This is a genomic window from Pseudomonas cichorii, from assembly GCF_019719005.1.
GTDB lineage: Bacteria > Pseudomonadota > Gammaproteobacteria > Pseudomonadales > Pseudomonadaceae > Aquipseudomonas > Aquipseudomonas cichorii_E.
Genome location: NZ_JAIGPJ010000033.1, coordinates 1 through 56,235, shown reverse-complemented (window position 1 = coordinate 56,235; position 56,235 = coordinate 1). Strand labels below are relative to the sequence as shown.

Annotated in this window: 54 protein-coding genes (1 of these 54 only partly in view); 36 read left to right on the top strand and 18 right to left on the bottom strand. The window is 59.0% G+C overall.

The features are described from left to right. The 10 genes from K5D32_RS20490 to K5D32_RS20445 form a co-directional block, all read left to right on the top strand. A protein-coding gene (locus tag K5D32_RS20490; RefSeq protein ID WP_221537300.1) for an ABC transporter substrate-binding protein crosses the window boundary here: on the top strand, positions 1–452 show its 3' end. The gene continues 1,186 nt to the left of window position 1, outside the view; 452 of the gene's 1,638 nt are visible here — the last part of the coding sequence; its start codon lies beyond the left edge, outside the window; the stop codon is at positions 450–452. Positions 453–484: 32 nt separating this feature from the next. Beyond that, on the top strand, positions 485–1,441 hold the full coding sequence (locus tag K5D32_RS20485; protein ID WP_221537301.1) for an ABC transporter permease: 957 nt from the start codon (positions 485–487) through the stop codon (positions 1,439–1,441). Next, a complete protein-coding gene (locus tag K5D32_RS20480) occupies positions 1,438–2,313 on the top strand; it encodes an ABC transporter permease (protein ID WP_221537302.1) in 876 nt (291 codons plus the stop codon). Before K5D32_RS20485 ends, K5D32_RS20480 begins: the two co-directional genes overlap by 4 nt. A 1-nt stretch (position 2,314) precedes the next feature. Then, the gene (locus K5D32_RS20475) at positions 2,315–4,156 is read left to right on the top strand and encodes an ABC transporter ATP-binding protein (RefSeq protein ID WP_221601608.1); all 1,842 of its coding nucleotides are present in this window, start codon (positions 2,315–2,317) and stop codon (positions 4,154–4,156) included. Then, a complete protein-coding gene (locus K5D32_RS20470) occupies positions 4,153–4,461 on the top strand; it encodes a (2Fe-2S)-binding protein (RefSeq protein ID WP_221601606.1) in 309 nt (102 codons plus the stop codon). Before K5D32_RS20475 ends, K5D32_RS20470 begins: the two co-directional genes overlap by 4 nt. Continuing rightward, positions 4,443–5,849 (top strand): NAD(P)/FAD-dependent oxidoreductase, encoded by a 1,407-nt coding sequence (locus K5D32_RS20465; protein ID WP_221601604.1) that lies wholly within the window; start codon positions 4,443–4,445, stop codon positions 5,847–5,849. Before K5D32_RS20470 ends, K5D32_RS20465 begins: the two co-directional genes overlap by 19 nt. Further along, positions 5,846–7,000 carry an FAD-binding oxidoreductase gene (locus K5D32_RS20460; RefSeq protein WP_221578166.1) on the top strand — a complete coding sequence of 385 codons (1,155 nt, stop codon included), beginning with the start codon at positions 5,846–5,848 and terminating at the stop codon, positions 6,998–7,000. The genes K5D32_RS20465 and K5D32_RS20460 overlap by 4 nt, the downstream gene beginning before the upstream one ends. Further along, complete coding sequence (gene argE / locus K5D32_RS20455; protein WP_221601603.1) at positions 6,997–8,154, top strand: acetylornithine deacetylase; 1,158 nt, start codon at positions 6,997–6,999, stop codon at positions 8,152–8,154. Before K5D32_RS20460 ends, argE begins: the two co-directional genes overlap by 4 nt. Positions 8,155–8,268: 114 nt before the next feature. Next, on the top strand, positions 8,269–9,726 hold the full coding sequence (locus K5D32_RS20450; protein WP_221601602.1) for an NAD-dependent succinate-semialdehyde dehydrogenase: 1,458 nt from the start codon (positions 8,269–8,271) through the stop codon (positions 9,724–9,726). A 245-nt stretch (positions 9,727–9,971) separates the two neighbouring features. Then, positions 9,972–11,138, top strand: a complete 1,167-nt coding sequence (locus tag K5D32_RS20445; RefSeq protein WP_221594294.1) for an AAA family ATPase — start codon at positions 9,972–9,974, stop codon at positions 11,136–11,138. A 119-nt stretch (positions 11,139–11,257) separates the two neighbouring features. Here the strand turns inward: K5D32_RS20445 and gshA are convergent, their stop codons facing one another. The 3 genes from gshA to K5D32_RS20430 all read right to left on the bottom strand — a co-directional run bounded on the left by gshA (position 11,258) and on the right by K5D32_RS20430 (position 15,788). Then, positions 11,258–12,847 (bottom strand): glutamate--cysteine ligase, encoded by a 1,590-nt coding sequence (gshA, locus tag K5D32_RS20440; RefSeq protein WP_221601601.1) that lies wholly within the window; start codon positions 12,845–12,847, stop codon positions 11,258–11,260. Between the two features lie 236 nt (positions 12,848–13,083). Then, positions 13,084–13,467, bottom strand: coding sequence for a PaaI family thioesterase (locus K5D32_RS20435; RefSeq protein WP_122320527.1), 384 nt, complete (start codon positions 13,465–13,467; stop codon positions 13,084–13,086). Continuing rightward, positions 13,467–15,788, bottom strand: coding sequence for a Tex family protein (locus tag K5D32_RS20430; protein WP_221537503.1), 2,322 nt, complete (start codon positions 15,786–15,788; stop codon positions 13,467–13,469). The genes K5D32_RS20435 and K5D32_RS20430 overlap by 1 nt, the downstream gene beginning before the upstream one ends. A gap of 301 nt (positions 15,789–16,089) precedes the next feature. Between K5D32_RS20430 and ompR the strand changes: the two genes are divergently transcribed. After that, entirely contained in the window at positions 16,090–16,830 is a 741-nt protein-coding gene (gene ompR, locus K5D32_RS20425) for a two-component system response regulator OmpR (protein ID WP_122320525.1), read from the top strand. A 159-nt stretch (positions 16,831–16,989) separates the two neighbouring features. Then, entirely contained in the window at positions 16,990–18,303 is a 1,314-nt protein-coding gene (locus K5D32_RS20420) for an ATP-binding protein (RefSeq protein WP_198727823.1), read from the top strand. 102 nt (positions 18,304–18,405) lie between these two features. Here K5D32_RS20420 and trmL read toward each other — a convergent pair whose 3' ends face one another. Further along, positions 18,406–18,861 carry a tRNA (uridine(34)/cytosine(34)/5-carboxymethylaminomethyluridine(34)-2'-O)-methyltransferase TrmL gene (trmL, locus tag K5D32_RS20415; protein ID WP_221601600.1) on the bottom strand — a complete coding sequence of 152 codons (456 nt, stop codon included), beginning with the start codon at positions 18,859–18,861 and terminating at the stop codon, positions 18,406–18,408. Here trmL and K5D32_RS20410 point away from each other — a divergent pair. Continuing rightward, positions 18,860–19,300 (top strand): hypothetical protein, encoded by a 441-nt coding sequence (locus K5D32_RS20410; protein WP_200986511.1) that lies wholly within the window; start codon positions 18,860–18,862, stop codon positions 19,298–19,300. The two genes, trmL and K5D32_RS20410, sit on opposite strands and share 2 nt — an antisense overlap. A gap of 259 nt (positions 19,301–19,559) precedes the next feature. On the opposite strand, the gene tauC is transcribed toward K5D32_RS20410, so the two are convergent. From tauC to K5D32_RS20390, 4 genes are all read right to left on the bottom strand, one after another. Further along, positions 19,560–20,390: a taurine ABC transporter permease TauC gene (tauC, locus tag K5D32_RS20405; protein ID WP_221601599.1), complete on the bottom strand. Its 831-nt coding sequence runs from the start codon at positions 20,388–20,390 to the stop codon at positions 19,560–19,562. Continuing rightward, positions 20,387–21,178, bottom strand: a complete 792-nt coding sequence (tauB, locus tag K5D32_RS20400; protein WP_221601598.1) for a taurine ABC transporter ATP-binding subunit — start codon at positions 21,176–21,178, stop codon at positions 20,387–20,389. The genes tauC and tauB overlap by 4 nt, the downstream gene beginning before the upstream one ends. A gap of 29 nt (positions 21,179–21,207) precedes the next feature. After that, positions 21,208–22,185 (bottom strand): taurine ABC transporter substrate-binding protein, encoded by a 978-nt coding sequence (gene tauA / locus K5D32_RS20395; RefSeq protein ID WP_216704344.1) that lies wholly within the window; start codon positions 22,183–22,185, stop codon positions 21,208–21,210. Between the two features lie 202 nt (positions 22,186–22,387). Then, positions 22,388–23,275, bottom strand: a complete 888-nt coding sequence (locus K5D32_RS20390; RefSeq protein WP_409372885.1) for an aliphatic sulfonate ABC transporter substrate-binding protein — start codon at positions 23,273–23,275, stop codon at positions 22,388–22,390. Between the two features lie 465 nt (positions 23,276–23,740). Between K5D32_RS20390 and K5D32_RS20385 the strand changes: the two genes are divergently transcribed. Beyond that, entirely contained in the window at positions 23,741–25,120 is a 1,380-nt protein-coding gene (locus K5D32_RS20385) for an OprD family porin (RefSeq protein ID WP_221601596.1), read from the top strand. An 82-nt stretch (positions 25,121–25,202) separates the two neighbouring features. Here K5D32_RS20385 and K5D32_RS20380 read toward each other — a convergent pair whose 3' ends face one another. From K5D32_RS20380 to K5D32_RS20370, 3 genes are all read right to left on the bottom strand, one after another. Then, positions 25,203–25,907, bottom strand: a complete 705-nt coding sequence (locus K5D32_RS20380) for a YafY family protein (protein ID WP_221601595.1) — start codon at positions 25,905–25,907, stop codon at positions 25,203–25,205. Next, entirely contained in the window at positions 25,907–26,842 is a 936-nt protein-coding gene (locus K5D32_RS20375) for an NAD(P)-dependent alcohol dehydrogenase (RefSeq protein ID WP_221601592.1), read from the bottom strand. Before K5D32_RS20375 ends, K5D32_RS20380 begins: the two co-directional genes overlap by 1 nt. Positions 26,843–26,948: 106 nt before the next feature. Next, entirely contained in the window at positions 26,949–27,140 is a 192-nt protein-coding gene (locus K5D32_RS20370) for a hypothetical protein (RefSeq protein WP_221601590.1), read from the bottom strand. Between the two features lie 160 nt (positions 27,141–27,300). Between K5D32_RS20370 and K5D32_RS20365 the strand changes: the two genes are divergently transcribed. The 6 genes from K5D32_RS20365 (at position 27,301) to K5D32_RS20340 (ending at position 31,634) form a co-directional block, all read left to right on the top strand. Further along, the gene (locus tag K5D32_RS20365; protein WP_221601588.1) at positions 27,301–27,771 is read left to right on the top strand and encodes a hypothetical protein; all 471 of its coding nucleotides are present in this window, start codon (positions 27,301–27,303) and stop codon (positions 27,769–27,771) included. Positions 27,772–27,948: 177 nt separating this feature from the next. Continuing rightward, on the top strand, positions 27,949–28,587 hold the full coding sequence (locus K5D32_RS20360; protein ID WP_122320515.1) for a peroxiredoxin: 639 nt from the start codon (positions 27,949–27,951) through the stop codon (positions 28,585–28,587). Positions 28,588–28,789: 202 nt separating this feature from the next. Further along, positions 28,790–29,755, top strand: coding sequence for a sulfonate ABC transporter substrate-binding protein (locus tag K5D32_RS20355; RefSeq protein WP_221578182.1), 966 nt, complete (start codon positions 28,790–28,792; stop codon positions 29,753–29,755). Between the two features lie 28 nt (positions 29,756–29,783). Continuing rightward, the gene (gene ssuC / locus K5D32_RS20350) at positions 29,784–30,581 is read left to right on the top strand and encodes an aliphatic sulfonate ABC transporter permease SsuC (protein ID WP_216704337.1); all 798 of its coding nucleotides are present in this window, start codon (positions 29,784–29,786) and stop codon (positions 30,579–30,581) included. Continuing rightward, positions 30,578–31,390 carry an aliphatic sulfonates ABC transporter ATP-binding protein gene (gene ssuB, locus K5D32_RS20345; RefSeq protein ID WP_221561602.1) on the top strand — a complete coding sequence of 271 codons (813 nt, stop codon included), beginning with the start codon at positions 30,578–30,580 and terminating at the stop codon, positions 31,388–31,390. The genes ssuC and ssuB overlap by 4 nt, the downstream gene beginning before the upstream one ends. A 28-nt stretch (positions 31,391–31,418) precedes the next feature. After that, a complete protein-coding gene (locus K5D32_RS20340) occupies positions 31,419–31,634 on the top strand; it encodes a molybdopterin-binding protein (protein ID WP_025262382.1) in 216 nt (71 codons plus the stop codon). Between the two features lie 58 nt (positions 31,635–31,692). On the opposite strand, the gene K5D32_RS20335 is transcribed toward K5D32_RS20340, so the two are convergent. Beyond that, the gene (locus K5D32_RS20335; RefSeq protein WP_221601586.1) at positions 31,693–32,331 is read right to left on the bottom strand and encodes a TetR/AcrR family transcriptional regulator; all 639 of its coding nucleotides are present in this window, start codon (positions 32,329–32,331) and stop codon (positions 31,693–31,695) included. Between the two features lie 178 nt (positions 32,332–32,509). After that, the gene (locus tag K5D32_RS20330; protein WP_025262380.1) at positions 32,510–33,886 is read right to left on the bottom strand and encodes a glutamine synthetase family protein; all 1,377 of its coding nucleotides are present in this window, start codon (positions 33,884–33,886) and stop codon (positions 32,510–32,512) included. A gap of 68 nt (positions 33,887–33,954) precedes the next feature. Here K5D32_RS20330 and K5D32_RS20325 point away from each other — a divergent pair, with 68 nt between their 5' ends. From K5D32_RS20325 to K5D32_RS20290, 8 genes are all read left to right on the top strand, one after another. Then, the gene (locus tag K5D32_RS20325) at positions 33,955–34,488 is read left to right on the top strand and encodes a hypothetical protein (RefSeq protein WP_221561600.1); all 534 of its coding nucleotides are present in this window, start codon (positions 33,955–33,957) and stop codon (positions 34,486–34,488) included. A gap of 34 nt (positions 34,489–34,522) precedes the next feature. Further along, positions 34,523–35,881 carry a glutamine synthetase family protein gene (locus K5D32_RS20320; RefSeq protein WP_095068673.1) on the top strand — a complete coding sequence of 453 codons (1,359 nt, stop codon included), beginning with the start codon at positions 34,523–34,525 and terminating at the stop codon, positions 35,879–35,881. A gap of 72 nt (positions 35,882–35,953) precedes the next feature. Then, positions 35,954–37,312, top strand: a complete 1,359-nt coding sequence (locus K5D32_RS20315) for an aspartate aminotransferase family protein (RefSeq protein ID WP_221601584.1) — start codon at positions 35,954–35,956, stop codon at positions 37,310–37,312. A gap of 162 nt (positions 37,313–37,474) precedes the next feature. Further along, positions 37,475–38,572, top strand: a complete 1,098-nt coding sequence (locus K5D32_RS20310) for a polyamine ABC transporter substrate-binding protein (RefSeq protein ID WP_198727804.1) — start codon at positions 37,475–37,477, stop codon at positions 38,570–38,572. A gap of 204 nt (positions 38,573–38,776) precedes the next feature. Then, positions 38,777–39,844: a polyamine ABC transporter substrate-binding protein gene (locus tag K5D32_RS20305; RefSeq protein WP_260407480.1), complete on the top strand. Its 1,068-nt coding sequence runs from the start codon at positions 38,777–38,779 to the stop codon at positions 39,842–39,844. A 56-nt stretch (positions 39,845–39,900) separates the two neighbouring features. Then, positions 39,901–41,043 (top strand): polyamine ABC transporter ATP-binding protein, encoded by a 1,143-nt coding sequence (gene potA, locus K5D32_RS20300; RefSeq protein ID WP_221578186.1) that lies wholly within the window; start codon positions 39,901–39,903, stop codon positions 41,041–41,043. Continuing rightward, entirely contained in the window at positions 41,040–41,960 is a 921-nt protein-coding gene (locus K5D32_RS20295; RefSeq protein ID WP_221578187.1) for an ABC transporter permease subunit, read from the top strand. The genes potA and K5D32_RS20295 overlap by 4 nt, the downstream gene beginning before the upstream one ends. After that, entirely contained in the window at positions 41,957–42,820 is an 864-nt protein-coding gene (locus tag K5D32_RS20290) for an ABC transporter permease subunit (RefSeq protein WP_198727802.1), read from the top strand. The genes K5D32_RS20295 and K5D32_RS20290 overlap by 4 nt, the downstream gene beginning before the upstream one ends. A gap of 69 nt (positions 42,821–42,889) precedes the next feature. Here the strand turns inward: K5D32_RS20290 and K5D32_RS20285 are convergent, their stop codons facing one another. Both K5D32_RS20285 and K5D32_RS20280 read right to left on the bottom strand, forming a co-directional pair. Beyond that, positions 42,890–45,277: a penicillin acylase family protein gene (locus tag K5D32_RS20285; protein WP_221601582.1), complete on the bottom strand. Its 2,388-nt coding sequence runs from the start codon at positions 45,275–45,277 to the stop codon at positions 42,890–42,892. A gap of 158 nt (positions 45,278–45,435) precedes the next feature. After that, a complete protein-coding gene (locus tag K5D32_RS20280) occupies positions 45,436–46,005 on the bottom strand; it encodes a DUF6436 domain-containing protein (protein WP_221594285.1) in 570 nt (189 codons plus the stop codon). 103 nt (positions 46,006–46,108) lie between these two features. Here K5D32_RS20280 and K5D32_RS20275 point away from each other — a divergent pair, with 103 nt between their 5' ends. Then, a complete protein-coding gene (locus K5D32_RS20275) occupies positions 46,109–47,050 on the top strand; it encodes an alpha/beta hydrolase (protein ID WP_221601580.1) in 942 nt (313 codons plus the stop codon). Positions 47,051–47,073: 23 nt separating this feature from the next. Here K5D32_RS20275 and K5D32_RS20270 read toward each other — a convergent pair whose 3' ends face one another. Next, entirely contained in the window at positions 47,074–47,832 is a 759-nt protein-coding gene (locus K5D32_RS20270) for a DUF2059 domain-containing protein (protein WP_025262368.1), read from the bottom strand. A gap of 142 nt (positions 47,833–47,974) precedes the next feature. Here K5D32_RS20270 and K5D32_RS20265 point away from each other — a divergent pair, with 142 nt between their 5' ends. Further along, positions 47,975–48,610 carry a 2OG-Fe(II) oxygenase gene (locus tag K5D32_RS20265; RefSeq protein WP_221578211.1) on the top strand — a complete coding sequence of 212 codons (636 nt, stop codon included), beginning with the start codon at positions 47,975–47,977 and terminating at the stop codon, positions 48,608–48,610. Between the two features lie 131 nt (positions 48,611–48,741). Continuing rightward, positions 48,742–49,179, top strand: coding sequence for a DUF4399 domain-containing protein (locus K5D32_RS20260; RefSeq protein ID WP_221578191.1), 438 nt, complete (start codon positions 48,742–48,744; stop codon positions 49,177–49,179). 146 nt (positions 49,180–49,325) lie between these two features. Here K5D32_RS20260 and serA read toward each other — a convergent pair whose 3' ends face one another. After that, positions 49,326–50,555 (bottom strand): phosphoglycerate dehydrogenase, encoded by a 1,230-nt coding sequence (gene serA / locus K5D32_RS20255; RefSeq protein ID WP_221578192.1) that lies wholly within the window; start codon positions 50,553–50,555, stop codon positions 49,326–49,328. A 160-nt stretch (positions 50,556–50,715) separates the two neighbouring features. On the opposite strand from serA, the gene K5D32_RS20250 reads away from it, so the two are divergent. The 4 genes from K5D32_RS20250 to K5D32_RS20235 all read left to right on the top strand — a co-directional run bounded on the left by K5D32_RS20250 (position 50,716) and on the right by K5D32_RS20235 (position 54,895). Beyond that, positions 50,716–52,110, top strand: a complete 1,395-nt coding sequence (locus K5D32_RS20250; RefSeq protein ID WP_221578193.1) for an FAD-binding oxidoreductase — start codon at positions 50,716–50,718, stop codon at positions 52,108–52,110. Between the two features lie 54 nt (positions 52,111–52,164). After that, entirely contained in the window at positions 52,165–52,830 is a 666-nt protein-coding gene (locus K5D32_RS20245) for a fumarylacetoacetate hydrolase family protein (RefSeq protein WP_221594282.1), read from the top strand. A gap of 165 nt (positions 52,831–52,995) precedes the next feature. Next, positions 52,996–53,916 carry an SdiA-regulated domain-containing protein gene (locus tag K5D32_RS20240; RefSeq protein ID WP_221594281.1) on the top strand — a complete coding sequence of 307 codons (921 nt, stop codon included), beginning with the start codon at positions 52,996–52,998 and terminating at the stop codon, positions 53,914–53,916. A gap of 85 nt (positions 53,917–54,001) precedes the next feature. Further along, a complete protein-coding gene (locus K5D32_RS20235) occupies positions 54,002–54,895 on the top strand; it encodes an SdiA-regulated domain-containing protein (protein ID WP_221578196.1) in 894 nt (297 codons plus the stop codon). Positions 54,896–54,949: 54 nt separating this feature from the next. Here K5D32_RS20235 and rpiA read toward each other — a convergent pair whose 3' ends face one another. Beyond that, positions 54,950–55,621, bottom strand: a complete 672-nt coding sequence (gene rpiA, locus K5D32_RS20230) for a ribose-5-phosphate isomerase RpiA (protein WP_221601578.1) — start codon at positions 55,619–55,621, stop codon at positions 54,950–54,952. Positions 55,622–55,765: 144 nt separating this feature from the next. Here rpiA and K5D32_RS20225 point away from each other — a divergent pair. After that, on the top strand, positions 55,766–56,235 hold a 470-nt coding region (locus K5D32_RS20225; RefSeq protein WP_221601616.1), incomplete at its 3' end, for a pyridoxal-phosphate dependent enzyme.

The window sequence follows — 56,235 nt, the reverse complement described above, 5'->3', positions numbered from 1 at the left end:
CAACCGGTTCGGTGGATATCGCCGTGCTGCTGCAACAGTCGGCCAAACAGGCCGGGCTGACTCTCAACGTCAACCGTCTGCCCAGCGATGGCTACTGGTCCAACCACTGGATGAAACACCCGCTGAGCTTCGGCAACATCAACCCGCGCCCGAATGCTGACGTGATCTTCTCGCAGTTCTTTCAGTCGTCTGCGCCGTGGAACGAGTCGGGCTGGAAGAACGACCAGTTCGACCAGTTGCTGATGCTGGCCCGTGGCGAAACCGACGACGACAAGCGCGCCAAGATGTATGGCGACATGCAGGCACTGGTCAGCCAGCACTGCGGCATCGGCATCCCGGTGTTCATCAGCAATATCGACGGCGTGGACAAGCGTATCCAGGGTTATTCCAGCAACCCGCTGGGTGGCTTCATGGGTTACATGTTCAGCGAGCAGGTGTGGCTGGACGCGTGACAACGGCTGTGGACTGATGCGGGAGCAGGCAGATGAATAGCAACACATTCTGGCTGATCGTCCAGCGCCTGGGCGCTGCGATCGTGACCTTGTTGATTGTTTCCGTGGTGGTGTTCTCCATTACGGCAGTGTTGCCCGGCGATGCGGCGCAAGCCGCCCTCGGGCAGTTCGCGACCCCTGAACAGGTTGCGGCCCTGCGTATCAAGCTGGGTCTGGATCAGCCGGGTGTGGTGCGTTACCTGCAATGGCTGATGAACCTGCTGGGCGGCAACATGGGCGAGTCGGTGTCCAACGCCATGCCGGTGACCGAACTGATCGCCGGCCGTTTCCCGAATACCTTGATGCTGGCGGCCACCACCGCTCTGGTGTCGGTGCCGGTTGCCCTGGCGCTGGGCATCGGCTCGGCCATGGGCCGGGGCGGTCGTCTGGACAGCGCCCTGAGTTTCATCACCCTGGCGCTGGTAGCGGTGCCCGAGTTTCTGGTGGCGACCCTGGCGGTACTGATCTTTGCCGTGAACCTGGGCTGGCTGTCGGCGTTGTCCTATGCCAGCGATGTCAGCTCGCCGCTCCAGTTCATACGCACTTATGCCTTGCCGGTGATGACCCTGTGCTGTGTCATCGTCGCCCAGATGGCGCGCATGACCCGCGCTGCCGTCATCGACCAGCTCGACAGCCCGTACGTCGAGATGGCCCGGCTCAAGGGCGTAAGCCCTACGCGCATTGTGCTGCAACATGCCTTGCCCAACGCTATCGGACCGATTGCCAATGCCGTTGCGTTGAGCCTTTCCTACCTGCTGGGTGGCGTGGTGATTGTCGAAACCATCTTCAACTATCCCGGCATCGCCAGCCTCATGGTCGATGCCGTGACCAACCGGGACATGGCGCTGGTGCAAGCCTGCACCATGCTGTTCTGCTCGGCTTATCTGGGGTTGGTGTTGCTGGCCGACCTGTGTGCAATCCTTTCCAATCCGAGGCTGAGAACCCAATGAGCGATGTCATTGTGAAGTCGACGCCAGCCGCGCCGGACCTGGCGCTGGGCAAAATCTCCCATGGGCCTTCGTGGCTGGGCCTGATCGGCGCAGCGATGTGTTTCATATGGCTGCTGGTCGCGCTGTTCGGCCCATGGCTGGCGCCGTATTCGGTGGGCGAAGTGGTTTCCGACAACGTGTTCGATGCTATCAGCGCCACGCACCTGTTCGGCACCGATTATCTGGGCCGTGACATGCTCAGCCGGGTGCTGGTCGGTGCGCGTTTCACCATCGGCCTGGCTTTGGTTGCCGCGATACTCGCCAGCGGTATCGGCACCTTCTTCGCGCTGATTTCAGTGGTCGCGCCCAAATGGCTGGATGAAGTCATCAGCCGTCTCATGGACGCCTTTATCTCGATCCCCAGCAAGATGCTCGCGCTGATCATGGTGTCGGCCTTCGGTTCGTCCATCACCCTGCTGATCTGCACAGCGGTACTGAGCTTCATGCCCGGCGCCTTTCGCATTGCCCGCAGTCTGGCAGTGAATATCGAGGCGCTCGAGTACGTGCAAGTGGCTCGCACCCGTGGAGAAAGCCGCCTCTATATCGCCTGCCAGGAAATCCTGCCCAACATGCTCAATCCGGTGATGACCGACCTGGGCCTGCGCTTCGGCTTTATAGTGCTGCTGCTCAGCGGCATGAGTTTTCTGGGGCTGGGCGTGCAGCCACCGGATGCCGACCTGGGTTCGCTGGTGCGCGAGAACATCGGCGGTCTCAATCAAGGCGCTCCTGCCATCGTGATTCCGGCACTGGCCATCGGCACGCTGACCATCGGGGTCAATCTCTTCATCGACCGGCTGTCATCAAGCCGCAGTCGCCGCTCGGGAGGTCGATGAGATGAGTGAATTGATAAGGGTGCAAGACCTGCGAGTGGTTGCCAGCGGCGACCGTGGCGAAACCGAGATCGTCAAAGGCGTAAGTTTCGCGCTGGAAAAAGGCGAAGTGTTGGCGCTGATCGGTGAGTCCGGTTCCGGCAAGACCACCATCGCTCTGGCGCTGCTGGGCTATGCACGACGCGGCTGCCGTCTGGCCAGCGGTGTGGTGCAGGTGGGCGAGCACGACATGCTCAGCCTGCCGGAAAGCCAATTGCAGGGTTTGCGTGGGAACCGTGTTTCCTACATTGCGCAAAGTGCTGCTGCCGCGTTCAACCCGGCCAAGAAGCTGATCGATCAGGTGATCGAAGGTGCGCTGATTCATGGCCTTGGCACCCGGGCTGCTCTGGAAGCCAAGGCCGTCGAGCTGTTTCGCGATCTGGCACTGCCCAACCCGGAGCAGATCGGCCAGCGCTATCCGCATCAGGTGTCGGGCGGCCAGTTGCAGCGGGTCATGGCGGCCATGGCGCTGATCAGCGACCCATTGCTGGTGATCCTCGACGAGCCCACCACCGCGCTGGACGTCACCACTCAGATCGACGTGCTTCGCGCGTTCAAGCGCGTGGTGCGCGAGCGTGGCGCGACGGCAGTGTATGTCTCCCATGACCTGGCGGTCGTGGCGCAGATGGCGGATCAGATCGTTGTGCTCAACGGCGGGCAGATCATCGAGAAAAGCAGCACCACTGCGCTGCTCAAAGGCCCGGAAGAAGCCTATACCCGCAGTTTGCTGGCGGCAGCCCGCCCAGACGCAACCCTGAGCCCGGCCAGTGAGGTGGCCAAGGACAGCGTGCTGCTGACCATCAAGGGCATGACCGCCGGCTACGGCAAGAAGAACCTGCAAGGCATGCCGATGATTCGCGTGCTTGAAGACATCGACCTGACCATTCGCCGTGGCCAGGCCATCGGCGTGATCGGTGAGTCCGGTTCGGGCAAGTCGACCCTGGCCCGTGTGGTCGCCGGTTTGCTGGACCCGGCTCGCGGCAGCCTGACATTCGACGGTGCCGAACTGTCCGGCACCCTGGCCGGGCGCACTGAAGAGCAGTTCCGTCGTATCCAGATGGTGTTCCAGAACGCCGACACCGCACTCAACCCGATGCACAGCGTCAGCACCATCCTGGCCCGGCCTTTGAAAATGTACTTCGGCCTCAAGGGCCAGGCCTTGCGCCAGCGTATCGATGAGCTGATGGATCTGGTGCGCCTGCCTCGTGAACTGGCCGAGCGTCGTCCCAACGAACTGTCCGGCGGGCAGAAACAGCGTATCAACCTGGCCCGCGCCCTTGCGGCCAAGCCGGATCTGATCCTCTGCGATGAAGTGACCTCGGCGCTGGATACCGTGGTCGGCGCAGCGATTCTTGAACTCTTGGGCGACTTGCGGCGCGAGCTGGGGGTTTCCTACTTGTTCATCAGCCATGACATCTCCACCGTGCGCGCCCTGTGCGACGACATTGTGGTGATGTACAGCGGCCACAAGGTCGAAGAGGGCAGTTGCGAATCCTTCAGCAAGGCGCCTTTCCATCCTTACACAGACTTGCTGGTGAGTTCGGTACCGGAGCTGCGTCAGGGCTGGCTGGAAGGTTGTTCCTCCAATTGCGGCAAGCTGCCGCCGACCAGCGCCCCAGCCCGTGATACCGAGCTGTGTACCTTTCTCAATCGCTGCCCGGTCCGTATCGAGGGCTTGTGCAACAAGACCGCGCCGGGTCGCCGCCAGATTGGTGGTGGCAGCGAAATTCTCTGTCATCGTGAAAGCGCCGAACTGCAGGGCGCACAAGAGAACCTGAATAACGTGACCGTGGGAGCCTATGCATGAAAGGGCGTTTCGTAAGGTTGGGCGAGCGTGATCGGCCCACTGTCAGCCTCAAAGTCGACGGCCTGTCCGTCGAAGCCTTGCAGGGTGACACCCTGATGGTCGCCTTGCTGACCCAGGGTGCGGCATTACGCCAGTCCGAATTCGACTCGGGGCGTCGTGCCGGTTTCTGCCTGATGGGCGCCTGCCAGGATTGCTGGGTCTGGACCCGCAGCGGCGAACGCCTGCGCGCCTGCTCAAACGAAGTCCGCGACGGGCTGGACATTGTCACCACACAACCGGAGGCGACATGGCCACTTCACGGTTAGGCGTTGCAGACCCCAAGGCTGCCAGGGTCGTCATTATCGGTGCCGGGCCTGCGGGTACCCGTTGTGCCGAGACGCTGCTGGCGGCGGGCCTCAAGCCGATTCTGATCGATGAAAACCGCCGCGACGGCGGTCAGATCTACCGGCGTCAGCCCGAAGGTTTCAAGCGCGACTATTCGGCGTTGTATGGCACCGAAGCGCCCAAGGCCCGTGCGCTGCATGAAAGCTTCGACCGCCTGCGCTCGCAGATCGACTATCGGCCCGACACCCTGGGCTGGAACCTGACGCCCGGCCAACTGTGTTGCGTCAGTCAAGGTCTGCATACCGTGCAGGATTTCGATGCACTGATTTTGTGTACCGGTGCCACCGACCGCCTGATGCCCATCAAGGGCTGGCAACTGGCGGGGACTTACAGCCTGGGCGGCGCGCAGATTGCCCTCAAGGCGCAGTCGGTCTCCATTGGCAGCCGAGTCGTGTTCATGGGCAGCGGACCATTGCTGTACCTGGTCGCCAGCCAATACGTGAAGGCGGGTGCCGACGTGGCTGCGGTGCTCGATACGTCTCCCTTCAGCAAGCGCATCGGCGCACTGCCCAAGCTGATGTCGCGTCCGGGTTTGCTGTTCAACGGCATGAAACTGCTGGCTCAGCTCTATAGCGCCAAGGTGCCGGTGCATATGGGCGTGCAGCCTGAACAGATTCTGGGGGATGAGCAGCAAGGCGTCAGCGGCGTGCGCGTACGTCTGGCCAATGGTTCGTCCCTGAACGTCGAGTGTGATGCGCTGGCGCTGGGTTATCACTTGCGGCCTGAAACTCAACTGGCCGATCTGGCGGGTTGCCAGTTGCGTTTTGATGAAGCTTCCGGGCAATGGGTGCTGGCCGTCGACGAAGAAGGCCGGACCTCGGTCAAAGGCGTCTACGCCGCGGGTGATGGCGCGAAGATTCGTGGTGCCGACGCTGCCGAGCAGGCGGGACGTCTGGCGGCCCTGGCCGTGTTGCAGGATCTGGATATACCGGTGGATCCTGGGCGTCAGGCACAGGTGCGCAAGGACCTTGAGGTCATGGATCGTTTCCGTGTCGGGCTGACCGAAGCCTTTCCATGGCCCGCCGCCCAAGCTCAGGCTTTGCCTGACGATGCGATTGTCTGCCGCTGCGAAATGATCAGCGCAGGCGAACTGCGCGGTGTCGTGCGCCAGAAAGGTGCCTGCGAGGTCAACCGCGCCAAGGCGTTCAGCCGGGTCGGCATGGGCCGTTGTCAGGGGCGTTATTGCTCCCAGGCAGGCGCTGAAGTGATCGCCGCCGCTGCGGGCGTGCCGGTCGAACAGGTCGGGCGTCAACGCGGGCAAGCGCCGGTCAAACCCTTGTCCATGCTCACAGATGAGGTGGTGTCATGAAGCAGCCGAAAGTCGATGTGCTGATCATTGGCGGCGGGATCATGGGCTCGGCTTCGGCCTTTTTCCTGCGCCAGCGCGGCCAGTCGGTGACCTTGCTGGAGCGCGACATGATCGGTCAGTACGCCAGTGGCGTTAACTTTGGCAACGTCCGCCGTCAGGGTCGCTTTCTCGGTCAACTGGAGCTGTCGAATCGCTCGTGGGGATTGTGGAAACGCTTGCCGGAACTGATCGACGACGACCTGGAATTCATTCCTTCGGGGCACATGCGGGTTTGCTACCGCGAAGATGAAATCCCGGAACTGGAAGCCTATGCCGCCGCGCCCGAAGCCCGTGAGCTGGATCTGCGGATCTACAGCGGCAAGGAATTGCATGAGCGCTTTCCGTTCCTGGGGCCTGACGTGAAAGGCGGCTCCTACGCGCCCCACGATGGTCACGCCAACCCGCGTCTGGCCGCACCGGCCTTTGCCCGTGCCGCGATTCGGGCCGGAGCCCGGATCGAGGAGCGTACCGAGGTCGCTCATGTGCAAAAGGTCGGTGGCGAGTTTGAAGTCACCACCACCGATGGCCGGATCTTTACTGCCGACAACCTGCTGATTACCGCCGGTGCCTGGGGCCAGAAACTGTCCGAGCAGTTCGGTGAGCCTGTCCCGCTGGACACCCACGGGCCGCAAATGGCGGTGACCGAACCTGTGCCTTACGCGCTGCCGACAGTGATTGGCGTGTACACAAAGATTGCCCACGAAGTGATCTATTTCCGGCAGATCCCTCGGGGCAACATCATCATTGGCGGTGGCTTTCGCAGCAAACCGGACATGATCAACCGAAAGGCCTATGTCGAGCCGCGCAGCATCATCAATCAGGTGCAGCAGATGCGCCGGTTGCTGCCGGGCGTGGGCAACCTGAACATCATTCGAGTGTGGAGTGGCATTGAAGGCTACACGCCGGATTCGCTGCCGGTCATGGGCCGTAGCGGTGCGGTGGACGGGTTGTTCTATGCTTTCGGCTTCTGCGGTCACGGCTTCCAGCTGGGGCCGGGCGTGGGTGACGTGATGGCTGAATTGATCAGCACGGGCAGTACCTCCACGTCGATCAGCCCTTTTGACATTCGCCGTTTCGCCATGGCGAACCCGCAAGCGAGTAAAGCCTCATGACGCCCCGCGCACTGGAAATCCTCAAGCGACTGATTGCCTTCGATACGGTGTCGTCGGAGCCGAACATGGCCCTGATCGAATACGTTCGCGACCTGCTGGCGAGCAAGGGCATCGAGTCGTTGATCGTCAAGGACGAAACCGGCAAGAAAGCCAACCTGTTTGCCAGTACCGGCCCACGGCAACAACCGGGCGTGCTGCTTTCCGGCCACACCGACGTGGTGCCCGCTGCCGGTCAGGCCTGGACCGTGCCGCCGTTTGAGGCGACGGTACGCGATGGCCGGATTTATGGCCGTGGCACCTGTGACATGAAGGGCTTCATTGCCCTGGCCATCGACGCCATGCTCGATGCGGCGGACATGACGCTGACTCGGCCGCTGCAACTGGCGTTGTCCCACGATGAAGAGATTGGCTGTGTCGGAGTGCGGCGCTTGCTGGATGTGCTGCATCTTGCACCGCTGCGGCCCTTTTTGTGTGTGGTGGGTGAACCAACCCTCATGCAGTTCGCCATCGGCCATAAGGGCAAAAGCTCCTACCGCACGTATTGCCGTGGTCAGGAAGCGCATTCTTCGCTGGCACCCCGTGCGGTCAACGCTATTCATCTGGCCAGCGATTTCATTGCCGAACTGCGCAAGAGCCAGGCACTGGTCGAGCAACAAGGCGCACGGGACGAAGGCTATGACATTCCCTACAGCACCGTGCATATCGGCCGCATCGATGGCGGCAAGGCGCTGAATATCGTGCCGAACCTCTGCACCCTGGAATTCGAGTACCGCAACCTGCCGGGCGATGATCCTGATCTGCTGCTGGCGCAATTGCGCGAGCGTGCCGACGTGCTGGTACGCGAGGCCAAACAGCTGTCCGGCGTGGCGGATATCGAGATTGAAATCATGAACGAATACCCGGCGCTGGAGACGCACCCCAGCGTCGAGGCCGTGCGCTTGTTGCATGCTTTTGCCGAGCCGGGCACGCAGCACATCAAGGTTTCCTATGGCACCGAAGGTGGCCTGTTCGCCGGGCGACTCAATGTGCCGGTGGTGGTGTGCGGGCCGGGCTCCATCGAGCAGGCCCACAAGCCCGACGAGTTTATCGAGGTCAGCCAGATGACCGCAGGCGAGCGCTTTCTGCAGAGCCTGTTGGGTTCGTTGAAGCAGTAGAGGCTGCCGTGGGGCGGCGAATTTCAGCATCCGACGCTGCTGGTTCGCCGCTTTCAGCATCCTGGACTGTGGCGGCTGCTTAGACTGGCAGTCATCCCGGAACAGGACTCGACCATGCTCAAGAATCAGTTGAAAGACCCCAGCCTGCTGGTAGAACGCGCCTACGTCGATGGGCAGTGGATTGCCGCCGATGACGGCGCAACCCTGACGGTGACTGACCCGGCGACGGGCGAAAGCCTGGCGCAGGTTCCAGCTATGCAAGGCGTCGAGACGCGCCGCGCCATCGAAGCAGCCGAGCGTGCCTGGCCCGTGTGGCGTGCGCGCCCAGCCGCCGAGCGTGCGCTGCTGCTGGAGCGCTGGTGTCAGGCCATGCTCGACAACCTTGAGGATCTGGCGTTGATCATGACCCTTGAGCAGGGCAAGCCGCTCAACGAGTCCCGTGGTGAAATCCGTTACGGGGCCAGCTTCGTCAAATGGTTCGCCGAAGAGGCGCGCCGTTCTTATGGCGAAACCATCCCGACGCCCAGTGCCGACCGCCGTTTGATGACTCTCAAGCAACCCGTTGGCGTCTGCGCTGCGATCACGCCCTGGAACTTCCCCAACGCGATGATCACCCGCAAATGCGCCCCGGCATTGGCGGCGGGTTGCCCGATTATCGTCAAACCGTCGGACCTGACGCCGCTGTCGGCCCTGGCGCTGGCGGTGCTGGCCGAGCGTGTGGGGATTCCGGCTGGTGTGTTCAACGTCATTACCGGTTTGCCCACCGGTATCGGCGAAGAACTGACCGGCAACCCGGCGGTGCGCAAGATTTCCTTTACCGGCTCGACGCCGGTGGGCCGTCTGCTGATGCGCCAGAGCGCCGAGCACATCAAGCGCCTGAGCCTTGAGCTGGGCGGCAATGCTCCGTTTATCGTGTTCGACGATGCCGATCTGGAGCAGGCCGTGGCGGGCATCATGCTCAGCAAGTTCCGTAACGCCGGGCAGACCTGTGTCTGTGCCAACCGTATTTTGGTGCAGAACGGCATCTACGAGCGCTTTGCCCAGCGGCTGGTGGAAGAGGTCGCCAAGCTCAAGGTCGGCAACGGTCTGGAAGAGGGCGTCACCATCGGCCCGCTGATCAATACGGCGGCAGTGAACAAGGTTGCCCGGCATATCGACGACGCCCTTAGCCAGGGCGCGAAGCTGCTGTACGGCGGCTTGCCGGATGGCGATAACCAGTTCGTGCAACCCACCGTATTGGGCGATACCCATGCCGGCATGCTGCTCGCCAACGAAGAAACCTTCGGCCCGGTCGCCCCGCTGATGCGCTTCACCGACGAAGCCGAAGCCCTGGCCCTGGCCAACGCCACACCTTATGGGCTCGGCGCTTATTACTTCACCCAGGACCTGCGCCGCTCATGGCGTTTTGGCGAGGCACTGGAGTTCGGCATGGTGGGGCTCAATACCGGGATCATCTCCATGGAAGTCGCGCCCTTCGGCGGGATCAAACAGTCAGGCCTGGGCCGCGAAGGCTCGAGCTACGGGCTGGATGAATACCTGGAAGTGAAGGCGTTCCATGTGGGCGGGTTGTAGGCCTGATGCCGATCAGTGAAGGCATGGCTGTCACTTCATCGGTGAAGTCAGCACACCTTCAGCGCCCGAACGTTTCGCGAATGAATTCGCTCCTACGCGGTTTGCGGTGATTTTGTGGATGCTTTCAATGAAGTCGCCAAAAAGCTGCCTTCCACAAAGTAGCCCTGTAGATCAGAGCACCGGTTGCAGTGCTTCAGACCGGTAGGCGATAGTGCGGCTCCATGGATTCAGGAGCCGCCTCACCGATGCTGAAAACTCTCGCCGTCGCCAACTACCGTTCGATCAATAATCTGGTGGTGCCTTTGGGGCGGCTCAATCTTGTGACGGGCGATAACGGGAGCGGCAAGTCCAATCTCTACAAGGCTTTGCGGCTATTGGCGGAGACGGCTCAGGGCGGTGTGGTGGAGGCACTGGCTCATGAAGGCGGGCTGGACTCGACCTGGTGGGCCGGTCCTGAAGTCATAAGCTCGCGCATGAAAAGAGGTGAAGTGCCTCTGGAAGCGTCCGTGCGTCGAGAGTCGAAACGCCTACGCCTGGGGTTTGCCACCGAGGACTTCGGTTTCGCCATTTCCCTGGGATTGCCTGAGCCACTTCCTTACCCGACCGCGTTCATGCTGGACCCGGAGATCAAGCGGGAATGCATCTGGGCCGGGCCTTTATACAGACCTGCTTCCTTGCTGGTAGATCGCAAGGGGCCGATGATCCGGGCGCGTCAGGGTCGGGACTGGGAAATCCTGCAGCAACATGGGCAACCCTTCGACAGCCTGTTCGCGCAGTTGGGCAGCCCGAGAAACTTTGCTGAAATCGCTGAAATGCGTGGGCTCATAACGGGCTGGCGTTTCTACGACCATTTCCGCATCGATCGGGACGCGCCGGTTCGCCAGCCGCAACTGGGCACTCGCACGCCGGTGCTGAACCACGACGGGCGCAACCTGGCGGCGGCTTTGCAGACCATTATTGAAGTGGGCGAAGTGGAGGATCTGCACCAGGCGCTTGAGGATGCGTTTCCCGGTACCCGGCTGGAAATCGATGCAACGCCCGGAGGGTTGTTCAGCCTGCTCTTTCATCAGCACGGGCTGCTTCGCCCCCTGACGGCGGCCGAGCTTTCGGACGGAACGCTGCGCTACCTGCTGCTCATGGCCGCACTGCTGACGCCGCGACCACCGTCGATGATGGTCTTGAACGAACCGGAAACCAGCCTGCATGTCGACCTGTTGCCAGCACTGGCTCGGCTGATCATCCGGGTTTCACAGCGCTGTCAGGTCTGGGTGGTTTCCCACTCAAGCATCCTGATCAGAGAGCTGAGCCGCCATGAAGACTGCCAGAAGATCGTCCTGCAAAAGACCCTGGGCCAGACTGAAATACAAGGCCAGAGGCCACTGGATGCACCCGCCTGGCATTGGCATGATTGAAAACAGGCATACACAGTGGGAGCGGATTCATCCGCGAAAGCGTTATCACAACCGACAGACAGGCATCGTTTGAAATACCGTTTTCGCGAATGAATTCGCTGCCACACAGTCTGTATGGATCAGTTACTGATCGACAGAATGCTCGCCTGATAGGCACCCACGAAGATGTCGAAGTCCACGACTTCTTCGGTTTCTTCCAGCTCTGCCTGTTCCGCAATAGAGGTTTTTGCCAGGGTTTCGAACTGTGCCTGATCTTCTGCGCTCAACGGGTGGCTGCGGAAGTATTCGGCGTGTTTTTGGCTCTGGCGGAACGAGAAGGCGGTGAAACCTTCTTCATTCGCCCGCATGCTGGCCAGCACCTGTGCCGAAGGCGTCAGTGACGGATCGTCGATCTTGGCCTGTTGGGCTGCAATCGATTTGATGTGTTCGTCGCTGCTCTGGGCCTTGTCCAGCAACTGTGCCAAGGGCGTGATCTTCTCCAGCAGCTCGGTGGCCCAGGCTTTCAGTTCGATAGTCGAATGATTGCGCTGCAGTGTCAGGCCTGGACGACGGCCTTCCTTGACCACCGACAGGAAGTTGGAGCCCGCGTCGGAGCATTCGTGGCTTGCCAGTTGCGGGCTTTCTTCCAGGGCGCAGAACAGGATGAAGGCATCGATGAAGCGAGCCTGTTCCAGACTGATGCCGGTCGGCAGGAACGGGTTGATGTCCAGACAACGAACCTCGACGTACTGCACGCCACGGGCCACCAGCGCCTGGATGGGGCGTTCGCCCGAATAGGTCACGCGCTTGGGACGAATGTTGGAGTAGTACTCGTTTTCGATCTGCAACACGTTGGTGTTGAGCTGTATCCACTCGCCATTGCTGTCGTGGGTGCCGGTTTCCACATACGGCGCGTAAGGCGTTGCCACCGCTTTGCGCAAGCTGTCGGTGTAACTCACCAGATCGTTGTAGCACGGCGTCAGGTCGGCCTGTGCCTTGCTCTGATAACCCAGGTCGCTCATGCGCAGGCTGGTGGCATAAGGCAGATACAGCGTATCGGCGTCGAAATGTTCCAGCTGGTGGGCACGGCCACGCAGGAAACCGGCGTCCAGTGCCGGCGAAGCGCCGAACAGGTACATCAGCAGCCAGCTGTAGCGACGGAAGTTACGGATCAGCGCAATGTAGGAGTGCGACTGGTAATCCCGGGCGTCGCCGTCGAAGTCTTCGGTCTGCTTGAGCAGCGCCCAGACGTCTTCCGGCAGTGAGAAGTTGTAATGAATCCCGGCAATGCACTGCATGGTCTTGCCGTAACGCAGCGCCAGACCCTTGCGGTACACGTACTTGAGCTTGCCGATGTTCGAGGTGCCGTAATAGGCAATCGGAATATCTTCTTCGGCCGGCAGCGGGCACGGCATCGAAGGGCTCCAGAGGTATTCGTCGTTCAGCTTGCTGTAGGCGAAGCGATGAATCCGGTCGAGGCTGTCGAGGGTCTGTGCGGGGTCCGTCAGGGCCGGCGTGATGAACTCCAGCAGCGATTCGGAATAATCGGTGGTGATCAGTCCATTGGTCAGTGCTGCACCCAGGGATCGCGGGTGGGGCGTCTGTGCCAGACGTGCCTGGTCGGTAACGCGCAGGCATTCTCGCTCGATACCGTGCAGGCACTGCTCCAGCAGAGAGAGGTTGTTACGCTCGCCAAGAAGAGCCAGGCGGCGGTTGAGAAATTCGCTCAAGGTGGATTCCTTCACGCATCGGTCGCCCCAATATGGGGGTGGACAGAACGGTCTACAAGGGTGAAGAAAGGAACTGGCGTTGTCGCCTGGTCGGGTCTTTAACGCCTGCTCACGATCACGGCTCTTTGTCGTATGACCAAAATGGGTCCGACACCACGCTAATGGTGCCGAAATTACCCCAAATTGGTTCTATAGAGCTAGCAAGTGATTGCGTTCATCACACTTTCGTAAAAAGTTTAGATGACAGCAAAGGTGCCTTGCGCCTTGGCGACCAGTTTATCGTCCTGGACCACCTCGGCTTCGACGACCAGTGTGCGGCGTCCGGCGTGAAGTACCCTGGCGATGCATAAAACCTCGCCTTCGGACACGCCGCGTACATAGTTGATCTTGCATTCGATGGTGACGCTGCGCTGGTCGAAGCCATGGGAACTGGAACAAGCCAGCCCCATGCTTATATCCACCAGACTGAAGATCGCCCCGCCGTGCATCACGTTGCCACGGTTGCGCAGATGCGCCTCCAGAGGCAGCGCGACTTCGGCAACGCCTTCATCAAGACGCCGCAGCTCGCAGCCCAGCATCTTGAAGTAGGCGCTGTGGGTCAGGTCTTCTGGAATATCCATCAACGCTTCTTCAACTGTTTGGCATTGGCGAACAGCGAAGCCATGGCGTTATTGGCCGGAGCCGCGGTGGTGGTTTCCTTGCGTGGCGCACTGCCTTGCTGGCGCGGGGCGGAGCCCGGACGCGGGCCACGGGCACCGTCGATCTTCTCGCCAGGGGTGTCGCTCATGCGCATCGACAGACCCACGCGCTTGCGCGGGATGTCGACTTCCATGACCTTGACCTTCACCACGTCGCCAGCCTTCACCGCTTCACGCGGGTCCTTGATGAACTTCTCGGACAGCGCCGAGATATGCACCAGACCGTCCTGATGCACGCCGATATCGACGAAGGCACCGAAGTTGGTGACGTTGGTGACCACGCCTTCGAGGATCATGCCCAGTTGCAGGTCCTTGAGGTCTTCGACGCCATCCTGGAACTCGGCGGTCTTGAACTCGGGGCGCGGGTCGCGGCCCGGCTTTTCCAGCTCTTGCAGAATGTCGGTCACCGTTGGCAGACCGAAGGTTTCGTCGGTGAACTTCTTCGGGTCCAGGCGCTTCAGGAAGCTGGCATCGCCGATCAGCGAACGAATGTCGCGGTCGGTTTCAGCCGCAATACGCTGTACCAGCGGGTAGGCTTCCGGGTGAACGGCAGACGAGTCCAGCGGGTTTTCGCCATTCATGACGCGCAGGAATCCGGCAGCCTGTTCGTAGGTCTTTTCACCCAGACGGCTGACTTTTTTCAGCGCGGCACGGGTCTTGAACGCACCGTTCGCATCGCGGTGGGCAACGATGTTCTGCGCCAGCGTGGTGTTCAGGCCGGAAATACGCGCCAGCAAGGCCACCGAGGCAGTGTTCACGTCGACGCCGACGGCGTTCACGCAGTCTTCGACCACTGCATCCAGGCCACGGGCCAGTTTCAGTTGCGAGACGTCGTGCTGGTACTGGCCGACACCGATGGATTTCGGATCGATCTTCACCAGTTCGGCCAGCGGGTCCTGCAGGCGACGGGCAATGGAGACGGCACCACGGATCGACACGTCCAGGTCCGGGAACTCCTTGGCGGCCAGCTCGGAAGCCGAGTACACCGAAGCACCGGCCTCGGACACCATGACCTTGGTCATTTTCAGTGCTGGATACTTTTTGATCAGTTCAGCGGCCAGCTTGTCGGTTTCGCGGCTGGCGGTGCCGTTGCCGATGGCGATCAGGTCTACCGAATGTTTGGCGCAGAGTGCAGCCAGTACGGCGATGGTCTGATCCCACTGGTTTTTAGGCACGTGAGGGTAAACGGTGGCGTAGTCGAGCAGCTTGCCGGTGGCATCGACCACCGCAACCTTGCAGCCTGTGCGCAGGCCCGGGTCCAGACCCAGCGTGGCACGCGGGCCGGCCGGAGCAGCCAGCAGCAGGTCGTGCAGGTTGTGGGCGAAAACGTTGATTGCTTCGGTTTCCGCGCCGTCGCGCAGTTCGCCCAGCAGGTCGGTTTCCAGATGGCTGTAGAGCTTGACCTTCCAGGTCCAGCGCACGACTTCGGCCAGCCACTTGTCGGCCGGGCGGTTCTGGTTCTGCAGGCCGAAGCGCTCGCCGATCATCAGCTCGCACGGGTGCAGGGTGCCCGGCAGTTCTTCGCCGACTTTCAACGCGGAGCTGAGGAAACCTTCGTTACGGCCACGGAAAATCGCCAGGGCGCGGTGCGACGGCATGCTCTTGAGCGGTTCGTCGTGTTCGAAATAGTCGCGGAACTTGGCGCCTTCCTCTTCCTTTCCAGGCACTACGCGGGCGCTGATCACGGCTTCCTGCATCAGGAAACTGCGCAGTTTGTCCAGCAGGGTGGCGTCTTCGGCGAAGCGCTCCATGAGGATGTACTTGGCGCCTTCCAGAGCAGCCTTCACGTCTGCCACGCCTTTTTCGGCGTCGACAAAGCGTGTGGCTTCGGTTTCCGGGGTCAGGGACGGGTCGTTGAACAGGCCGTCCGCCAACTCGCCCAGGCCCGCTTCAAGGGCGATCTGGCCTTTGGTGCGGCGTTTTTGCTTATAAGGCAGGTACAAGTCTTCGAGGCGGGTCTTGGTGTCGGCAAGATTGATGTCGCGGGCCAGTTCCGGGGTCAGCTTGCCTTGCTCTTCGATGCTGGCCAGGATGCTGACGCGGCGCTCGTTGAGCTCGCGCAGGTAACGCAGGCGCTCTTCCAGATGGCGCAGTTGCGTGTCATCAAGACTGCCGGTCACTTCCTTGCGGTAGCGCGAAATGAAAGGCACGGTCGAGCCTTCATCCAATAGTGCTACGGCCGCTGCGACCTGTTGAGGGCGCACGCCCAGTTCTTCGGCGATGCGGCTATTGATGCTGTCCATAAGACCACCTGGAGTTGTGAGCAAAAAACTGGATTCTGTACAAAAAACTGTCTTGCCTGCCCGTCGCTCGCCAGCCTTGTCACAATACCGGCGAACCGCCATAGTCAGGCACTGCCCGACTTTGAGGGCCGCGCAGTATACCCGCCCAGGTCCAATTATGGGATTGGCCGGATAATGCGAGCGGTTTTGCTCATGTAGAAGCACTCATTTATGTAGGCTCCAGTAAAATCTGCTAACAATGCACACGGTGCGCATCACCGCAGCTACGCCATAATGCGCCCCGAGATCAAAGGAGCATCCGATGAGCAGCACTGCACAAAATGCTGAAGGCGAAAAAATCCTGATCGTCGATGACGATCCGGGGTTGAGCAGCCTGTTAGAGCGCTTTTTCACCAGCAAGGGCTATCGTGCCCGTGCGGTGGCAAACGTCGAACAAATGGACCGTTTACTGTCCCGCGAGGTTTTCAACCTTGTGGTTCTGGACTTGATGTTGCCCGGAGAAGACGGCCTGTCTGCTTGCCGCCGTTTGCGTGCAGCCAACAATCAGGTGCCGATCATCATGCTCACTGCCAAAGGTGATGAGCAGAGCCGTATCAAGGGGCTGGAACTGGGCGCAGACGATTATCTGGCCAAGCCTTTCAACCCGGACGAACTGATGGCCCGCGTCAAGGCGGTCCTGCGTCGTCAGGCCGCGCCGGTGCCCGGTGCGCCCGGCAGCGAAGACGAGTCGGTCAGCTTCGGTGACTACGTATTGTCCCTGGCGACCCGCGAACTCAAGCGTGGCGATGAAGTACACATGCTCACCACCGGTGAATTTGCGGTACTCAAGGCCCTGGTCATGCATGCTCGCGAGCCGCTGACCCGCGACAAGCTGATGAACCTGGCCCGTGGCCGCGAGTGGGATGCGCTGGAACGCTCCATCGACGTGCAGATTTCCCGTCTGCGTCGCCTGATCGAGCCCGATCCGTCCAAGCCGCGTTATATCCAGACAGTCTGGGGCGTGGGTTATGTGTTCGTTCCGGATGGAGCCGGAACTCGCTGACAGGTCACTGACCAGCGCAGAGCACCGAAGTCCTTGCCACTTGCGTCGATAGCCTGAACGGGCTATCGACGTTTTGGTTTTCGCGTTCGTACCATGGACTGGGACACGATCGGCAAATTTGCGAGCCTGGCTCGCCCTGCAAAGTGTATAGCTGCAGTTATGAAGACTCCGCTCTGGTTTCCGCAAAGCTTTTTCTCCCGCACCCTCTGGCTGGTGCTCATTGTCGTGCTGTTTTCCAAGGCGCTGACACTGGTCTATCTGTTGATGAACGAAGACGTACTGGTCGACAGGCAGTACAGCCATGGTGTCGCCCTGACTCTGCGCGCCTATTGGGCGGCGAACGAGAACGATCGTGAAGCGATTGCCGAGGCTGCCGGCCTGATTCGGGTGGTGGGCGGCGGCGTGCCGGAGGGCGAGCAGCACTGGCCTTACAGCGAAATCTATCAGCGTCAGATGCAGGCCGAACTGGGTGCCGACACCGAAGTGCGGCTGCGCGTCCATGCGCCTCCGGCACTCTGGGTCCGCGCTCCGAGCCTCGGGGATGGCTGGCTGAAAGTGCCGCTTTACCCGCATCCGCTTCGTGGCCAGAAGATCTGGAACGTGCTGGGCTGGTTCCTGGCCATCGGCCTGTTGTCCACCGCATCGGCGTGGATTTTCGTGCGACAGCTCAACCAGCCGCTCAAGCGTCTGGTTTTCGCCGCCCGCCAGTTGGGGCAGGGCCGCAGTGTGCGGTTGCCGGTCAGCGATACGCCCAGTGAGATGACCGAGGTTTACCGCGCCTTCAACCAGATGGCCGAAGACGTCGAACAGGCCGGGCAGGAGCGGGAGCTGATGCTGGCGGGTGTATCCCATGACTTGCGTACGCCGTTGACCCGTTTGCGTCTGTCGCTGGAGCTGATGAGCGACGAGAACGAGTTCACCGAAGGCATGGTGCGGGATATCGAGGACATGGACGCCATTCTCGACCAGTTCCTGGCGTTCATCCGCGATGGTCGTGACGAGGAAATCGAAGAAGTCGATCTGAGTGATCTGGTGCTTGAAGTGGTTGCGCCGTTCAATCACCCGGATGAACACATCCGCCTGTGTCTTGAGCCGATTCCGCCTTTCCCGTTGCGCCGGGTTTCCATGAAACGCCTGCTGACCAACCTTATCGGCAATGCCATGCACCACGCTGGCAACGGTATCGAGGTGGCGGCTTATGTGTCCGGCGATACCAGCGCGCCTTATGTGGTGCTAAGCGTGCTGGACCGTGGCGCGGGTATCGATCCCTCCGAGCTGGACATCATCTTCAACCCGTTCATTCGTGGCGACCGTGCCCGTAGCGGTAAAGGCACCGGCCTGGGGTTGGCTATCGTCAAGCGCATCGCCGCCATGCATGGCGGCAATGTCGAGTTGAGAAACCGTTCCGGTGGTGGCCTTGAAGCAAGAGTGCGCTTGCCGCTGGGCTTGATGCTGCCCAGGGATGCTGTCTGACCTGTTGTAGGAGCGAATTCATTCGCGAGACGTCATTGAGGCCGATACATTTTCTTCGGATGTACAGGCCTCTCGCGAATGAATTCGCTCCCGTAAGAGTTCTCAGGCAAAACCGTGCTGGCGCCAGGCCTCATAAACGGCGACGGCAACGGTGTTGGACAGGTTCAGGCTGCGGCAGCCTTCGCGCATGGGCAGGCGCAATCTTTGTTCGGTGCTCAGCGAGTCGAGAATATCGGCTGGCAGGCCCCGACTTTCCGGGCCGAACAGAAAGGCATCACCCTTCTCGAAGCTGACGTCGTGAAACGGGCGAGAGCCTTTGGTCGTAAAGGCGAACAGCCGCGGGTTGCCGATCTTTTCCAGGCACGTGGGCAGGTCGGCATGGGTTTGCAGCGTGGCATACTCGTGATAATCGAGGCCGGCCCTGCGCAGGCGCTTGTCGTCCAGCTCAAAGCCCAGGGGCTCGATCAAATGCAGGGTGCAGCCACTGTTGGCGCATAGCCTGATCACATTGCCGGTATTCGGCGGAATTTCTGGTTGAAAAAGGATGACGTGAAACATGCACGGCTCCGAACGAAAGGACGGGATGCATTCTACCCCCGAAGAGGACCCCAGGCCGAAGCTCTGGCCAAGAGTTCTTGGTTCGATGGCAATTGTCGGCTTTACCATCGGGATGATCATTGGTCGTCTGCAGCAACCTGCGCCTCTGGAACTGGAGCAGATCGAAGAGTTGCCCACAGGTCTGGCGCTCTGGTTCAACGAACAGCCGCAGGTTCAGGGCGATCATGTCGACGGGACGGTTGTCCTGCGTTTCGAGTCCTGGGGACGGCCATGGAATGGTCAGCTGCGCATCGACAACAAGGTTGCGCGCTGGAAGCTGGAGCGAAGCGGGAAGGAGTTGGTGCTGACGCTGCTGGCGGCCCGTCCTCTGCATGGCGACTGGCGCGCTGCAGAAGTGGACGGGCGCTGGAGACTTGAGGTCAGTCTCCGGGAGGAATAAAAGAGGGGAATCCCCGGCCTGCCTGTACCAAGGTCCCCAAAACTGGTGATGTATAACCTAATGCAGGGTGCGTGCCAGTTTTGAGAATTCTTTTGTCCTGTCCTTGTTTCCTGCCTCAAACCCTTGTGCGAAAGGGCTTTTGAGGAAGTGCAGGACGCTTTTCGATTCAGGCGAGGGGATTTTCTCGGCAATATTCCGGTTTCAATAAGGCACCAAAATGGTGCCTTGCATGAAGTTTGTGCGCTAATTGCGGCGTTCTTCAGTGATTCTGGCCATGCCAGGGCACCAGTTTGCGTTGCAGTGCGCGAAGGCCGAGTTCCATGGCGAAAGCGATCACGGCAATCACCAGAATCCCCAGGATCACAATGTCCGTCACCAGAAACTGCGCGGCTGATTGCACCATGAAGCCAAGCCCGCTGGTGGCTGCAATAAGTTCGGCCGCCACCAGTGTCGACCATCCCACACCGAGCCCGATTCGTATGCCGGTCAGAATGTCCGGCAAGGCGCTGGGCAGGATCACATGGCGGATCAGTTGCCAGCGGGTGGCGCCCAGGGATTGTGCGGCTCGCAGTTTGGCTGGATCCACGGTACGTACGCCGGTTGCGGTGGCAATGGCGATGGGCGCGAAAATGGCCAGATAGATCAGCAAGACCTTGGAAAACTCGCCGATGCCGCACCAGATGACGATCAGCGGCAGATAAGCCAGCGGTGGAATAGGGCGATAGAACTCGATCAGCGGATCGAAAATGCCTCGGGCGATACGGTTATGGCCAATGGCGATACCCACCGGGATGGCACTGAGAATGGCGGCTCCCAATGCCAGGCCGATCCGTTGCAGGCTGGCACCCAGATGCTGCCAGAGGTTTGAGTCCATATAGCCGGTGGTCAGCAGCAGCCAGCCTTTCTGGAGAACGTCTGAGGGTGGCGGCAGGAACAGCGGTTCGATCCACTGCGCAGCGGTCACCACCCACCACAGGCCCAGCAAGACCGACAGCGTCAGGACACTGATGGCGCGGGTGCTCAGCTTCAATTGCAGTGGTGTTTTCTTTGTGTCGGTCTTGGCCGGACTTTCCAGTTCATAGCTGCTCATGCGCGCTGCTCCCGTGCGAGGTTACGCTGGGAAAAGACGCTGGCCAGTACGTGTTCGCGGGTTTCGATAAAGCGTGGATCGGACTTGATCGCTCGTGCCGACTCACCGGCGCTGTAGCGTTGTCCGAAGTCCAGTTGCAGGCGTTCGGCAATATGGCCGGGATTGGGGGCCAGCAGGATCAGGTCGGTGGCCAGAAACACCGCCTCTTCAATGTCATGGGTAATCAGGAACACCGGTTTGGCGGTGCGTCTCCAGACTTGCAGCAAGAGTTCCTGCATCTGTTCGCGAGTGAAGGCGTCCAGGGCACCGAAGGGTTCGTCCATCAATAAAACCCGTGGGTTGGCCGCCAGAGCACGGGCCAGGCCGACACGCTGTTTCTGTCCGCCCGACAGTTGCCAGATTCGGCGCTGCTCGAAACCGGCCAGGTCCACCAGGGCCAGCATTTCCCGTGCTTTCGCTTCACGCTCCGGGCGCGGGACGCCTGCCAGTTCCAGGCCGAAGGCCACATTGGCCAGCACATCCTGCCAAGGCAGCAGCGCATCGTCCTGAAACACCACGCCGCGCTCTGCACTCGGGCCTTCAACAGCAATGCCGTCGAGGGTGATACGCCCGGCGCTGGGCTGGACGAAGCCTGCGATCAGATTGAGCAATGAGGTTTTGCCACTGCCGGACGGGCCAAGGGCAACCAGCAATTGCTGCGGCCCCAGGCTCAGGTTGATATCCGCCAGCACAGGCTCTGCCGCGCCGGGGTACTGTGCGCTTATACGCTCCAGTTGCAATAGAGCCATGGCTGTTGCCTCATTCTCGATCAGGTGGATTATTGGGGAATGAACTTGGCGCTGGTGTAGGCCGAGTAATCAGGCAGTACCGCATCGACCTTGCCCTGTTCCTTCAGGAAGGCAGCGGTCTTGGTGATGGCCTCGATGGTCGGTGCGCCCAGCAGTGCTTTCTGGTCTGTGGCCAATGGATAGACGTTGCCTTCCAGCAGCGCCGGAATATCCGTCGTCTTCGCACCGGACAGCTTGCTCAGCTTTTCGATATTGCTGGCATTGGCGATCCAGGCATTCGGGTCCTGGCGGTAGCTGGCGTAGGCATCGAGCGTCACCTTGGCGAAGGCGCTGACCAGTTGCGGGTTCTTGGCCGCGAAGTCCTTGCGCACGATCCAGGCATCAAATGTCGGCGCACCGACCTTGGCCAGTTCGCCGGAGGTGATCAGCACCTTGCCGGTTTCCTTGGCCACGCCCAGCGCCGGGTCCCAGACGTAAGTGGCGTCGATATCGCCGCGCTTCCAGGCGGCAGCAATGGCGGGCGGTGCCAGGTTCACAATCGTGACCTTGGCCGGATCGATGTTCCAGTGCTTGAGCGCGGCCAGCAGGCTGTAGTGGCCTGTGGAAACGAACGGCACGGCGACTTTCTTGCCGATCAGATCTTGCGGCGTATTGATGCCTGAGCCGTTACGGGCGACCAGTGCTTCTGCGGCGCCGATCTGGGTGGCGATCAGAAAGGTTTCCACCGGCAGTTTGCGGGTGGCTGCGGCGGTCAGTGGGCTTGAGCCGAGATAGCCGATCTGTACATCGCCCGACGCGATGGCGGTGATGACGTCTGCACCGTTCTCGAACTTGCGCCATTCGATCTTCGAATTTGTGGCTTTCTCATAGGCGTTGTCAGCCTGAGCGACCTTGGCGGGATCGACGGTGGTCTGGTAAGCGACAGTGAAGTCGGCGGCCTGAGTCAGGAAAGAAGCGCCTGTCAGCGACAAGGCCGCCAGAAGGCGCAGGGAGAAGTGCAGTTTCATGGTGATGCTCCGAATCAGGCGGGCCGGGGACTGGCTGATTGCGGAGCGTAAATGATCTAAGAATTTTGAAATAAATAACTTTTTTGAATTAGCTTATGAGCCGAAAACGAGACTGCCGTAGGAGCGAATCGGGCGGCGCTCCGCTCATTCGCGAAATGCATCGCGAATAAATTCGCTCCTACACAGATTGCGCATTACGCCTTCAAGGCTTCCACACCTGTACATCCTTGGCGTCCACCGCCTTGGGCAGCAACCCCGCTGCCAGAAACGCATCGGCAATGCTCTGTTGCTCGTCGAGCTGATTGGCTTGCACAGCCTGCACTTCATAACTGCGACGCCCATTGGCCGCTTCGACGGTCGCGATATCCAGATTGCCCCACAGCGGGCTCAGGATTTTTGCGGCTTCTTTCGGGTGAGCTTTGACCCATTCGCCGGTTTTCTTGAGCTCGGCGAACACCACCTTGAGCACTTCCGGGTGACTGTTGGCGTAAGGCGTGGTGGTCAGGTAATAGCGCTTGTAGCTGGCCAGATCGGTTCCGTCGGCCAGGGTGCGCGTAGGCAACTGGCGCTGGACGCTGCTCAGGAAGGGTTCCCAGGTGACCCAGGCGTCCACCTTGCCGTTCTCGAAGGCGGCGCGGCCATCGGCGGGTGTGAGGTAAGCGGGGTCGATATCGGTGAACTTCAGGCCAGCCTTGTTCAAGGCGGCAATCAACAGATAGTGGCTGCCCGCGGCTTTGGTGACTGCGATTTTCCTGCCCTTGAGATCGGCCAGGGTTTTGAACGCCGAATCGTTGCGCACCACAATCGCCTGGGCCGACGGAGAAGAGGCTTCCTGAGCGAAATAGGTGAGCCGTGCGCCTGCCGCCTGAGCAAAGACCGGAACCGTATCGGCGACATCGGCGCTCAGATCGACATTGCCCACGTTGAGGGATTCGAGCAAAGGCAAGCCGCTGGGAAATTCATGCCACGACACCGAAATGCCCTTTTTGTTCAGCTCACGCTCCAGCGTACCCTGGCTTTTGAGCACTGAAATGAGCGTTGAGGACTTCTGAAAACCGATTCGCAAAGTTTCTTTTGCGTCTGCTGGCATGGAAAGTGTCAAGGTGGTGGCAATTGTCACAATTGCTGCTAGTTGTTTACTAAGTGAATGTTTTAAAAGGGTTTTTATCTTCATTTCGTGTGCTTTCCGGTTGGGATTTCGTGACTGGAGAGTCGAGATCCGGTTGTCCGGTAGCTGAAAACTAAACGATCTGACGAATGGTCGAAAAATATTTTTTGGGAATTAGCTTATTTGATGGATACACTCCTTGGCGTCGAGGTTGACATGTGTTGTGACATATATCAAAACGGTCTAAAAGCGTTACGAATAATTGCTTTTGGATTGGTCAGATTTTCACTACCTTGCACCAGTGACAACGCGGTCTAGTCATTTGAGTCTCGAGGCGCACAGTCACCATTGACCTCTGGTCGGGCCTGTCGCTTAACGCGAATACATGGGTCAGAGCCTTGCTCGGCACCATGGATTAAAAAAATTAGATTCACGAGGAGCGTAGCAATGAAGAAGTCCACACTGGCCCTGGCCGTAACCTTTGGTGTATTGGCCCAGCAGGCCGGCGCAGCAGGTTTCATTGAAGACAGCAAGGCGTCCGTTAGTTCTCGTACCCTGTATTTCAATAACGACTTCCGTGAAGGCGTTCGTGCTAACGACCAGCGCGAAACCGCTACCGGTCTGAAGTTCGATTACACCTCTGGTTTCACCCAAGGTACTGTAGGTTTCGGCCTCGATGCTCAAGCAGTCGTGGGTGTTCATCTGGGCGGTGGTATCCAGCACCACACCAATGCTACCGGCAACACTGTCGTACCAACCGACACTAACGGTTCTTCTGTCAGCGACTGGAGCCGCGTTGGTGCCAACGTCAAGGCTCGCTTCTCCAAGACAGAGCTGAAAGTTGGTAATGCTCTGGCTCCTAACCTCCCCATCCTTGTGAGCAACGATGGTCGCCTGCTGCCGCAAGCCTTTCAAGGTGGCATCCTGACCTCCAAAGATCTGGATGGTGTGACTTTCACAGCAGGTCAACTGACTCGCAGTATCGGTCGTGCATCGAGCAACTGGACTGACCTGTCGGTTAACGGTTCCTCCGTAGGCAGTGATGCATTCCGTTTTGCGGGTGCTGACTGGAAGGTCACTAAAGACCTGACTCTGCAGTACTACTTCGCCAATCTGGAAGATTTCTACAACCAACACTTCTTGGGCCTGGTACACGTTTACCCAATTTCTGAAGATCAGTCTTTCAAGACTGACCTGCGTTACTTCAACAGCAGTTCCGATGGCAAAAACGGCAACCTCACTGGTCGTAACGAAGGCTACATTTTCAACAACAACAGTGGATACGCCAAGACAGCAGGCGAAGTCGACAACCAAACATGGTCTGCCATGTTTACCTACACCTTGGGTGGTCATGCATTCTTGGTCGGTCACCAACAAGTGGGTGACGATGGCGGTTTCGTCAGCCTGAACCAGGGCAGCGTTCGTGATGGTCGCGGCCGTCTAGAAGGTAACGGTGGTGCAAGCTTCTACCTGTTCACTGACTCGATGATCAACGGCTTTACCCGTGCTGGTGAAAACACCACTTTCGGTCAGTACTCTTATGACTTCGCTAAAGTGGGCATTCCTGGTCTGAAGGCTGCGGTTGCTTATCTGCGTGGCCAAGACATCAAAGGTGCTGCAAACGGTACTAACACCTCTGCTGTGGGCCATGAGTACTCCGAGTGGGAACGCGACATGCGTATCGACTACGTGATCCAGAGCGGTCCGTTGAAAGGCTTCGGCACTACTGTGCGTCACGGTACCTACCGTGCAGATGATGGTCTGAACAACTCCAGCAACGCCGACCAGACTCGTCTGATCTTCAACTACACCTACGCCTTCAAATAAGCCATTTGGCGTCTGTGTAGAGCAACACAAAAAAGGTCCTGATTGTTCAGGACCTTTTTTTATACCCTGCAAATCCTTCCCCTCAGCAACTGTCTCCCTGACTGTTGCAAGGCAGAACTTCCGAGGCCCGCCACTCCTTGATGAGCTGACGGCGGCTGCCTGTGTAGCGTTCGGTCAGTATGCGGGCGCTGGTGATGTCGCCCATATCGATCATCCGGAACTTGCTGTCCATCTCGCACCAGGCGCTGATGAAGCGTTTTCCGTCGATAAACCCCAGCATGATCGGCCATATGACCTGTTCTTCCAGTTCGACATGCTCTATCGCCAGTGTGATGCGGAGCTTGTATTGATCGCGCATGGCGCGGCGGATCTCGCTCAGGTCGATGGGCAGGACGTTGTTGGCGGGGCGGGCGATGTAAAAGGTCTCATCTTCCAGGGACGGACGCATGTCCATGGGAAGGACGGCGTTGATCTTGGCCAGTGCGTTCTCGACCGCGAGGGCCAGTTTGATATCCGTCTGGCGGCTGACCCACAGTGCGCCGATGACCAGCGCCTGGATTTCTTCCTCGGTGAAAGACAGGGGCGGTAAAAGAAAGCCTGGCTTGAGGACATACCCAAGGCCGGGCGCGGCATCGATGTCGGCGCCCATGCCCTGTAGCGTGGCCACGTCTCGACGGATAGTGCGCAGCGAAACGCCCAGCTCGGTAGCCAGCGTTTCACCTGACACGGTTCTGCGATGCCGGCGAAGCACTTGCATGAGCTCAAAGAGTCGATGACTTCTTGCCATTAATGCTCCATGGCTACGATGCCTTTTCCGCCAGGCTTGAGCCCGTGCTCAAGGTCCCGGATGAGCTGGATTGCGCCACTCAACGGAACGGTTGTGCCTACTGGAATCCTGAGGCGGCCCGCACTGGCGGCCTCGGCCAGCCTGTCCAGAATATCACCGCGCGGCGAGCCGACAATGGGTTTGAGCCGACGATCAAAGACAGCCCTCATGAACTTGCCCGGCCCTGGATTCAAGTCCAGAAACACGCCTTTCGGGCGAAGCATGGCGATACCGGCGGATACGGAGAGCGTGGCAGCCGTGTCATAAACGATGTCAAATCGCTGATTGAGTGTTGAAAGCTTCAGGGTGCGGTAGTCGTAAACGGTCTGCACGCCAAGTGATTGTGCGTGTTCGATGTCCTGAGCGCTGCAACTTCCAGAGACACTGGCACCCAGCAGTCGTGCGATCTGCACAGCGGCCTGGCCGACCGCTCCGCAGCAGCCGTTGATGAACACATGTTGGCCTGCACACAGCCGGCCCTTGTCCACCAGTCCGTTCCATGCAGTCACGCCCGGCGTACCCAGGCAAGCCGCATCCTCGAAGGAAACGTTGTCCGGCTTTTTGGCCAGAAAGCTTTCTTTTGTAACCACGGCTTCAGCGAGGGCACCGCTTTCCTTGAAGCGCGCCAGACCGAACACGGCATCGCCCGCCTTGAACCGTGTGACGCCCGGTCCTGCAGAGATAACCGTGCCTGAAAAGTCCATGCCCATTGCTCGAGGGAAGGCCCGGCCTGTGATGATCTTCATCTGCCCGGCGCGCAGTTTCCAGTCGATAGGGTTGATGGCCGCGAATCTGACCCGCACGGCCACTTCTCCCTTGTCGGGTGTGGGCAGCACGAAATCCTCGATCTGCATCACCTGCGGACCACCGTACTTGCGATATTGAATGCGTTTCATGATGCGTTCCCCGAGCCGTGCTTGCGATAGAGTCAACGGGGCAACACTACCGGGGCACGTGGACAGTTTTTGGCACCATTAAAAGCCACACGCATTGAAACTCACGTCACATGCACGGCAATAGCGTTGTCGGCATGCTCAAGACAGGTCTGGCGAAAGGCATGCCCGTTACAATGCCGGCAATTGCCTGATCGGCCAGTTTGTCGAGGGGCATCGCCGGTGGGCTTTTTGCATCGATACCGTCCTGAACATCGTGCAGCAAGGGAGTATCGGTACCGGGCGGGGCGATTTCGACCATTCGCAACGAGCCTCCAGTGATCAGGCCGGGCGCGGAGTCACGGGATAAATTTCCAATCTGTTACAAACAGGTACAAATTTTAAAAAATTGGCTAAAGGAAGATTTCTCTGTGCCGATAGCTCGCGGATAAGCACATCGAATGCCTCAGAGTGGAGCCACAATGAAAATCTCTTCTTCCGACCTCACGTCTCCTGTGCAAATGCCTGTCGTGAGCACACCGCCGGAGGTCGTGACGGATGTGGCAGCCAGTTCCAGCAAGGCACCCGCCAAGATTGAGGTCACGATTTCAATGGAGGGCCAGGCCAGGCTCAAAAGTGAGAAATCGGACGCTGATAAATATGCGGACATAGACCAGGCTCCGCTGCCGGACAGCATCAAGGAAGTCCTGAAGAATATCCGCAAGCTGCAAGAAAAAATCGAACAGAAGCTCAAGGAGTTGTCTGAACTTGTCGGCGATAAAACCTTGTCTGAAGAGGAACTCAAGAGGCGTCGGGATGCATTGACGACTGAGCTGAGAAGCATGCAGTCAGCCATGAGCCAGGCGACCAACGCACTGAATAATGCAATGAGTTCGCGCAATATGGACCTTAAAAGCCGAGATCTGGCCAAAGGCCTGATCGGCATGAAATAGGTAGTCCAGGCCGGTCATTTGAAAAGGAACCCCGCTACGGCGGGGTTCTTTTTGCCTGCAATTCAATATTCCTTTCAGGTCTAACCAAATCGATATCCATTCTTTTTAATTTGTTAGAAGGCGGTGCACAGTAGGCTCATAACTCAACGAACACCCGACCGAACAAGGAGCAACACCATGACACTGCGACTTGGCGATATCGCCCCTGACTTTGAACAGGACTCCAGTGAAGGCCGCATCCGTTTCCATGAATGGCTGGGCAATAGCTGGGGTGTGTTGTTTTCCCACCCGGCGGATTTCACGCCGGTCTGCACCACCGAGTTGGGTTTCACTGCCAAATTGAAGGACGAGTTCGCCAAGCGCGGCGTCAAGGCCATTGCGTTGTCGGTGGACCCCGTCGATTCTCACGTCAAATGGATCGATGACATCAACACCACGCAAAACACTCTGGTCAATTTTCCGATCCTGGCCGATGCCGATCGCAAGGTTTCCGATCTGTACGACCTGATCCACCCCAATGCCAGCGACACGCTGACTGTGCGCTCTCTGTTCGTGATCGATCCGAACAAGAAAGTGCGACTGACCATCACCTATCCCGCCAGTACCGGGCGCAACTTCAACGAGATCCTGCGGGTCATCGACTCTCTGCAATTGACCGACAACTACAAGGTCGCCACGCCAGCCAACTGGGTGGATGGCGATGATGTCGTGATCGTGCCGTCCATCAAGGACGAAGCCGAGATCAAGGAGCGTTTCCCGAAAGGCTACAAGGCCGTCACGCCTTACCTGCGTCTGACGCCGCAGCCGAACCGCTGATTTACCGATTCATCGAGTGGGGTTATTCGGGCCGATTTATCGGCCCTTTTTTATGGGCGGGAAAGTCATAAATTCACATATTCATTTGGGGAATAACCAAATGAAAAAATGAGATTTATGGATATAAAAAACTGCTGTTAATGTCACTCCATCGCGGCGGTTTTCGCCTCATGAATACTCATATCCAGCAAAGGAGCGCCCCATGCGCACTCTCATCTTGCGTCGAGGCCTGGCCGCTCTGTTTACCGCAGCAGTCGCTTTGGGAGCCATCACCCAGGCTCAGGCTGAAGACCTTCGTATCGGTTATCAGAAGTACGGCACCCTGGTGGTGCTCAAAGCCAAAGGCTCTCTTGAGAAGCGTCTGGCCGAGCAGGGCGTGAAAGTGCAGTGGACCGAATTTCCGGGCGGCCCTCAGTTGCTGGAAGGACTGAATGTCGGCTCCATCGATTTTGGCGTGACGGGCGAGACGCCTCCGGTCTTCGCTCAGGCTGCCGGCGCGGACCTGCTCTACGTGGCTTATGAGCCGCCAGCGCCTACCAGCGAGGCGATTTTGGTGCCCAAGGATTCACCGATCACCTCGGTCAAGGACCTCAAGGGCAAGAAAGTCGCCCTCAACAAGGGCTCCAACGTTCACTACCTGCTGGTGCGCGCACTGGAAGATGCCGGTTTGAAATACACCGATATCCAGACCGTGTTCCTGCCGCCTGCCGATGCGCGTGCCGCTTTCGAGCGTGGCAGTGTCGATGCCTGGGTCATCTGGGACCCTTACCAGGCTGCGGCCGAACAGCAATTGCAGGCGCGGACTCTGAGAGACGGCACCGGCATCGCGGATAACCATCAGTTCTATCTGGCCACCAAGCCTTATGCCCAGAAGAACCCGAAAGTGATCGAGGCCCTTATCGAAGAGGTGCGTGCAGTAGGCGAGTGGTCCCAGGCTCACCCTGAAGAAGTGACCAAACAGGTTGCGCCACTGCTGGGCCTGCCTGCCGACATCACCCTGACCTCGGTGAAGCGCCAGGGCTACGGCGCCCTGTTCATCACGCCTCAGGTCGTCGATGCCCAGCAGAAAATCGCTGACACCTTTTACCAGCTCAAGCTGATTCCCAAGCCACTGCGCATTGCCGACGTGATCTGGACACCTCCCGCTGCTGTAGCGAAAGCACAGTGATTGGCAGGCCCTTCGAGGAGACAACTCCATGAGCCTTAGTGCTTCGCAACGAACCCTTCACAGACTGGCGCCCTGGGCACTTCCAGTCTTGCTGCTGGCGGTCTGGCAACTGTCAGTCAGCGCCGGCTGGCTGTCTACGCGTATTCTGCCTGCGCCAAGCGCGGTGATAGAGGCTGGCGTCAATCTGATTGCCAGCGGCGAAATCTGGACCCACCTGGCGATCAGTGGCTGGCGTGCCGGTATCGGTTTTGCCATTGGTGGCGGTATCGGTCTGGTGCTGGGCTTTATTACCGGCCTGACCAAATGGGGCGAGCGCCTGCTGGACAGCTCGGTGCAGATGATCCGTAACGTGCCGCACCTGGCGCTGATTCCATTGGTCATCCTGTGGTTCGGCATCGATGAAACCGCGAAGATTTTCCTGGTCGCGCTGGGCACTCTGTTCCCGATCTACCTGAACACCTATCACGGTATTCGTAACATTGACCCTGCGCTGGTGGAAATGTCCCGCAGCTACGGTCTGTCAGGCTTCAGCCTGTTCCGTCACGTGATCCTGCCGGGTGCCATGCCTTCGATTCTGGTAGGTGTACGCTTCGCCCTGGGCTTCATGTGGTTGACCCTGATCGTGGCCGAAACCATCTCGGCCAGCTCCGGCATCGGTTATCTGGCCATGAATGCCCGTGAATTCCTGCAAACCGACGTCGTGGTTCTGGCAATCGTGCTGTATGCCGTGCTCGGCAAGCTGGCCGATCTGGCGGCGCGAGCTCTGGAGCGTGTATGCCTGCGCTGGCATCCGGCCTATCAAGTCAGTAAAGGCGGTGCAGCATGACGAGTCTGAAACAACAACCTCCGCATCTGCTGCGTGGTATCCCGCTGGCGATTCAGGACCTGAAGAAAGCCTTCGGTTCCCGTCTCGTACTCAAGGACATCGATCTGCACATTCCGGCCGGTCAGTTCGTGGCCGTGGTGGGTCGCAGCGGTTGCGGCAAGAGCACCCTGCTGCGCCTGCTGGCCGGTCTGGACAAGCCTACCGAAGGTCAGTTGCTGGCCGGTTCCGCTTCTCTGGCCGATGCTCGGGAAGACACTCGCCTGATGTTCCAGGAAGCGCGTCTGTTGCCCTGGAAAAAGATCATCGACAACGTGGGCCTTGGCCTGAGCGGTGACTGGCGTCCCCAGGCGCTTGAGGCGCTGGAAGCGGTCGGTCTGGCCGAGCGTGCCAATGAATGGCCGGCAGCGTTGTCCGGCGGCCAGAAGCAGCGGGTTGCCCTGGCGCGGGCGCTGATCCACAAGCCGCGCCTGCTGTTGCTCGATGAGCCGCTGGGCGCGCTGGATGCCTTGACTCGTATTGAAATGCAGCAACTGATCGAAAGTCTGTGGCGCAAGCATGGCTTCACGGTCCTGCTGGTGACTCACGATGTCAGCGAGGCCGTGGCCATTGCCGATCGGGTGATCCTGATCGAAGAAGGCAGCATCGGGCTCGACCTTGTGGTCGACCTGCCGCGCCCTCGGGCGCGTGGCTCTCATCGTCTGGCTGCGCTGGAAACCGAAGTGCTCAACCGCGTGCTGTCCCTGCCCGGATCGCCGCCTGAACCCGAACCCTCTTCACCGTTGCCCACGCAGTTGCGTTGGGCCAATTAACCCCGATCCCACAAAAGGAAGGCATACCATGACTATCAAAGCGATTAACGTGCGCAACCAGTTCAAAGGCACCATCAAGGAAATCGTCCAGGGTGACGTGCTGTCCGAAATCGACGTACAGACCGCTTCCGGCATCGTGACGTCGGTCATCACCACCCGCTCGGTAAAAGAGCTGGAACTGGCCGTGGGCAGCGAAGTGATTGCATTCGTGAAGTCCACCGAGGTGTCGATCGCTAAGCTGTGATCTTTAGTGATACCCGACCCCGGACGGTGCAGACCCTCCGGGGTTTTTTACATCCGGATCAAAGAGGCTGGGGACGTTTTGGCAGGAAGGGCGGCAGGTACAGCCCCAGATAGGCGTCAAACACCCGCATGCCTTCTTCGGCCATGCGCGGGGAGATCTCGTCGTGCAGTTGCACCGAGCGGGCGTAGACCCGGTCGCCCAGCTCCATCGCCAGCGCGAATACGTCCACATCGTCCGGCAGTGTCGGCACCGGGAAGTGGCGGTTGAACACCTCAAGCATCAGGTGGCCCAGCTCGATGTCGTGCTGGCGGTCGGCCTGATTGATTTCGGTCAGCCCGTGCTGGGCAAGGATCAACTGACGTGCCGCGGCATCGGCGTTGTAGATACTCAGCATGCGCAGTTCCACCAGACGTGACAGGTCGCGCCAATCCTTGAGCTGGTCATGATCGATGGGTGCCTGCAGCGATGCCCGGAAGGCCGCATGAATATCGGCGGTCAGGGCTTCCAGCAGCGCCGGGACGCTGGCGAAGAAGTGGTAGACCGAGGAGGGCGGTATTTCCGCGCGTTCTGCCACGCTGTAGATCGACAGGCTGGCCACTCCTTCTGCTGCGAGCAGGGTGCGTGCAGCATCGAGAATCGAGTCGATTCGGGCCTGGCTGCGTGCTCGGGGTTTGCGAGGAGGGGTGGTGCGGGTCATGGGTTGATCTCAGGGGGGCGGCGGGGCAGCGGCATTGTACAGTGGCGCCTGTTTCAAGGTCTTCGCGAATAAATACGTGCCTTCAGGGAAAAGCCCTGTGAGGGCGAATTTATTCGCGAATAAAAACAAAAACGCCGCACGGCCCGAAGGCTTGCGGCGTTCTGTGCAGCGGCCTTGATCAGACCGTATGCAGGTACCAGTTGTACTCGAGGTCAGAGATGGAGTGTTCGAACTCCTCCAGCTCACTCTCTTTACAGGCCACAAAGATATCGATGTATTTCGGATCGATGTACTTGGCCATGACTTCGCTGTCGTCCAGTTCGCGCAGTGCGTCGCGCAGGTTGTTCGGCAGGCTTTGCTCGTGCTGCTCGTAGGAGTTGCCTTCCACCGGAGCGCCCGGCTCGACCTTGTTGGTCAGGCCGTGATGCACGCCTGCCAGCACCGAAGCCATCACCAGATACGGGTTGGCATCGGCACCGGCAACCCGGTGTTCGATACGCACGGCATCGGCCGAACCGGTTGGCACACGCAGCGCAACGGTGCGGTTGTCCAGGCCCCAGGTCGGAGAGTTGGGCACGTAGAACTGAGCACCGAACCGGCGGTACGAGTTGACGTTCGGGCAAAGGAACGCCATTTGTGCCGGCAGGGTCTCGAGCACACCGCCGATCGCATGACGTAATGCGGCGTTCTGCTCGGGATCCTCGCTGGTGAAGATGTTCTTGCCATCGCGATCCAGGATCGAGATGTGGACGTGCAGACCATTACCTGCCTGACCCGGATAGGGCTTGGCCATGAAGGTCGTGTCCATTTCGTGGTCGTAGGCGATGTTCTTGATCAGACGCTTGAGCAGAACTGCGTAATCGCAGGCCCTGATCGGATCGGCCACGTGGTGCAGGTTCACCTCGAACTGGGCCGGGGCGCTTTCCTTGACGATGGCGTCGGCCGGGATGCCTTGCTCTTTTGCACCTTCCAGAATGTCCTGGAGGCAGTCGACATATTCGTCGAGATCGTCGATCAGGTAGACCTGTGTCGAGTGCGGGCGCTTGCCCGAGATCGGCGAGCGTGGCGGTTGCGGGCGGCCGTTCACGTTCTCCTGGTCGATCAGGTAGAACTCCAGCTCGAATGCCGCGCAGATGGTCAGGCCCATGTCATCGAACTTGCTCACTACCTGACGCAGTACTTCACGCGGGTCGGCGAAGAAGGGCTCGCCTTCGAGTTCGTGCATGGTCATCAGCAGTTGGGCCGTAGGGCGCTTCTGCCAGGGCTCGTTGCACAGGGTATCGGGGATTGGATAACAGATCCGGTCGGCATCGCCGATATCCAGACCCAGGCCGGTGCTTTCCACCGTGGAGCCATTGATATCCAGGGCAAATAGAGAGGCAGGCAGGTTGATGCCCTTCTCGTAAACCTTGTGGAGGCTGGTGCGTTCTATGCGTTTGCCACGCACCACACCATTCATATCTGCAATCAGAAGGTCAACGTACAGAACCTCAGGATGTTCCTTAAGGAACGCGTTCGCTTCGTTGAGCTGAACGGCACGCGGGGGTACCGACATGATGCAACACCTTTGTTGTTAAAAATATCAATCATCGAGCATTACGGGTTTCAGTCAATCCGAAAGCCATGATGAAGTCAATAGAGCCATTTGTTGCCCTAAAACTGCGCCATACAGCCTTTTTTGCCGCTATTTGGGGCGCGTATTCCTTGTTTCGAGCAGCGCTGAGCCTGGATCGGGAGGGCTCGTATTCTATTTTTATCGGGGCGTTGTATAAAAAAATGAACAAGGCTAAGCTCGATTGCAGCCCACAGAGCAATAAAACCGGGGTTTCAATGCCTTGCCTTCCCTTGATCGACTCCATTCCCGGCGCAGGACAGAGCGGTCATCATGCCCGCTCTATCAATGTCTTCAACGGCCTGTCGTCGAATCCTGCAAGACTCTGTGTGCGACCCTACAGCAGTGCAATGAGTTCCAGCCATACTGGACATCGGCTCTGCGCTACAGCAACTTTTCATATCGAACAGTATCACTATAGCGGCATGACCGGCGTTACAGATGTTACTCATGTCTGCAAACAGGCAGATGCCACCTTACCGCTTATTCGTGCCTGCCGAAACGAGTTGTACAACGTGACGCCGATGCGTCGGAAAAACGCCTGATCGCGATCAGGACACGACAACCCCTGAGGTATTTATGAGTACCAACCTCGACCAGCTCACCGATTGGTTGAAAGAACACAAGATCACCGAAGTCGAATGCATGATGTCCGACCTCACCGGGATCACCCGCGGCAAGATCTCGCCGACCAACAAGTTCATTGCCGAAAAGGGCATGCGTCTGCCTGAAAGCGTGCTGCTGCAGACGGTGACCGGCGACTATGTAGAAGACGATATCTACTACGAACTGCTGGACCCGGCCGACATCGACATGATCTGCCGCCCCGACCAGAACGCGGTGTATCTGGTGCCCTGGGCCATCGAGCCCACTGCGCAGGTCATTCATGACACCTACGACAAGCAGGGCAACCCCATCGAGCTGTCGCCTCGCAATGTCCTGAAGAAAGTCCTCAAGCTCTATGCCGATCAGGGCTGGCAACCGATTGTTGCGCCGGAGATGGAGTTCTACCTGACCAAGCGCAGCGATGACCCGGATTATCCGTTGCAGCCTCCTGTCGGTCGCTCCGGGCGTCCTGAAACCGGGCGTCAGTCGTTCTCCATCGAAGCCGCCAACGAATTCGACCCGCTGTTCGAAGATGTCTACGACTGGTGCGAGCTGCAGAACCTGGATCTGGACACCTTGATCCACGAAGACGGCACGGCGCAGATGGAAATCAACTTCCGTCATGGCGATGCCTTGTCCCTGGCCGACCAGATTCTGGTGTTCAAGCGCACCATGCGCGAAGCTGCGCTCAAGCATGATGTGGCGGCCACCTTCATGGCCAAGCCGATGACCGGCGAGCCGGGCAGTGCGATGCACCTGCACCAGAGCATCATCGACATCAAGACCGGTAAAAACATCTTTTCCAATGATGACGGGACCATGAGCCAGCTGTTTCTGAACCACGTCGGTGGCCTTCAGAAGCTTATCCCCGAGCTGTTGCCGCTGTTTGCGCCCAACGTCAACTCGTTCCGCCGCTTCCTGCCGGACACCTCGGCACCGGTGAACGTGGAGTGGGGCGAAGAAAACCGTACTGTCGGCCTGCGAGTGCCGGATGCCGTGCCGCAGAACCGCCGCGTCGAAAACCGTCTGCCCGGCGCCGATGCCAACCCTTATCTGGCCATTGCCGCCAGCCTGCTGTGTGGTTTCATCGGCATGGTCGAAGGGCTCAACCCGAGTGCGCCGGTGGTCGGGCGCGGTTACGAGCGCCGCAACCTGCGCCTGCCGCTGACCATCGAGGATGCGCTGGAGCGCATGGAAAACAGCAAGACCATCGAGAAATACCTGGGCAAGAAGTTCATCGTCGGCTACGTGGCGGTCAAGCGTGCCGAGCATGAGAACTTCAAGCGTGTGATCAGCTCGTGGGAGCGGGAATTCCTGCTCTTCGCCGTTTGAGTCATGCAGGCGCCGCCGCAGGTCATGCGCGCGGCGCCTTGCCAACCGAATTCAGATAACAGGAAGCGCTGCATGAGTGCCAACAACCCTCAAACCCTCGAATGGCAAGCCTTGAGCAGCGAGCATCACCTGGCACCGTTCAGCGACTACAAGCAATTGAAGGATAGAGGCCCGCGCATCATCACTCGCGCTGAAGGCGTTTATCTGTGGGACAGCGAAGGCAACAGGATTCTGGACGGCATGTCAGGCCTGTGGTGCGTCGCCATCGGCTATGGTCGCGAAGAGCTGGTCGAAGCGGCCAGCAGACAGATGCGTGAGCTGCCTTATTACAACCTGTTCTTCCAGACCGCCCATCCTCCGGCGCTGGAACTGGCGAAAGCCATTTCCGAAATCACGCCCGAAGGCATGAATCATGTGTTCTTTACCGGCTCAGGCTCCGAAGGCAACGACACCATGCTGCGCATGGTCCGTCATTACTGGGCGATCAAAGGCCAGCCGAACAAGAAAACCATCATCAGCCGGGTCAATGGCTATCACGGCTCCACCGTTGCCGGTGCCAGCCTGGGCGGCATGACCTACATGCACGAGCAGGGTGACTTGCCGATCCCGGGCGTGGTGCATATTCCCCAGCCATACTGGTTTGGTGAAGGCGGCGACATGACGCCTGACGAGTTCGGTGTCTGGGCTGCCGAGCAACTGGAAAGCAGGATTCTCGAACTTGGCGTGGAAAACGTCGGTGCATTCATTGCCGAGCCGATCCAGGGCGCGGGTGGCGTGATCGTGCCGCCTGATACCTACTGGCCGAAGATCAAGGAAATCCTGGCCAGATACGACATCCTGTTCGTCGCCGATGAGGTGATTTGTGGCTTCGGGCGTACCAGTGAGTGGTTCGGTAGCGATTTCTACGGCCTCAAGCCTGACATGATGACCATCGCCAAGGGCCTGACCTCCGGTTATGTGCCCATGGGCGGCCTTGTGGTGCGTGATGAAATCGTTGCAGTGCTCAACGAGGGCGGCGATTTCAACCATGGCTTCACCTATTCCGGGCATCCTGTGGCGGCTGCGGTGGCGCTGGAAAACATCCGTATCCTGCGCGAAGAAAAGGTCGTCGAAAGGGTTCAGGCGCAAACGGCACCATATTTGCAAAAGCGTCTGCGCGAGTTGAGCGATCATCCGCTGGTGGGAGAGGTCCGTGGTGTCGGTCTGCTGGGTGCAATCGAGCTGGTGAAAGACAAGGCCACTCGCGAGCGTCATGTCGGCAAGGGTGCGGGTATGATTTGTCGAACCTTCTGCTTCGATAATGGCCTGATCATGCGGGCTGTAGGCGATACCATGATTATTGCGCCGCCGCTGGTCATCAGTTTTGCGCAAATCGATGAGTTGATCGAGAAGGCGCGAAAGTGCCTGGATCTGACGCTGGCCGCACTGTAGGAGCGGATTTATCCGCGAAAGCTTCGCGAATGAATTCGCTCCTACGGGAATTGCTGGGTCGAGTGGTGAAAGTCGGCTTGAAAGCGCGAACCGGAACTTGCCAGACTAATGGCTAGAAGCCGCTAATCTAACGGTCAGTGATAAAACATTGGAGCTGTACGCATGAAAAAATTTGGCAAGACCCTTCTCGCCTTGTCCCTCATGGGCGTGGTGGCCGCAACTGCGCAGGCCGATGACAAAGTGCTGCACGTCTATAACTGGTCCGATTACATCGCACCGGATACCGTTGCCAAGTTCGAGAAAGAGTCCGGCATCAAGGTTGTCTACGACGTTTTCGACAGCAACGAAACACTGGAAGCCAAGCTGCTGGCTGGCAAGTCCGGTTATGACATCGTTGTGCCGTCCAACAATTTCCTGGCCAAGCAGATCAAGGCTGGCGTCTATCAGGAGCTGGACAAGTCCAAACTGCCCAACTACGGCAACCTGAACAAGGACCTGCTCAAGGCCGTTTCGGTCAGCGACCCGGGCAACAAGCACGCCTTCCCGTACATGTGGGGTTCGATCGGTATCGGCTTCAACCCCGAGAAGGTCAAAGCCGCTCTGGGTGCCGACGCGCCGGTCAACTCCTGGGACCTGCTGTTCAAGCCTGAAAACGCAGCCAAGCTGAAGTCCTGTGGTATCAGCTTCCTCGATTCGCCGACCGAAATGCTGCCAATCGCGCTGCATTACCTGGGTTACCCGACCGACTCTCAGGACAAGAAGCAACTCGCCGAAGCCGAGGCGCTGTTCCTGAAAATTCGTCCTTCGATTGCCTACTTCCACTCGTCCAAGTACATCTCCGACCTGGCCAACGGCAACATCTGCGTAGCAGTGGGCTACTCGGGTGATATCTACCAGGCCAAGGCGCGTGCGGAAGAAGCGGGTGGCAAGGTCAAGGTCAGCTACAACATTCCGAAAGAAGGTGCTGGCAGCTTCTTTGATATGGTCGCCATTCCCAAGGATGCCGAGAACGTCGAAGGTGCCTACAAGTTCATGACCTTCCTGATGAAGCCGGAAATCATGGCCGAGATCACCGACGAAGTGCGCTTCCCGAACGGTAACGCGGCGGCGACTCCTTTGGTCAACAAGGAAATCACCAGCGACCCGGGCGTTTATCCGCCAGCCGATGTACAGGCCAAGCTGTATGCCATCGCTGACTTGCCTGCTGCGACCCAGCGGATCATGACCCGCAGCTGGACCAAGATCAAATCCGGCAAATAACCGCCGCTTTTCGGTAGGAGCGAATTCATTCGCGAAGCTTTCGCGGATGAATCGCTCCTACGGGCGGTGTGTCATATAAAGTTCTTTGCGATTCGCAGCCATCAACGGTAAGTTGCCGACCCGTTTTTCAGCTCACCGACACGGGCACCAGACCCCTATACTGAAAGGATTGTTCAAGTGTCTATTTCTTTATTGGCCAGATCGATGCTCGCCGTTGCAGCGCTGACCACTGTTGCCAGTGTTCAGGCCGAGTCCACCGTACACATCTACAACTGGTCCGATTACATCGGCAAGACCACCCTGGCGGATTTTGAAACCACCACCGGCATCAAGCCGATGTACGACGTATTCGATTCCAACGAGACCCTGGAAGCCAAGCTGCTGGCCGGGCGTACCGGTTACGACGTGGTCGTGCCGTCCAACCATTTCCTGGGCAAGCAGATCAAGGCCGGAGCGTTCCAGAAGCTCGACAAGTCGCTGCTGCCCAACTACAAGAACCTCGACCCGGCGCTGCTCAAGCGTCTGGAGAAAAACGATCCGGGCAACCAGTACGCCGTGCCTTACCTGTGGGGCACCAACGGCATCGGTTATAACGTCGAGAAGGTAAAGGCGGTTCTGGGTGTCGACCGGATCGACTCCTGGTCCGTGCTGTTCGAGCCCGAGAACATCAAGAAGCTTTCCAGTTGCGGCGTGGCGTTCCTCGACTCGGCGGATGAAATGATTCCGGCCATGCTCAATTATCTGGGCCTGGACCCCAACAGCACCAAGGAAGCCGACTACAAGAAGGCTGAAGCCAGGCTGTTGGCGGTACGCCCTTATGTCACCTACTTCCATTCATCCAAATACATTACCGATCTGGCCAATGGCGACATCTGCGTTGCAGCCGGCTTTTCGGGCGATGTGTTCCAGGCCCGCGACCGCGCAGAAGAAGCGGGCAAGGGCGTGAAGATTGCCTATTCCATTCCCAAGGAAGGCGGCAACCTCTGGTTCGACATGCTGGCTATCCCGGCTGACTCCAAAAACGTCAAGCAAGCCAGCGCCTTCATCAACTATCTGCTTGATCCTGCGGTGATCGCCAAAGTCAGTGATGAAGTCGGTTATGCCAACCCGACCCCGGCGTCCGGTGATCTCATGGATCAGGACATCCGCACCGATGAAGCGGTCTACCCGCCTCAGGAAGTACTGGACAGATTGTTCGTGAATAGTGAGTTGCCACCCAAGGTGCAACGTCTGATGACCCGCAGCTGGACCAAGGTCAAGTCGGGGAAATAAAAAATCCAGCGCCCGGCCGAATGGGTCGGGCTGCCTATTGTTGGGGAGTTTCACCCATGCCAGTTGCCTCCGGCGCCTACAAAAAAGCCATCGAAGGCGGTCAGCAACCCAAAGAGGTTCTGGTCAGGATCGATCGGGTCACGAAAAAATTCGACGAGACGATTGCCGTGGACGACGTGTCCCTGCAGATCAACAAGGGCGAAATCTTCGCCCTGCTCGGCGGTTCCGGGTCCGGCAAGTCCACATTGCTGCGCATGCTGGCCGGCTTCGAGCGTCCGACCGAGGGCCGCATCTTTCTGGACGGCGTCGACATCACCGACATGCCGCCCTACGAACGCCCGATCAACATGATGTTCCAGTCCTATGCGCTGTTCCCGCACATGACCGTGGCCGACAACATCGCCTTCGGCCTCAAGCAGGACAAGCTGCCCAAGGACGAAATCGAAGCCCGTGTGGCCGAGATGCTCAAACTGGTGCACATGACCCAGTACGCCAAGCGCAAGCCGCATCAGCTTTCCGGTGGCCAGCGTCAGCGCGTGGCCCTGGCTCGTTCGCTGGCCAAGAAGCCCAAATTGCTGCTGCTCGATGAGCCCATGGGCGCGCTGGACAAGAAATTGCGTTCGCAGATGCAATTGGAACTGGTGGAAATCATCGAGCGCGTGGGTGTGACCTGCGTGATGGTGACTCACGATCAGGAAGAGGCCATGACCATGGCCGCCCGCATCGCGATCATGCATCTGGGCTGGATCGCCCAGATCGGCAGCCCTATCGATATCTATGAAACGCCTACCAGCCGACTGGTCTGCGAGTTCATCGGCAGTGTCAACCTGTTCGAGGGCGAGGTGATCGAGGACATGGAAGGCTATGCGCTGATCCAGAGCCCTGACCTTGAGCGCCATATCTATGTCGGTCATGGCGTGAGCACGTCGGTGGAAGACAAGCGCATCACGTATGCGCTGCGCCCGGAAAAGCTCCTGATCACCACCGAGCAGCCGACCTTCGAGCACAACTGGTCCCGTGGCAAGGTGCATGACATTGCCTATCTGGGCGGCCACTCGGTGTTTTACGTCCAGTTGCCCGGCGGCAAGCTGGTGCAGTCCTTCGTCGCCAACGCCGAGCGCCAGGGCGCCCGACCGACCTGGGACGATGAAGTCTACGTGTGGTGGGAAGACGACAGCGGCGTGGTACTGCGCTCATGAAAATCCGCAAGATCAAACGCGCACTCCAGCGAATCACGCCCAATGGCCGGCAACTGGTCATTGGCGCGCCGTTTCTCTGGCTGTTCATGTTTTTCGCCTTGCCGTTCCTGATCGTTCTCAAGATCAGCTTCGCCGAGGCGGATGTGGCGATCCCGCCTTACACCGAAATCTTCACCTACGCCGAAGACAAGCTGCAACTGGTCCTGAATCTGGCCAACTACACGCTGCTGAGCGGTGACGATCTGTACATCTCGGCCTATCTGGGCTCGTTGAAGATGGCATTTTTCAGCACCTTGCTGTGTCTGCTGATCGGCTATCCAATGGCCTATGCCATCGCCAACGCCCGCAAGGACATGCAGACCGTGCTGTTGCTGCTGATCATGATGCCGACCTGGACGGCGATCCTGATCCGCGTCTACGCCTGGATGGGCATTCTCAGCAACAACGGGCTGCTCAATGCGTTCCTGATGTGGCTGGGCCTGATCGACGAGCCGTTGCAGATCCTCAATACCAACCTGGCGGTCTACATCGGCGTGGTCTATTCCTATCTGCCGTTCATGATCCTGCCGCTGTACGCCAACCTGGTGAAACACGACCAGAGCCTGCTGGAAGCCGCATCGGATCTTGGTTCGAGCACCTTCAACAGTTTCTGGAAAATCACCGTGCCGCTCTCCAAGAACGGTGTGATTGCCGGCTGCATGCTGGTGTTCATCCCGGTGGTGGGCGAGTTCGTGATCCCCGAGCTGCTGGGTGGCCCGGAAACCCTGATGATCGGTCGGGTCCTGTGGCAAGAATTCTTCAACAACCGTGACTGGCCGGTTGCCTCGGCATTGGCGGTCATCATGCTGCTGGTATTGATCGTGCCCATCATTCTGTTCAACCGCAGCCAGGCCAAAGAACTGGAGGGCAAGGTATGAACCGCTTCCGTTTCTCGAATCTGGTATTGGTCCTGGGCCTGCTGTTCATTTATGCGCCGATGGTCATTCTGGTCATTTACTCGTTCAACGACTCCAAGCTGGTAACCGTCTGGGGTGGCTGGTCGGTTAAGTGGTATGTAGGCCTGCTGGATAACACCCAACTGATGGGCTCGGTGTGGCGCTCGCTGGAGATCGCTTTCTACACGGCGATTGCGGCGGTTGCCCTGGGTACCATGGCGGCTTTCGTCCTGACCCGCATCTCGCGTTTCAAAGGCCGTACCTTCTTCGGCGGGCTGGTCACGGCGCCGCTGGTGATGCCGGAAGTGATCACCGGTCTGTCGCTGTTGCTGCTGTTCGTGGCCATGGCGCAGTTGATCGGCTGGCCTCAGGAGCGTGGCATCGTCACCATCTGGATCGCACACACCACCTTTTGCGCGGCCTATGTCGCGGTGGTCGTGTCTTCACGTCTGCGCGAGCTGGACTTGTCCATCGAAGAAGCGGCCATGGACCTGGGCGCCCGGCCGTGGAAGGTGTTTTTCCTCATCACCATCCCGATGATCGCGCCATCGCTGGCAGCGGGCGGCATGATGTCCTTTGCCCTGTCGCTGGACGATCTGGTACTGGCCAGCTTCGTGTCCGGGCCGGGTTCGACGACCTTGCCGATGGAAGTGTTCTCTGCCGTGCGCCTGGGCGTGAAGCCCGAGATCAACGCCGTGGCCAGCCTGATCCTGCTGGCGGTTTCGCTAGTGACCTTCCTGGTCTGGTACTTCACCCGCCGTGCTGAAGAGCGCCGCAAGCGCGCCATTCAGCAAGCCATCGAAGAAAGCGCAGCTGATACCTACAAGCCGCGCACTGCCTGACCCGCGTAGGAGCGAATTCATTCGCGAAGAGGCCCTTCGCGAATGAATTCGCTCCTACCGGGTAATGTCTTATTTCCCCGGCACCAGCTTCAACAATCCTTCCGTATGCTCGTCCACATCCTTCTCGCTGAAGCGCTGTGGCACATACTCGCCGTTGATGTACGCCTTGGCCTGATCCGAATAATGCCGGTCGAACGGCACGCCGCTTTGCCCGACAGGGTTGATGCCCAGGCTGTGGGCCGGGTCGGCGAAGTCGATCAGGCGACGGGTCGATGGCCCATAGCTGACCGGCCACGGCGCCGTGCGCAGGCGTGAGGACAGGTTGTTGGGCACCTCATGACTGCCCGGCGCAGCGAAAGGACCGACATTGAAGATGTGGTTCAACGGCTTCTGCGAACCCAGCGGGTGACCATGAGTCAGGGTATGCACCTTGCCCCAGGTCCAGCCATCCGGGTTGTTGCCGTACATGGACTTCAAATGGGAAACACTGGCACGCCAGGCGACCTTGACGGTGTTGGCGCGGCTTTCGGTATGGGGCGAGTGGCGGTTGTTCCACCAGGGTGAATCCGCATCGGCCGCCAGGCGCGGCAGGGCAGCGTCCAGCACGCGGGAGGTGGTCAGGGTTTCAAAGAAGCCGTCACCCAGTTCGTCATGGAAGGTTTCTTCCGTCAGGTCGAACAGGAACTGACTGAACAGGGTCGCGCCTACCGAATCCAGCGGATAGTCACCTTTCCACTGCGCCAGACGTTCTACCAGTGCCAGTTCATCCGGGTCGGTGATCACGCTGCGCAATACCGGAATCAGCGGCGTCAGGATGCTTTGGGCGTAGTCGGTTCGGGTGCCCAGTTGCAGCTCTTTGCTGTTATTCAGGTCCCACTTGATCGTCGGGTCGCTCAACTGCTTGTTCAAATACTGACCACGGTCAGCCGGATTGTAATAGCCCGGAATCTGCATGCCGGTCGGGGACAGCGGCTGGAAATTGGCCGAGATGATGTAGCCACGCGCCGGGTTTTCTTCCTGGGGGTTGGCGCTGAACGGATAGAAGCCCAGCTTGTCGGCCTGCGCCGTGCTGCCATCCAGAATGTAGGCGGGGTTGACCCCTTCAGGCCGGATCGGCAATTGCGCGGCAGCCCACCAGCCGATATCGCCCTGATGGTTGGCCCAGACGATATTCAGGCCCGGCGACTGGATCTTCTCGGCGGCCTTGCGCATCTTTTCCAGGGTGTTGGCGCGGTTGGCTTCGTAGAAACCATCGAGCACCGGGTTTTCCGACACCAGGAACGACCACCACATGGCAATCGGAGCCTTGCCCCCGTTCTTGCCCACCACATCATTGACGATCGGACCGTGTGGCGACTGGCGCAGAGTCAGGGTCACATCGGGCTGGCCCTTGACCTTGATCTGTTGCTCGCTGCTGGTCATGTCCACCCACTTGCCCTGATACCAGACCTGGTTCGGGTTTTCGGGGTTGGTCTTCTCGGCGATCAGGTCCACATCGTCGTTCTGAAACATGGTCAGGCTCCAGCCGAAGTCCATGTTGTGGCCCAGGAAGGCGAACGGGTTGAGCGCCTGATAATGACCGTACAGCTCAAAGCCCGGCGCTGAGAGCTGCGCTTCGTACCATACCGACGGCACGGAAAAGCTGATGTGCGGGTCGCCTGCCAGCAGAGGCTTGCCACTTTGAGTACGGCTGCCGGACACCGCCCAGGCATTGCTGCCTTCAAACTGCGGCAGACCTGCGGCCGCAACAGCTTCGTGGCTCAGTTGCGCCAGGGTGTTGAGGTCTTTCCAGTCTGCACTGGCCAGGGCGGGTTTCTGATCGAGCATGCCTTGAGGGTGCCAGTCCAGATCGAACACCTTCAGGTATTGCGGGCCAAGCTGGTCGCGCACATAGGTCAGCAACGGCTCGGTGCGAAAGGCAGCGGCAAAGCTGTAGGCCAGATAGCCGCCAATGCTCAGGGTGTCCTCAGCCGTGAAAGGGCGCTTGGGTATACCCAGTACATCGAACTCCATCGGTTTTGCGTGGGTGTCCTGATACTGATTGATGCCATTCAGGTAGGCTTGCAGCGCCTTCCAGGTCGGGGTGTCCGGGTTCTGGCGGGCTACGTAGGCATCGGCGTGTTCGCGGATGCGCAGGCTGCGGAACAGTTTGTCGGTCCCGATCAGGTTCGGCCCGAGGATTTCAGCCAGTTCGCCGCGTGCCAGACGGCGCAGCATTTCCATCTGGAACAGGCGGTCCTGAGCATGTACGTAACCGAGTGCGCGGTACATGTCCGCTTCGTTTTCTGCCCGGATATGCGGCACGCCGCGCTCGTCGTAGCGCACGCTGACCGGTGCTTGCATATTCGACATGACGATCTCGCCGTCTCGCACCGGCTGTTTGCTATGGATATACCAGCCAGCGCCTGCGGCAAGCAGTGCGATAACGATGGCGAGAATGGCAAGGATGCGCTTCATTGAACTTCCCTATGAAAGGCTGGGGCGGGGGGATGTGCAGGCAACAGGGGTGGATAGCTTTCGCGAATGAATTCGCTCCTACAGGGCCGTGTAGGAGCGAATTCATTCGCGAAGAGGGCAAAACGATCTCTACATGAACGGATGAGCACTCGGGATATTTATTGCCAGGCGCAATAACAACCCACTGCCATGGTGTTTGCAGTGTTCACGCTACGCCCGTCGAGCAGAGCATTCAGGATCGGCTCGATAAAGCTGTTACCGGCGTTGCAGGTCAGGCCTTCGCTGTAAGGCCCGAAATACGCGAGTTTGCCGTCGCGGTCCCAGATGGCGACGGCAGGGCTGACGGTGATCTTTTCGGCACCTGGAAGGTTGTTCAAAGGCTTGATCGTATCGGCTGCCTGTGACGAATGATCGGAGGTGCCGGGTTTGTGCACGACATAGAAATCCACCCCCATGTCGCCACCAAAATGCTCGATCAGTTCGGCCAGATGCTGCTGATTGCCGACATTGCACGGGCAGGACGGGTCCTTGAAATGCACCAGACGAATCCTGCCCGGGCCGGCCAGTTCGGCTGGAAGGCGCAGGTCATCGCCGCTGAACAGGGCGCTCTGATCGCTGAAGGTGCGCACATAGCGACTCTGAAACCAGTCATGGGCCATCCACAATCCCGCCGCACATGTCAGGACGAACAGGCAGGCAAACAGGTTGCGACGGTGTGGGGATTTCATGACAGACGTTTCTATTTAAGGTGGCGTAGCTTGCCACGCCCGAACAGACAGATGAATATCGCTACACTGTCTTTTCAAGGTCCTGTCGGAATCTGGAAGCCTTATGTCTGCAACGTTTGACCCTGATCAATTACGCGCCATGCTGTCACCGCTGCGCGAGATCGAATCGCTCTCTCTGGATGGGCAGATCTATCAGCGTTTCTATGGCCTGGGCGGGCTTGGTGGCGAGCATGTCATCCGCAGTTGGCTCGGGCGCCTGGATGTGGGGGGCTACGAGATTGTCGGGCAGGTCTGGCTGCCGGAGCATCCTGTGGGCACCCTGTTTCTGTTCCACGGTTTCTATGACCACATGGGCCTGTATCGCTACGTGATCGAGTGGGCGCTGGATCAAGGGTTTGCCGTGATTTCCTGCGACTTGCCGGGGCATGGGCTGTCCAGCGGCAGCCGGGCGAGCATCAATGACTTTTCCGAGTATCAGGCCGTGCTGCAGCGTCTGCTGCTGGAAGCCGAGGCCCTGAACCTGCCGCATCCCTGGCATCTGTGCGGGCAAAGCACCGGTGGCGCAATCGTGGTCGATCATCTGCTTCATCAGGGCAACGACAGCCCGGTACAGGGCAAGGCCATTCTCTTGTCGCCGCTGGTTCGGCCACGAGCATGGGGCTGGTCCAAACTCAGTTATTACATGCTCAAGCCGTTTGTGGACGGCATTGCCCGGCGGTTTTCCGAAAACACCAACGCTCCGGCTTTCCTGCCGTTTCTGCTGGCCGATCCCTTGCAGCCGCGCCGCTTGCCGACCGCCTGGGTAGGCGCTTTATCGCGCTGGATCGTGCAGATTGAACGTGCGCCGCGCAGTACCCGCAGCCCACTGATCATTCAGGGCGATGCGGACATGACCGTTGACTGGGACCACAACCTGACCGTACTCAGGAGCAAGTTCAGCGAGCCGCAAATCCTCATGCTCGGCAAGGCGCGGCATCATCTGGCCAATGAGGCGCCGGAGTTCCGGACGCAGTATTTCGAGTTTCTGAAAGGGCACATGAACTGACCCGCCTCGAGTGAGGCGGGTTGTTACAGGCCTTGGGACAGGCTGGAAGTGCTTTGACCGACGGCAAGTCCGGCACGGATCGCGGCAAGGGCTGCCTGATAGTAAGCCTTGCCTTCCGGTGATTCGGCGAAGCTTGAGAACTCTTCCAGTTCAGGGTCGGACAGGTCGCGGTAGACGTACAGCAGCGTGTTGTTCAGGTCCGCGCTGATCTGCGCCATCAGGCGTTCGCGCTGTCCTTCGAGCATGCCTTGAGCCTGGCCGCCGCCCAGAAGACCGGGAATCATCTGGCTCAGGCTGTCGGCTGCAACACCGGCAATGGCGAGGCTGACTTCTGCTCCGGCCTGCTTGGCGGGCAGTGCCTGCGCCAGATGGCCGATCAGCAACTGGCGGGTGGCGTCGGCTTCCATCTGCGGCAGTCCCTGGGCGTGCTTGGCCAACTGGTCGGAGCGGGTTGCCGTCAGTTCTGCCTTGACGATCTTGCGGCCCAGCGGGGACTGGAAGAATTTCAGCGCAGGCGCCGGGTCCTTGAGGCTTTCACGCAGGCGCTTTTCTGCGCGCTGGTCCATGGCCTGCGGTGCAAAACGCTGGTTGCTGTTATTGACCAATGCCTGAAAGACCGCTGGCGGCAGGTTGTCGCGGTAGCGTTGCTGGGCAGCCTTGAGTGCATCGTTGAAATGCGCACGCTGCTCTGTCCAGCCGGCGGCCTTGTACAACTGATCGTAACCGTCTGCCCAGACAGGCAAGGCGCAGAACATCAACAGCAAAACAAACAAACGACGCATTCGGGACTCCTGTCGGCAGGTCGCTATTCTCGGGGTGTTGACGGGGATTTGTCGAGTTATGACTGCCCTTGCTGCATGAAAACACCCGCACATGACCGTGCTGTATACACACCTCTGTCGAATTCAGGGGCTTATGGATACTATGCACGCCATGCGCATATCTCCCGATCACCCCCTCCTGCTTCGAATCGTCGACGACCTGGCCGCCAATGGCTGGTCGCAGCAGAATATATTCCTGCCCGAAGGTCTGACCCGCGAACTGGCACAAGAGTGCCATCGACGTGCCGCCGAGGGTGAACTCGAGCCTGCCGGTGTGGGGCGCGGGCTTGCGCAGGAAGTACGCGAAGGTATTCGCGGCGATCATATCCAGTGGCTTGAAGCCGGGCAGGCCGAGTGCAGCGACCGTTATCTGGAGTTGATGGACAGCTTGCGCCTGGCCCTGAATCGCGGCCTGTTTCTGGGGCTGGAAGATTATGAAAGCCACTTCGCCCTTTACCCACCAGGGGCGTTTTACCTCAAGCATGTGGACCGCTTTCGCGATGACGACAAACGCATGGTGTCGGCGGTGCTTTATCTGAATCAGGCCTGGCTGCCCGAGCATGGAGGGCAATTGCGCATGTATCTAAAAAGGGACGTGACCTACGACGTCCAGCCTACAGGCGGTTGTCTGGTGGTGTTTCTGTCCGGCGATATTCCCCATGAAGTGCTGCCTGCCACCCGCGACCGGCTTTCCCTGACCGGCTGGTTCCGGCGTCGAGGCAACGAACCGTTCCTGTGAGCCTGCCCGCTTCATGAAATATGTGTCATGAACCCCGTTCTCCGGGGTAGAGGTCTATCGTAAAGGACTGTGCTGAACCGAAGGCCATGGGTTCAGTCCGATAGGTAGTCTCACAAACGTGCGGAGCGATCATGACATCCCTATTTTCCAGAACTGCCCTCGCTGGTCTGTTGCTGGCAACGTCGACCCTGATTCATGCGGCCGATATCCCGCGTACCGCTTCGCCCGAGGGCGCAGAGGCGTACATCATCTCGCCCAAGGACGGAGAAACCGTGACGTCGCCGTTCAAGGTGCAGTTTGGTCTGAAGGGAATGGGCGTTGCACCGGCAGGGGTCGATATCCCTGAAACCGGCCATCATCATTTGCTGATCGATGTGAAGGATGAGCCCGCAGCGAATGTTCCGCTACCGACCACTGACAATATTCGCCATTTCGGCAAGGGTCAGACCGAAACCGTGCTGAGCCTGCCACCGGGCAGCCACACCCTCCAGTTGCTGGTGGGCGACAAGGCGCATATACCGCTGAATCCGACGGTCGAGTCGAAGAAGATCACGATCAACGTGAAGTAGGAATTCATTCGCGAATGAATTCGCTCCCACGGGAATTCACAACACCGTAGGAGCGGATTCATCCGCGAGACGTCACTGAAGGCGATGAATCGTCTTCAGGTGTACTGGCATCTCGCGAATGAATTCACTCCTACCGGGTGGGGCTATCAGAACAGAACGCGGCTACGGATGGTGCCTTTGACCTGTTGCAGCTTCTCTTGCGCGAGGTCCGAGTAATCGGCGTCTACGTCGATGACCACGTAGCCGACTTTCTCGTTGGTCTGCAGGAACTGGCCGGAGATGTTGATGCCGTTTTCCGCAAACACCTTGTTGATTTCGCTCAGCACGCCCGGAATGTTTTCGTGGATGTGCAGCAGGCGGTGCTTGCCAGGGTGAGCAGGCAATGCCACTTCCGGGAAGTTGACCGAGGAAACCGACGTACCGTTGTCGCTGTACTTGACCAGCTTTTCCGCGACTTCCAGACCGATGTTGGCCTGGGCTTCGGCAGTGGAGCCACCGATGTGCGGGGTCAGGATCACGTTGTCCAGGCCGCGCAGCGGGCTTTCGAAGATGTCGTCGTTGGAGCGAGGCTCCACCGGGAACACGTCGATGGCCGCGCCGATCAGGTGCTTGTCCTTGATCGCGTCTGCCAGGGCATCCAGCTCGACCACGGTGCCGCGAGCGGCGTTGATCAGGATGCTGCCTTTCTTCATGGCGCGGATTTCTTTTTCGCCGATCATCCACTGGGTGGATGGCAGCTCAGGCACGTGCAGCGAGACGATGTCGGCCAGCCCCAGCAGTTCATGCAGGCTGGTGACCTGGGTTGCGTTACCCAGTGGCAGCTTGGTCAACGGGTCGAAAAAGAACACCTGCATGCCCAGGCTTTCAGCCAGTACGGACAGTTGGGTACCGATCGAGCCGTAGCCGATGATGCCCAGTTTCTTGCCGCGGATCTCGAAGGAGTTGGCCGCGCTCTTGATCCAGCCGCCGCGGTGGCAGGAAGCGTTCTTCTCGGGGATGCCGCGCAGCAGCAGGATGGCCTCGGCCAGAACCAGCTCGGCGACGGAGCGGGTGTTGGAGTACGGGGCGTTGAACACTGCAATGCCGCGTTCGCGTGCTGCGTCCAGGTCGACCTGGTTGGTGCCGATGCAGAAACAGCCGACCGCAACCAGTTTCTTGGCGCTGTCGAACAGTTCTTCAGTCAGTTGGGTACGCGAGCGGATACCGATGAAATGGGCGTCGGCAATCTTTTCCTTCAGCTCGGCTTCCGGCAGAGACTTGGTGTGGTACTCGATGCTGGTGTAGCCGGCGGCCTTCAGGACGTCAACGGCGGATTGGTGGACGCCTTCGAGAAGAAGGAACTTGATCTTGCTCTTGTCGAGGGAAGTCTTGCTCATCTGCGTAAACCTGTGTCCCGGAGAAAAATGGCAGGAGGGGCCGGATCGGCCATGGGCACGATTCGCGGGGGGCGTATGCTAGCATATGCACCCCGCGAAACCCCATTCCCGAACGTGAACCGTTCTCAGGATGCCCATGAATTGTTCGAGAGTTGCGTCCATGACCAATCCCGCTTTGATTGATGAGCTCAAGACCCTGGTCGAACCAGGCAAGGTACTGACCGACGCCGGTTCGCTTGAGGCTTACGGCAAGGACTGGACCAAGCAATTCACCCCCGCCCCCACGGCTATCGTGTTTCCCAAGACCATCGAGCAGGTCCAGGCCATCGTGCGCTGGGCCAACGAGCGTCTGGTGGCGCTGGTGCCTTCAGGCGGTCGTACAGGGCTTTCTGCCGCCGCAGTGGCTGCCAATGGCGAAGTGGTGGTTTCGTTCGACTACATGAACCGGATTCTGGAGCTCAACCTCACCGAGCGCACAGCCGTCTGTCAGCCCGGTGTGATTACCCGGCAGTTGCAGGCCGCGGCGCAAGAGAGCGGTCTCTACTATCCGGTTGACTTCGCTTCCTCGGGTTCCAGCCAGATTGGCGGCAATATCGGCACCAATGCCGGCGGAATCAAGGTCATTCGCTACGGAATGACCCGCAACTGGGTCGCGGGCCTCAAGGTCGTCACCGGCAAGGGCGACCTGCTGGAACTGAACAAGGACCTGATCAAGAACGCCACCGGCTACGACATGCGCCAGCTGTTCATCGGTGCTGAAGGCACGCTGGGTTTTGTGGTCGAGGCCACCATGCGCCTGGACCGTGCGCCCCGCAACCTCACCGCCATGGTGCTGGGCACCACCGACTTCAATTCGATCATGCCTGTGCTGCACGCTTTTCACGGCAAGCTGGACCTGACGGCATTCGAGTTCTTCTCCGACAAGTCGTTTGCCCGGGTCATGGCCCGTGGCGACGTGCCTTCGCCATTCGACACGCCGTGCCCGTTTTATGTACTGCTGGAATTCGAGGCGACCACCGAAGACGTGGCTAACGATGCCCTGGCGCTCTTTGAACATTGTGTAGAGCAGGGCTGGGTGCTCGATGGCGTGATGAGCCAGAGCGAGCAGCAGTTGCAGAACCTGTGGAAACTGCGCGAATACATTTCCGAAACCATCTCCCACTTCACGCCCTACAAGAACGATATTTCGGTCACGGTTTCAAAGGTTCCGGCCTTTCTGGGCGAGATCGATGCCATCGTGGCCGAGCACTATCCAGACTTTGAAGTGCTCTGGTACGGCCATATCGGTGATGGCAACCTGCACCTGAACATCCTCAAACCCGAGAGTCTGGACAAGAACGAGTTCTTCCAGACCTGCGCCAAGGTCAACAAATGGGTGTTCGAGACGGTAGAGAAATACAACGGCTCGATTTCTGCCGAGCACGGTGTGGGGATGACCAAACGCGACTATCTGACGTACAGTCGCTCACCTGCCGAAATCGAATACATGAAAGCGCTGAAAGCGGTCTTCGACCCTAACGGCATCATGAACCCGGGCAAGATATTTGCTGTTTGATCAGCCGACATACCTTATTCAACGAAGCCAGAATTATCAGACCCAGGAGACGTCATGAGCTACCAGCACAAATATGTCGATGGAACGAACATCCACTTCCCGCTGGGCAAGGTGGTCTGTATCGGTCGTAACTATGCAGAGCACGCCAAGGAACTGGGCAACCCGGTCCCGACCGAGCCTTTGCTGTTCATGAAACCCGGCAGCTCCGTGGTTGCTCTGGAAGGCGGCTTCAGCATTCCGGCAGACCGTGGTTCCGTGCATTACGAAGCCGAAATCGTCGTGCTGATCGGCAAGCCGCTGAGCAAGAACCCTTCCCGTGAGGAAGTGCTCGACGCCATCAGCGGCTTCGCTCCTGGCCTGGACCTGACCCTGCGTGACGTGCAGTCGCGTCTGCGCGAAAAAGGCCTGCCATGGGAACTGGCCAAGTGCTTCGACGGCGCGGCAGTCATTGCCCCCTTCGTGCCAGCCGAAACCTACCCTGACCTGACCGATATCGGCATTCGCCTGACCATCAACGGCAAGGTCGTGCAGGACGGCAATAGCAGCCTGATGCTCAACCCCATCGTGCCGATGATCCAGCACATGGCCGCCAACTTCTCCCTGCAGGCCGGTGACATCATCATGACTGGCACCCCCGCAGGCGTTGGTCCGTTCGAGGCCGGTGACGAGATCGTGCTTGAGCTGAGCGGCCAGAGCCCCTTCGAAAGCGTTGTTCGTTAAACACCCGGTTGCTGCTTTTGAAAAACGCCTGAGATGACCTCTCGGGCGTTTTTTTTGGCCCCGCGAACGATCTCTGCTCAATTAGCGTTTTTTTCACACTTGATCTGGATAATCCGGCTGCCTCTCACCCGATGCTCTACGTCACATCTGCTCAGGAACTCTTGAATGGCCAGGCTCCCCGCGTCTCGAAATCCCCGTTCCCGTCTGCTGGGCATGCGTTGGTATGCATGGTTGCTGCTGGTGCTGGTCCTGGGCTACGTCCTGGCGTTTGTGATGCATTGGGATGATCGTGCGGTGTTATGGGTCAAGGAAGGTTTCGAAGACAAGGCATCCCGCAGCGCCAGCATCTGGCTCCCGGACTATAAAGTGGAGATCGACGCCAAGCTGCTGCCCGGCATGGAGAAGGATGAGGCTTCCGACCTGGCCTACAACCCGGTTACCAGGACGCTGTTCTCGGTCATGGGCAAGAATCCTTTCCTGGTGGAGCTGACCCTCAAGGGCGATGTGCTGCGCAAGATTCCCCTGGTGGGCTGGAGCAATCCCGAAGGTGTTGCGGTTCTGAACGACGGCCTGATCGGGATTACCGACGAGCGCCAGCATATGCTGAGCATCGTCAAGGTGACGGCAGAAACCACGACCCTGAACATGGCCGACTTCCCGAAATACGACCTCGGCCCTTCAAAAAATCAGAACAAAGGCTTTGAAGGCATAGCCTGGGACCCGACCCGTCAGCAGATCTTGCTGGGTGAAGAACGTCCGCCGGCACTGTTCACCTGGAAGAGTGATGGCAGCGATGTCCTGAAAGGCGAGAAACAGAGAGTCGCCAATGTTTCGCTGGACGTGCGCAACCTTTCTTCCTTGAGTGTCGACCCGCGTACCGGGCATACGCTGGTGCTCTCTGCCGATTCGCACTTGCTGCTGGAAGTGGACGAAAGCGGCCAGCAAGTCAGTTTCATGACCCTGCTGGGCGGCATGAACGGCCTGAAGGACACCATTCCCCGCGCTGAAGGTGTTGCGCTGGATGATGAAGGGAATCTGTACATGGTCAGTGAGCCGAACCTGTTCTACCTATTTCGTAAACATTGAGCCCTGCAATGTCATTGCGCTATTAAGCAAGGATTCAGATTCACGTGATATCTATGCTGCCCCGACCACTATTTGAGTTGCCTTGATGCGTCGCCCTATCCGTTCTGCCCTGTTGTTTTCGTTGATGATTGCGCTGGCTGCCTTGCTGTTCTTTGCGGATCGGGAGTACCGCTTTGTAAAGCGCGCTTCGTTTGCCTGGCAGATGCTCTGGCAATCGGACGCGCAGCAGACGGTTGGTCTTGATCGCTACAAGGTCGAGATAGAAGGGCAGGTAATCGAAGGGCTTGAGGATGATGTCTCGGCCTTGAGTTACGACCCGGATCGCAAAAGCCTGTTCACAGTGACCAACCAGAAGAACGAAATGGTCGAGCTGAGCCTCGATGGTCGTATCCTGCGACGTATTCCCTTGAACGGTTTCGGTGATTCGGAAGCCATCGAGTACATCAGCCCTGGCGTTTACGTGATCAGCGACGAGCGTCAGCAGCGTTTGCTCAAGGTTCATGTCGACGACACTACCCGCACCCTCGATGCCGCCGATGCCGTGCAACTGACATTGAGCATCGACGTGGGCCGCAACAAGGGCTTTGAAGGCCTGGCCTACGATATCAAGGGCCAGCGACTGTTTATCGCCAAGGAAAGCGAGCCGGTACAGATCGTCGAAATACGCGGTTTCCCCCAGAGCAGTAACAGCCTGGGTGTCATCTTCGACAGAAAGCGCGATGCAGGCCTGTTTGTGCGCGACATGTCCAGCCTGTACTTCGATGCCCCGACGGGCCACTTGCTGCTGATGTCCGATGAATCGAAAAAGATTCTGGAACTCAATGACGAAGGCCGCCCGATCGCCAGCGCTTCCTTGAAAAAAGGCAAGCTGGGTTTGAGCAAGGACGTGCCGCAGGCCGAGGGTTTTACCCTGGATGAAGAGGGGACGCTCTACGTGGTGAGCGAGCCGAACCTGTTCTACAAGTTTCGCAAGCCATAAGACTGGTTCAGGCCAGAGTCCCGGGACGGGAGCTCTGGCCACACTGACCGCGGCTTAGCGAGTCAGGGTTTTCACGCCTTCGGCAGTACCCAGCAACAGCAGGTCTGCGCCGCGCTCTGCGAACAGGCCGTTGGTGACCACGCCCACGATAGCGTTGATAGCGGTTTCCAGCTCCACCGGGTTGGTGATGCTCATGTTGTGTACGTCGAGAATGATATTGCCGTTGTCGGTCAATACGCCTTCACGATAAACCGGGTCGCCGCCCAGCTTGACCAGTTGGCGGGCGACATGGCTGCGCGCCATCGGGATCACTTCGACCGGCAGCGGGAATGCGCCCAGTACCGGCACCAGCTTGCTGCCATCGGCGATGCAGATGAAGGTCTTGGCCACGGCGGCCACGATTTTCTCGCGAGTCAGCGCTGCGCCACCGCCCTTGATCAGGTTCAGGTGCTCGTCGCTTTCGTCGGCGCCGTCGATGTAGAACTCCAGATCGCTGACCGTATTGAGTTCATAGACCGGAATGCCATGGCTCTTGAGGCGGGCTGCCGTGGCTTCGGAGCTGGCAACTGCGCCATCAAACGCAGCCTTGTGCTTGGCCAGCGCATCGATGAAGCAGTTGGCCGTGGAGCCGGTGCCGACACCGATGATGCTCTTGTCGTCGATCTTGGGAAGAATGAAATCGACAGCGGCTTGAGCCACGGCCTGTTTGAGTTGATCCTGAGTCATGCTGGCTCCACGGTGCCAAAGGTGCAAAAAGGGGCCGCATTATAGCGATGACTGCGCCGCAAAGCCCCGTCATTCGTATGGTCGTTCATCGGAGTGCAGAGTAGACTTCCCGGCCTCGCTCCCTTCGCCAGTGATATCGCCCCGATGCTCGAACAGTACGTCAAGAAAATCCTCACCTCCCGCGTCTATGACGTCGCTGTCGAAACCCCGTTGCAGGGCGCCCGCCAGCTTTCCGAACGTCTGGCCAACCAGATATTGCTCAAGCGCGAAGACCTGCAACCGGTGTTCTCCTTCAAGATTCGCGGGGCCTATAACAAGCTGGCGCAACTGAGCCCGGAAGAACTGGCTCGCGGCGTGGTGACGGCTTCGGCGGGCAATCATGCACAAGGTCTGGCGCTGGCGGCGAAAGTGCTGGGTATCAAGGCCACCATCGTGATGCCCAAGACCACGCCCGAGATCAAGGTCGAAGGTGTTCGCTCCCGTGGTGCTCAGGTGGTGTTGCATGGGGATTCGTTCCCTGAAGCGCTGGCTTATTCCCTCAAGCTGGTGGACGAGCAGGGTTTTGTTTACATCCATCCTTACGATGACCCTGACACCATTGCCGGACAAGGCAC

Coding starts and splice junctions, on each gene's coding strand:
- K5D32_RS20265 (WP_221578211.1), top strand. CDS start 47,975: ATGCACGCCATGCGCATATCTCCCGATCACCCCCTCCTGCTTCGAATC.
- K5D32_RS20250 (WP_221578193.1), top strand. CDS start 50,716: ATGACCAATCCCGCTTTGATTGATGAGCTCAAGACCCTGGTCGAACCA.
- K5D32_RS20435 (WP_122320527.1), bottom strand. CDS start 13,467: ATGGATATTCCAGAAGACCTGACCCACAGCGCCTACTTCAAGATGCTG.
- ompR (WP_122320525.1), top strand. CDS start 16,090: ATGAGCAGCACTGCACAAAATGCTGAAGGCGAAAAAATCCTGATCGTC.
- K5D32_RS20285 (WP_221601582.1), bottom strand. CDS start 45,277: ATGAAGCGCATCCTTGCCATTCTCGCCATCGTTATCGCACTGCTTGCC.
- K5D32_RS20355 (WP_221578182.1), top strand. CDS start 28,790: ATGCGCACTCTCATCTTGCGTCGAGGCCTGGCCGCTCTGTTTACCGCA.
- K5D32_RS20235 (WP_221578196.1), top strand. CDS start 54,002: ATGCGTCGCCCTATCCGTTCTGCCCTGTTGTTTTCGTTGATGATTGCG.
- K5D32_RS20470 (WP_221601606.1), top strand. CDS start 4,153: ATGAAAGGGCGTTTCGTAAGGTTGGGCGAGCGTGATCGGCCCACTGTC.
- K5D32_RS20340 (WP_025262382.1), top strand. CDS start 31,419: ATGACTATCAAAGCGATTAACGTGCGCAACCAGTTCAAAGGCACCATC.
- K5D32_RS20445 (WP_221594294.1), top strand. CDS start 9,972: ATGCTGAAAACTCTCGCCGTCGCCAACTACCGTTCGATCAATAATCTG.
- K5D32_RS20365 (WP_221601588.1), top strand. CDS start 27,301: ATGAAAATCTCTTCTTCCGACCTCACGTCTCCTGTGCAAATGCCTGTC.
- K5D32_RS20315 (WP_221601584.1), top strand. CDS start 35,954: ATGAGTGCCAACAACCCTCAAACCCTCGAATGGCAAGCCTTGAGCAGC.
- K5D32_RS20325 (WP_221561600.1), top strand. CDS start 33,955: ATGATGAAGTCAATAGAGCCATTTGTTGCCCTAAAACTGCGCCATACA.
- K5D32_RS20380 (WP_221601595.1), bottom strand. CDS start 25,907: ATGGCAAGAAGTCATCGACTCTTTGAGCTCATGCAAGTGCTTCGCCGG.
- K5D32_RS20450 (WP_221601602.1), top strand. CDS start 8,269: ATGCTCAAGAATCAGTTGAAAGACCCCAGCCTGCTGGTAGAACGCGCC.
- K5D32_RS20240 (WP_221594281.1), top strand. CDS start 52,996: ATGGCCAGGCTCCCCGCGTCTCGAAATCCCCGTTCCCGTCTGCTGGGC.
- K5D32_RS20430 (WP_221537503.1), bottom strand. CDS start 15,788: ATGGACAGCATCAATAGCCGCATCGCCGAAGAACTGGGCGTGCGCCCT.
- tauB (WP_221601598.1), bottom strand. CDS start 21,178: ATGGCTCTATTGCAACTGGAGCGTATAAGCGCACAGTACCCCGGCGCG.
- potA (WP_221578186.1), top strand. CDS start 39,901: ATGCCAGTTGCCTCCGGCGCCTACAAAAAAGCCATCGAAGGCGGTCAG.
- tauC (WP_221601599.1), bottom strand. CDS start 20,390: ATGAGCAGCTATGAACTGGAAAGTCCGGCCAAGACCGACACAAAGAAA.
- K5D32_RS20335 (WP_221601586.1), bottom strand. CDS start 32,331: ATGACCCGCACCACCCCTCCTCGCAAACCCCGAGCACGCAGCCAGGCC.
- K5D32_RS20275 (WP_221601580.1), top strand. CDS start 46,109: ATGTCTGCAACGTTTGACCCTGATCAATTACGCGCCATGCTGTCACCG.
- K5D32_RS20360 (WP_122320515.1), top strand. CDS start 27,949: ATGACACTGCGACTTGGCGATATCGCCCCTGACTTTGAACAGGACTCC.
- K5D32_RS20375 (WP_221601592.1), bottom strand. CDS start 26,842: ATGAAACGCATTCAATATCGCAAGTACGGTGGTCCGCAGGTGATGCAG.
- K5D32_RS20260 (WP_221578191.1), top strand. CDS start 48,742: ATGACATCCCTATTTTCCAGAACTGCCCTCGCTGGTCTGTTGCTGGCA.
- K5D32_RS20460 (WP_221578166.1), top strand. CDS start 5,846: ATGAAGCAGCCGAAAGTCGATGTGCTGATCATTGGCGGCGGGATCATG.
- ssuB (WP_221561602.1), top strand. CDS start 30,578: ATGACGAGTCTGAAACAACAACCTCCGCATCTGCTGCGTGGTATCCCG.
- K5D32_RS20410 (WP_200986511.1), top strand. CDS start 18,860: ATGCACGGCTCCGAACGAAAGGACGGGATGCATTCTACCCCCGAAGAG.
- K5D32_RS20310 (WP_198727804.1), top strand. CDS start 37,475: ATGAAAAAATTTGGCAAGACCCTTCTCGCCTTGTCCCTCATGGGCGTG.
- K5D32_RS20370 (WP_221601590.1), bottom strand. CDS start 27,140: ATGGTCGAAATCGCCCCGCCCGGTACCGATACTCCCTTGCTGCACGAT.
- K5D32_RS20420 (WP_198727823.1), top strand. CDS start 16,990: ATGAAGACTCCGCTCTGGTTTCCGCAAAGCTTTTTCTCCCGCACCCTC.
- K5D32_RS20475 (WP_221601608.1), top strand. CDS start 2,315: ATGAGTGAATTGATAAGGGTGCAAGACCTGCGAGTGGTTGCCAGCGGC.
- K5D32_RS20290 (WP_198727802.1), top strand. CDS start 41,957: ATGAACCGCTTCCGTTTCTCGAATCTGGTATTGGTCCTGGGCCTGCTG.
- K5D32_RS20245 (WP_221594282.1), top strand. CDS start 52,165: ATGAGCTACCAGCACAAATATGTCGATGGAACGAACATCCACTTCCCG.
- K5D32_RS20295 (WP_221578187.1), top strand. CDS start 41,040: ATGAAAATCCGCAAGATCAAACGCGCACTCCAGCGAATCACGCCCAAT.
- K5D32_RS20280 (WP_221594285.1), bottom strand. CDS start 46,005: ATGAAATCCCCACACCGTCGCAACCTGTTTGCCTGCCTGTTCGTCCTG.
- argE (WP_221601603.1), top strand. CDS start 6,997: ATGACGCCCCGCGCACTGGAAATCCTCAAGCGACTGATTGCCTTCGAT.
- K5D32_RS20320 (WP_095068673.1), top strand. CDS start 34,523: ATGAGTACCAACCTCGACCAGCTCACCGATTGGTTGAAAGAACACAAG.
- K5D32_RS20480 (WP_221537302.1), top strand. CDS start 1,438: ATGAGCGATGTCATTGTGAAGTCGACGCCAGCCGCGCCGGACCTGGCG.
- K5D32_RS20305 (WP_260407480.1), top strand. CDS start 38,777: ATGCTCGCCGTTGCAGCGCTGACCACTGTTGCCAGTGTTCAGGCCGAG.
- trmL (WP_221601600.1), bottom strand. CDS start 18,861: ATGTTTCACGTCATCCTTTTTCAACCAGAAATTCCGCCGAATACCGGC.
- serA (WP_221578192.1), bottom strand. CDS start 50,555: ATGAGCAAGACTTCCCTCGACAAGAGCAAGATCAAGTTCCTTCTTCTC.
- K5D32_RS20390 (WP_409372885.1), bottom strand. CDS start 23,275: ATGCCAGCAGACGCAAAAGAAACTTTGCGAATCGGTTTTCAGAAGTCC.
- rpiA (WP_221601578.1), bottom strand. CDS start 55,621: ATGACTCAGGATCAACTCAAACAGGCCGTGGCTCAAGCCGCTGTCGAT.
- K5D32_RS20465 (WP_221601604.1), top strand. CDS start 4,443: ATGGCCACTTCACGGTTAGGCGTTGCAGACCCCAAGGCTGCCAGGGTC.
- K5D32_RS20270 (WP_025262368.1), bottom strand. CDS start 47,832: ATGCGTCGTTTGTTTGTTTTGCTGTTGATGTTCTGCGCCTTGCCTGTC.
- tauA (WP_216704344.1), bottom strand. CDS start 22,185: ATGAAACTGCACTTCTCCCTGCGCCTTCTGGCGGCCTTGTCGCTGACA.
- K5D32_RS20385 (WP_221601596.1), top strand. CDS start 23,741: ATGAAGAAGTCCACACTGGCCCTGGCCGTAACCTTTGGTGTATTGGCC.
- ssuC (WP_216704337.1), top strand. CDS start 29,784: ATGAGCCTTAGTGCTTCGCAACGAACCCTTCACAGACTGGCGCCCTGG.
- K5D32_RS20485 (WP_221537301.1), top strand. CDS start 485: ATGAATAGCAACACATTCTGGCTGATCGTCCAGCGCCTGGGCGCTGCG.
- K5D32_RS20330 (WP_025262380.1), bottom strand. CDS start 33,886: ATGTCGGTACCCCCGCGTGCCGTTCAGCTCAACGAAGCGAACGCGTTC.